Source organism: Halomonas heilongjiangensis (genome assembly GCF_002879645.1).
Taxonomy (GTDB): Bacteria; Pseudomonadota; Gammaproteobacteria; order Pseudomonadales; family Halomonadaceae; genus Halomonas; species Halomonas heilongjiangensis.
This window is the reverse complement of the sequence record NZ_PNRE01000047.1, coordinates 1-56,313: the sequence shown is the minus strand read 5'-3', so window position 1 is coordinate 56,313 and position 56,313 is coordinate 1. Positions and strand designations below refer to the sequence as shown.

Below are 56,313 nucleotides of genomic sequence, written 5' to 3'. Positions count from 1 at the left end.
TCGACGTTCAAGGGTGCTGACTCACCTCGATGCAGTAGCACCGGTTCGCAGTGACGCAGCAATGGAAATCGAAGGGTTGAGTCGTACTTATCACGGAGAAACGATCATGAAAAAGTATCTGGTAGTGGCGGGTACTCCCTTGCTGGCATTGGTGATGGCAATCTCCACTGCTCATGCAAACCCGAGTGCCGGCTTTGCCGATCAGGTCGACCAGAACGTGGCCTCCAGCGCGACGGCGGTGGGTGGCAACAGCGGCAACGCTGAGGGTGGTGCCGGTTTCGGCCTGGGCGTCGGGGGCAGCGGCAACGGCGGCGATGCCTACGGTGGCATCAACAACGACGATTCCAATGATGACGACTCCACTGGCGCCAACGGCGGCACCGGTGGCGATGGCTATGCCGGCTATGGCGCAGGCACCGGAACCGGCGGCAATGGTGGCTCGGTCGGCCGTGGCGGTGATGCCTGGGCGATGAGCGAGTCCTACAACACCTCCACCAGCGTGATCTCGCTACAGGAGATGAACTCCACCGTAGTGGGAGCAGGCTTCAGCATCAATGGCGGCCTCGGCGCCTCCGCGGCGACGGGTGGCGCGGGTGGGACCGCGGCGGCGGTGAACCTCGGTGTCGGGGTCGGCGGCGCCGGTGGCAACGGCAACGGTGGAGATGGTGGACAGGCGGTCGCCAATGCCGGCGATGGTGACAACGGTGGCGACGCCGCCGGCACCGGGCTGGGCCTGGGCCTGGGCCTGGGGGCCGGTCAAGGTGGCGATACCGACGCCGGTGCCGGCTCGGCCGCAGGCGCTGCCGCGGGTAACCTCGCGGCGCTCGGCGAGGTCGGTGACGATTTCGCCGACGCCGGGTCGACGGGGACCTTTGGCGGCGATCAGAGCGCGGCGGCCGATTCGGCTTCCACCGCCACCGCGACTTCGGGAGATGGCGGCGCGGGCAACGGTACCGGTACCGGTTCCGGGACCGGTGAGGGTTCCGCGTTCGCCGGCAGTGGTGGCAACGGCGGTGATGCCGAAGCGATGGCCGGCAACGGCGGCAACGGCAATGGTGGCGACGGCGGTCGCGGCCAAGGTTCCACGGGCGAGGCCATGGCCAGGGCCGGCAACGGTGGGGCCGGCGGCGACGGCGGCAACGGCGGCGCTGCCTCCTTCACAACCGGTGCGGCGAGGGTGGCCGTTGGTGGAGGCGTATTCGGTGGCATCAACAACATGAACGTCTCCACTGGCCTCTACAACTCGCAACTGGCCGGCACCAGCGTTGCCGCACACAGCAGTGTGCATATCGGCAACTAACGGAAAGCACGCCGTGGAACCGGGGGCCGGTGGGTTCAACCACCGGCTCCCTCGATGAATCAGCCGTATGGATCGGATACCGGGAGTCCAGGCCATGAAGGCGACATCACTCAATCTACTCGGATATCGTTACCGGTTTTACCCTGCGTTTCTGGCTGCGGTGCTGTTGTCGATGGTGGGCATGTCTTCGGTCGGCGTGGCCGACAGCGGAACAGCGCCATCTTCGGGGTTTGCCGCCATGGAGAGTCTCGACCTTCAGGAGATGGAGGCGGCACGGGGGAGAGAAGGTGCCATCATCCATTTCAATACGGTGAAAAGTGTTCAGAACATGAGCGCCACCGTCACCGATTCCTCATTCAATGTCGTGAACGGGAACATGGTCTCGGGAAATATCAACTTCGATAGCAATGCCCTGGGCCGCTACAGCGGCACAGGCATCTTCAGTGCCGTGACGGGGCATGGCAACTCGATCAACAACGCCGTCGGTATCAGTGTCTTTATTTCGAACTAGTGCAGCCGGTGCCGGAAACGTCACCGGTCGTCCGCTGCCAGTCGAAGGGGCGTGTGTATCATGAGGGTGCTCAGGGGATTCACTGCCGTCATCGTGTCGTTGTCGCTGGGGTGCGCGGCCAATGCCGGACCGGTCACCATCTCCAGCCACTTTGGTACCTTCCAGGTGGAGGCCAAGAGCCTGCAGGAGATGGGGTGGGACGGGGTCATCCGGCAGCAGTATGACTACAGTTGTGGCTCGGCGGCGGTAGCGACACTGCTGACCTACCATTACGCTCGCGAGACTACCGAAGCCGAGGTCTTCGAGTGGATGATCCGGGCCGGAGATGCCGAGCAGATCCAGCGCCATGGCTTTTCCATGCTGGACATGAAGCGCTATCTGGACAGCCAGGGCCTGAACTCGGATGGTTTCCGCATCGAGCTGGACGATTTCATCCGGATTGGCGTGCCGGCGATCACCATGGTCGATACGGCTGGCTACAAGCACTTCGTCGTCGTCAAGGGAGTCGACGAGCACAACGTGCTGGTAGGGGACCCGGCGGCGGGCACTATCGTGGTTCCCAGGGAGCACTTCGAGACGCTCTGGAACGGAACGGTGCTCGGTGCCCGGGAAGAGCTGGAGATCGCCCAGCGGCATTTCAATCATGAACGAGACTGGGCCGTGCGGCCCGCTTCTCCCGTCGAGCGCGGCGTACAGCGCTCGAGCATCGGGGCCAGCATGCTTACCCTGCCGGGCATGAATGAACTGGGCAGGTAACGAGGAGGAGGCATGGCATGAAGGCCCATTGCACCACGCTTGCCGACGGACGGTGTCGCGATCCGCGAGGATCGATCCGACGGGGGCAGCGACTCGTTGCTGGCGTGCTATTCATGGTCTCGGCGTCACTCGCTTTCGGCACCGGGACAGCGCCTTTCGGCGAGTCGGCGACGGCCGGTCGGGACGACGATATCTTCCACCGTGGCATGGTCATGGAGGAAGACGAACTGGAGCAGCTTCGCGGTGGCTTCAATATCGCGGGGATGGAGCTGGCATTCGGTGCCGAACTCAGTACGCGGATCGGCAATCAAGTCCAGCTGATCTCGGTGATGAATGTCACCCGGTCCGGTGTGGAACTCGTCTCGCAATCCTTCAACGACCGCGGTGGCACGGCGACCCGCGTTGGGCCCGAGGCGGGAGTTCGGGTGGTGGACATGACACCGGCCGGCATCAACCTGGCCGGCTTGGCCGACTTCTCCGGCGTCACCCTCCAGGATGCCCAGGGGTTCACCGCGGCCCTGCACCGGGTCACTCAGGATGCCATCCTCAGCGGGATAGTGAGCAACGCCTCGGGGCAGGATATCCAGCAGCGGATCGACATCAGCGTACGGGTGGGCAATGTCGGCGAGCTGCAAGCCGCCAAGCAGCGAGCGGCGATCATCGACTCGTTCTCCGGTATCCTGCGCTGAACCACCTGGCATCCGGTTCACTGGCTGTCAGAACCGAAAGCGAGAAGGCTGCCCCAGTGGGCGGCCTTCTCGCTTCGACTCCTGGGCCCGGCGTCGAGCCTAGAAGACATCCATACCGAAGGGAATGCGCAGCGTCAGTGTCGTGTCGGGGGCATCATCGGTGATGCCGAACTCCAGGCCCAGGTTGACGGAGACATCCTGGTTGAGCTGGTAGGACCAGCCCAGCAGCATCGAGCCGACATTCAGCGTATTGGAGCTGCGCGTCGCCGATGCACCCGTATCAGGGTCGAAATACTGGGTCTTGGTCTTGCCGATGAAGTCATTCTTGTAGCCCAGGGTAAAGGAGGTCCTGGGGTTGATCGAGTAGGCCATGCCGAAGCTCAGGCGTACGGCATCGCCGGGGTCGACCTTGCCCACGGAGATGTCTCCTACGCGCTCGTTGACATTGTCCTCGAGGTTGAACATGTAGCCCAGGTTGGCGAAGTAGACGGCCGGTGAAGACGGGAAGAGCACCGTCAAACTGGGCTCGATGGAGTGAAAGCCCGTGCCGGTGGGCAGTTCCTGGGGAGTGCCTTCGCTGTTGCGATGGATATCGAAGGGGCCCTTTCCGGTGGTCGTCTTGTAACGCAGGTTGGCGATATAGAAGGGGCTGCCATCCAGGCCGCGATTCAGCTGGTAGTGGGCGGCCAGCTCGATATCGCCCAGGCTGTTGCCCGAGAGCTCGCGGTCGAGATCGAAGGGGGGATCCACCTCGGCCACCGTGACCCTGTTCGTCTCATCCCGGTAGACATAGGGAATCTTCATTTCCAGCTCCAGCCGATCGGTAAAGCCCAGGCGGCCGGTGAGGGAAGCGGTGTAACTGTCGCGGTCGAGATCCTGGGCGGTGAAGACGCCGATCAGCAGGGTGCTGAGGATCTCGACACCCTCGAAGGTCATGCGATTGATACTCTCGTGGGAGTACTGGAATTCTGGTTCCAGTACCAATCTCCCTCTTGGGGTCAGGACACCGCCGAACTCGGCGATAGCCTGGACTTCCGGTTGAGACTCCCGTGCGGGGGGCTGTTCACCGACAGGCTGGATAGGTGCACCGTTGGGCGTCTGGGCCAGCGCTGAACCATAACCGATCAGCGATACGAGGCCGGTTGCGTAGACGACTTGCTTGGCTTGGATGAGCATGGCGTTGTTCCCTTTTCATGCAGTTCGCGCACTGTCTTGTCGGTAGAGGAAAGCGAGGGGGCACACCGTTTTCTCTCCCCGCCGCTAACTGGACGGCAACCGGATGATGTTCGCGGAGCAAAGATCGGCCTCATCCGCGGCGGTACCGCAGCAGCGATCGATTCCATGCTTGTCGATCAGTCGGTAGAGCGTGACTCGGGAAACACCCAGCTCGCGTGCTGCATGAATCACCTTGCTCTTGTTGCGTGCGAGGGCCGCCTTGATGGCATCGCATTCCGCCATGTCTCGAGCCTGCTCGAGTGTGAGACGGTGCCGAGAGGCGTACTGCCTCCTCTCCAGACCCAGGTCATCGGGGGTGATCAATCGCTTGTCACACATGACCATCGCTCGTCTTACCCGGTTGATGAGTTCGCGTATGTTTCCTGGCCAAGCGTACTGACGCATAAGGACCAGGCTTTCACGGCTGAAGCCGCGTACCTTCGTGGCTTTCTCGGCGGTGAACTTGCGGAAGAAGAAAGTCGCAAGTGGCTCGATATCCTCCGGACGCTCCCTTAGTGGGGGGGTATTGATCTGAAGGACATTGATGCGATGATACAGGTCGTCCCGAAAATTCCCTTCCTGGACGGCCTTTTCCAGGTTCACATGGGTGGCTGCCAGGACTCGAACATCAACAGGGATCTCCGTCAAGCCTCCCACGCGGAGTACCCTGTGATTCTCTAGAAATCTCAGAAGGTTGACCTGCATGTCGAGTGGGAGGTCACCTATTTCATCAAGGAAAAGTGTGCCTTTGCATGTCGATTCAATGATGCCTTCCTTACGATGAGTGGCGCCGGTGAAGGCGCCTTTTTCATGACCAAAAAGTTCGGATTGGATGAGTCCGGAAGGAAGTGCGCCACAGTTTACGGCATTGAATGGGCCTTTCTTGCGTGGTGAATTATCATGAATGGCGCGCGCCGTGAGCTCCTTTCCTGTTCCAGATTCTCCAGTTATCAATACCGGTGCATCGACCGATGCGATCTTGCCGATATCCCTGTAAAGGCGTCGGATGGTGGCCGATTCCCCGACCATGCAATAATCATTTTCTTTATGAGTTGTGACTGGCTTGGCTGTCTCATCGTTAGGCATGATTCGAGCCATTTCTGCTGCATTCTCAAGAAGGTTATTGGCCTTTTCTTCATCCAGTGGAAAGGTGATGTAAGTGTGGAATAGCTGGCCTATAAGTCGACGAATGTCTTTGGTGAGTAATGACTTTTTATCGACCAGTGCGATCCATAATGTTTTTCCGGTGTTGATCAAGATTTCGATATCTTGATGGTGGGAGGATGAATGGCTTTCCAAGATAATGAGGCCGGTGTGGTAATTTTTTTTCTGTAATAATCTTTCCGCGTCGAAAGTGCTCTCGGCATGGTCTATTGACCATTTGTAGGGCGTCATGGTCGCTGTTATATGCAGATAAATTCGCCTCTCTCCAATCAGGATGAGCCGTCTTGATGTGTCCATCATCATTGTCTCTTCCATTGCCGTGATACCCGTGGCCTCGCTTTCACTGTGTCCCTTGGCGAGTTACCATTCATGCGCCAGGCGAAGCGGCCTTGAATGTCATGACACACGCTGTCTTCCCTTCCTGGGGAGCGAAGTCAATGCATGATGGGGGGCTTGGTTGTTTCGTGCCGATGTCGGTGTTTTTTTATGCCGTGACATACTCTCCTCCTGCTCTTTGGCCATAAGGATAGTGGGGGGATCAACGAAGCACTGTGAAGTGTTGTTCTTGCTTTAAGTGTTGTAAAGTCGCGTTACATTCTGGCTGTCTGGCCGAGGGGGTAGGCGAGTCGCGAGTAATGAGATGAAAGCGCTGATATTTCATTTGCCTGGAGCTTTCCACGCAATGAGGGTGTGCTTCACTTCGATGGTGTCGATGGGGAAAATAGCGATTCAGTACCATTCATCATCATGGAGACTAAGCTTTCCACATGAGCTGTCTGCTGCTCCTGGAAGTGAGCTATCCGGTTCCGTGTGGCAGGTGCGTGCAGTGCGGCGTGATAGTCAGGTTGTCGCGCCTGATGGGGGAGGAGGAAGCTGGAGCGGGTGGGAGCCGCTGGCCGCATGGACCGGCCAGGGCGTATCGGCCTGGCCGGTCGAGTCGGCCGGGGGGCGGTGCCACCGGCGGTCAGCTGTCGGTTCGGCCCTGGAAGGCGTCGAATACCTCCTGGCCGGTCAGGTTCTGCGTGGCGTTCGCGAAGGCGTAGAAGGCCGGCTTGTCGTCGATGAATATCTGGGTATCGAAGGTCCAGGCCTCACCCCCATCGACCAGCCCCACGGGGATCGCGTAGTGGTCGCCGCTCTTCAGCCTGTAGAAGAGGTGCGTGCCGCAGTGGCGGCAGAAGCCGCGCTCGGCCCAGTCCGACGAGGCGTAGACGGTGACATTCTCCTCGCCCTCCATCTCGACCCGAGTGACGGTTTCCAGGGCCAGCAGGGGGCCACCGCCCCAGGTGCGACACATCTGACAGTGACAGGCCCCGATGTTCTGCCGGCCGGCCTGCACGGCCAGTTGCACCGCGCCGCACAGGCAGCTGCCACGGGCCGTCATTCCATTCTTCATGTTCTCCTCCTGCTCGTTCCTTGGGAAGGAAGTGGTGGCGGATGCTCCGCCAGCGGTGATCCTCTGCAGTCTAGGCGTTGATGGCGGGATTCTCCTGACTCGACCATCAGCCCATGGGCCGAGTCGGTTCGCCCCGGGCGAGCGCCTCTTCCAGAATCGCCTCCCGAAGTGCCGTGGCGGCCGCCGAGAGTGGATGGCGTCGCCTCGTCACGATGCCAAGCTCACGGCGGATCGTCGGCGTCACGAGGGGGCGGTGGTCGATACCCTCCGAGGCGATCTGGCGAAAGCTGAGCGAAGGCAGCACGCTGATCCCCAGGCCGGCGGCCACCATGCGGCCCACCGTGGCGATCTGACTGGCATCGCAGATGATATCCAGTGGCTGGCCTACCTCTCCCATGATGCGGTCGATGTCCTGGCGCGAACTGGAAAGTCGATTGATGCCGATGAACGGCTGTCTCGCCAGCTGAGCCCACTCGACGCTTGTCTGCGCAAGCAGCGGGTGTCCCAGCGGGCAGACGGCGACGTAACGATCCACGAGCACCGGCTCGAAGACGAGATCCTCGGAATCCTGGGGCGACACCGAAAGCCCCATGTCGGCGCGCCCCTCCCGCACCATCTGGTTCACCTGCTCGGCCAGCACGTCGTGCAGGCTCAGGTTGATGCGCGGGTAGTGGGCGTGAAAGGTGGCGATGATGCCCGGCAGCAGCCCCGCGGCCAGGGTGGGTAGTGCCGCCACGGTGACCTTGCCCCGCTGCTTCGAGAAGCGTTCGCCGAGGTCGGAGAAGGCCTCGTTCCAGTCGTCGAGCAGGCGTACTGCCACCGGCAGAAAGGCATCTCCCTCCGGGGTGAGTGCCAGTTGGCGGGTGGTACGTGAGAACAGAGGACCCCCCACCGTCGCTTCCAGCTTGCGGATGGCGATGGAGATCGCCGGCTGGGAAAGATGAATGTGCTCGCTGGCCTCGGCCAGGCTGCGGGAGTGGGCAACGGCGACGAAGGCTCTGAGCTGTTGAATGCTGGGATTCATTTATTAATTAAAACACACTTTAAAAACTATTCAATATACAAAATTGTCGACGCCCACCATTCTGCTACTGGGACTTCCACTCTTCTCTACATCCGGCTTGCCAAGCAACCATTCCGGTACCCAGCTCAGCACAGCCCGTCACCACAACAAGTCACCACAACAAGCCATCACAACAATGAGCCCACCACCGGGCCAAGGAGCCATCATGAAAATGCCAATCAAGACGATGCTCACCGCCATGGCCGCCAGCGTCGGCCTGCTTGCCGCCGCGTCCGCCGTGCAGGCCGATGAACGCCTGCTGATCGGCTCGACCTCCAGCTCGTCGAGCCACTACGGCTACTTCGTGGCCGTCAACCAGATCATCAACAGCCGGGTCGACGGCGTGAGCGCCTCGGTGGCCGAGACCGGTGCCACCGTGGATAACCTGCGCCGCCTCGGCCGCAACCAGATCGACATGGGGCTGGTGACCACCAACACCGGTTACCATGCCTACGCCGGCCTCGAGGATTTCGACGGTCGCCCCGTGGATAGCCGCCTGCTGTGGGTCTATACCGTGGCGCCCCAGAACGTGGTGATGCGTCGGGATGCCGATGTCGCCACTCTGGAAGCGCTGGAAGGGGTGCGCTTCAACCCGGGCATTACCGGCTCGGCCACCGAGAAGACCACCGAGGCCGTCTTGCGGACTCTGGGCATCTCGCCCGACTATGTGCGTGGTTCCACCACCGATATCGTCGATGCCATGAAGGATGGGCGCGTCATGGGCTCGGCCAAGTCCGGCGTCGGCAATAAGCTCGATGGCTCGAGCATGGATATCGCCACCTTCACGCCGATCAGCGTGCTATCGCTCTCGGGCGAGCAGGCCGAGACGTTGCGCGCCGAGATGCCGGACGTGGCCATCGTCGATATTCCCGAAGGCGCCGGCGACGGCATTCCCGCCTACACCACCTGGGCCTTCGGCGTCGCCGTGCACGCCCATCCGGACCTCGACGAGGAGATCGCCTATCAGATCGTCAAGGCGGTGATGGAGAACCCCGAGCCCCAGGCCAATGCCTTCTCCGCCATCCGTGACGCCGACCTCGCCGAGATGACCCTGCAGGTGGGTACGGTGCCGCTGCACCCCGGGGCGGCTCGCTACTTCGAGGAGCAGGGCCTGGAGATTCCCGATGCCCTGAAGCCTGCCCAGTAACGGCTATCGATAGGAGTCTGCCATGCGCGCGAACCTGACCAAAGTGCTGGCCCTGATGCTGGGCGGGCTGATCCTCTATACCTCGGCCACCGGCCCCTTCGAGAGCCTGGTCCAGCGCAGCGTCTTTCTCGCGTCGGTGATCCTGCTGGGGTTGACGCTCTATCCGCTGGGGGCCGGCAAGCGCTGGCGGCCGCTGGGGCTGACCGTCGACCTGTGCCTGGCCGTCGGCGTGGTGCTGGCCTGCGGCTACGTGGCCATGAACCACGACCGTATTCTGGTCGAGTTGCCCTGGGCATCGCCCCGGGACATGCTGTTCACCGCGGTGCTGGTGGCGGCGGTGCTGGAGCTGTCGCGGCGCGCCATCGGCGTGATCTTCCCGCTGCTGGTGCTGGCGGGGCTGGCCTATGCCTGGCTCGGGGCGGCGATACCCGGGCCGCTGGGGCACCGCGGCTTCGATCTCTACTACATCACCGAGACGCTCTATCTCGGCGACCTGGGCGTATGGGGCATGCTGGTCGGCGTGGCGGCCACGACCATTGCCGCCTTCGTGCTGTTCGGCTGCCTGCTGCTGCACACCGGCGGCGGCCAGACCTTCATGGACCTGGCGCTGCGCATCAGCGGGCGCTCGCCGGGCGGTGCCGCCAAGGTCGCCACCGTGGCCTCGGGGCTGTTCGGCATGGTCAGCGGCAGCGCCGTGGCCAACGTGGCCACTACCGGCAACTTCACCATTCCGATGATGAAGCGGCTCAACTATCCGCCGCCCTTCGCCTCGGGCGTGGAGGCGGTGGCCTCCACCGGCGGCCAGATCGCCCCGCCGATCCTGGGGGCGGCGGCCTTCATCATGGCCGAGATCCTCGGCGAGAGTTACCTGCGCATCGCGCTCGCCGCGCTGCTGCCGGCGATCCTGTTCTATCTCGGCGTGTTCCTGACCATTCACCTGGTGGCGCGGCGCCGCAACCTGCAGGTGGTGCCCGACGACGAACTGCCCACCTGGCCGGAGGTGCTGCGTCCCGAGCGGATCATTCCGATCCTGGCGGCACTGGGCGGGCTCTTCTACGGCGTGCTGTCGGGGCGCTCGATCCAGATGGCGGCCTTTTACGGCATCCTGATGACGGTGCTGACCTTCGTGCCCTTCGCCTTGCTGGCGAAGATGCCGCTGCGCGAGATCGCCGGCAAGCTGCTCGCGGGGCTGATCGATGCCGGCAAGGGCATGGTGATCATCGGCGTGCTGCTGGCCGGTGCCCAGATGCTGGTGGCGATGATCGGCATGACCGGCATCGGCGTGACGCTGGCGAGCCTGATCGTTACCGTGGGCGGGCAGTCGCTGTTCCTGGTGGCCTTCATCGTCGGCGGCGTGTGCCTGATCCTGGGCATGGGCATTCCCACCACCGCCGCCTACGTGCTGGTGGCCTCGGTGCTGGCGCCGGCGCTGACCGCCATCGGCGTCGAGCCGCTGATCGCCCACCTGTTCGTGTTCTACTTCGCCACCCTGTCGGTGATCACGCCGCCGGTGTGCGTGGCGGTCTTCGTCGCGGCGGGTATCGCCGGCACCAACTGGCTACCGGCGGCGGGGGAGGCCGTGCGCCTGGCGGCGGCGATCTACGTGATTCCCTTCCTGCTGCTGATCTACCCGGCCCTGGCCGGCTTCGGCAGCGCGGTCGACATCCTGCTGGCCAGCTCCCAGGGGGTGGTGTTCGTGGTCGCCTTCGCCTCGCTGATGTCCAGGGCGGCGCTCACCGGCAGCCGGGTGCTGGACGTGGCGGGACTCGTGCTGGTGGTCGGGCTGGCCCTGACGCCAGGCTGGTTGACCACGGCAGGCGCCCTGCTGGTGCTGGTGGGCCTCTACGGGCGTCGTCGGCACCACCTGCTCAGCGTCACCAGGAAGGCCGTGACGGTAACCACTGGCGGCATCACCGCCAAGGAGACCCACCCATGACCTTCCTGTTGGGGAGCGGGGCCGGCTTCTCCGGTGACCGTACCGATGCGGCGATTCCCGTCGTGGCCGAGCTGATTCGCCGTGGCCAGCCATCGGCCCTGGTCTTCGAGACCCTGGGGGAACGCACCCTGGCCGCCGCCCATCGCGCCATGCGCGACGACCCTTCGGCCGGCTTCGAGCCGCTATTGGAAGAGCTGCTGACGCCGGTGCTCGACGACTGCCTGCGCCATGGCATTGCGATCCTCGGCAACTTCGGTGCCGCCAACCCGGATGGCGCCTGCCGTGTGGTGGCCGAGCTGGCCGCCCGTACGGGGCGCGGCGGGGCGAGCATCGGCCGGGTCCATGGCGACGATATCCGCGCTCGCCTCGGTGAGCTGGAGCTACAGCGCTGGGAGGCGGAAAACCGCGAGCTGCCCGGCGAGATGGCGCTGATCTCGGCCAACGTCTATCTGGGGGCGGCGCCCCTGGTCGAGGCCCTCGAGCTCGGTGCCGAGGTGGTGGTCACCGGCCGGGTGGCCGACCCGGCGCTGTTCCTGGCCCCGCTGGTGCATCACTTCGGCTGGGCCTGGGACGACTGGGATCGCCTGGCCGCCGGCATGATGGCCGGACACCTCGCCGAATGCGGGGCCCAGGTCAGCGGTGGCTACTTCGCCGACCCCGGCCGCAAGGAGGTGCCGAACCTGGCGCGGGTCGGCTATCCGATCATCGAGGTGGAGGAGGACGGCAGCCTGGTGGTGACCAAGCCCGTCGACACCGGCGGCATGGTCACCGCGCGCACGGTCAAGGAGCAGCTGCTCTACGAAGTGCACGACCCGGCCAACTACCTGACGCCCGACGTGGTGGTGGATCTTTCCTCCGTGCGGGTGGAGGAGATCGGCCCCGACCGGGTGGCGGTCAGCGGCATCCGCGGCAAGCCGGCCCCGCAGCGGCTCAAGACCACCGTCTGCTACGAGGGCGGCTGGCAGGGCGAGGCGGAGATCTCCTACGCCGGGCCCAACGCCCTGGCCCGGGCCCGGCTCGCCGCCGAGGTGCTGCGCGAGCGGCTGACATTTCGTGCGCCACCGGAGTTGCGCTCGCGGCTGGACATCGTCGGCCACGCCAGCGTCTTCGACAGCGATGCCGGCGACCTGCAGCGCACGATGCCAGGCAGCGCCAGCGGCGACTACCGCCTGCGGCTGGCCGCCGAGCACGCCGAGCGACGCTGGGTGGAGCGCGCCACTCAGGAGCTGCTGGCGCTCTACTGCGCCGGTCCGGCCGGCGGCGGCGGGGTGCGCCGACAGTTCCAGCGGCGGGTGTGCACGTCTTCCTATCTGGTCAAGCGTAGCGATGTGGACGCCTTCGCCACGCTGTTCGATGCGCGTCCGGCCGACGAAAGGAGCCCAGCCCATGCCACGCGTTGAAGCGACCACGGCCGGTGCCGTGAGCGAGTGCGGCAGCGAGCGCCCCGGCGTGGCACTGCATCGCCTGGCCCATGCCCGCGCCGGCGACAAGGGCGACCGGCTCAACCTGGCGCTGTTCGCCTATGACCCGCGCCACTACGAGACGCTGGTGGCGCAGGTCACCGAGGAGCGGGTGCTGGCGCTGTTCGCCCACCGCGGCGCCAGCCGCGTGCGCCGCTACCTGCTGCCGGGGCTTGCCGGCATGAACCTGGTGATCGACGACGTGTTGCAGGGCGGCGTCAACGGCGCCCTGAACCTGGATGGCCATGGCAAGACGCTCTCGTTCCTGCTGCTGGGCATGGAACTCACGCTGCCTGCGGCACTGCTGGACTGAGCCGTGTAGCTCGCGCTGGCGCGAGGCCCGGCCATCCAGTACCGGTGCCGTGCCTCAGAGGCGCCGTTTCTGCAGGATATCGGAGAGGTCGAGGATGGAGCGGGCCATGGCGGCCATGCTCTTGCTCTGGTCCATCGAGGCCTTGCGCAGGAAGCGGTAGGCCTCCTCTTCGGTCATCTCCTGGTGGGCCATGATCAGTCCCTTGGCACGCTCGACGAGCTTGCGTTCGCGCAGCGCCTTGCGTGTGGTCTCCAATTCGTCGCCGAGGGCCTGGAGGCGAGAGGCCTGGACCTGCATCAGTTCGATCAGCGAGCGATTGAGCTGGGAATCGACGGCATTGGCGGTAAGGATGCCCAGCTCGTGGCAGGGTTCGCCGTCGAACAGGTCGACCAGTTGCTGACACATGGGCGGCGAAGAGCCGTTTGACGTCAGGGTCGCGCGCAGGGCCACGAGATCGGCCATCTCCTGGCGTGAAACGGCGATCTTGTCACGGCACATCGCCGAGAGCTCGTCGGCCAGGGCCTCCTCCACCCGTTTCATGGCGTCGATGCGCCGGGTGGTCAGCTCATACCAGGTTTCCCCGAGACTTCGACGGGTATCGGGGCGGGGGATATCGCTGCCGGCCATTTCCCGCAGCTGCTGGACGCCGGCCTGGGTGCGTGGGGGAAGTCCCTCGTGCCAGCGACGACGTGCCTGAGGCGTGGCGAACTCGGCGAAGGTGTCGAAGCAGCGCTGCTGGGCGTCGACGAGGTGGCGCAGCAGCCGGCGATGGGGAGTGTCGAAGCCGCCGGCGGTGAAGCCGATGGCACCACAGGCACGTTCCTGGCCGGCCAGTTCCTTGCCCTGCATGAAATGGAAGATGGCCACCAGGGCGTGGGTGATCTCGGGGTCGCCGGCGGTATCCGCGGCATCGAAGACCACCGAGAGCAGGCCGCTGATCAGCCGGTTGAAGGTCAGGGTGGCCTCGTCGGCGGTGATGGTCAGGGTCTCGATGTGGCCCCGCAGGGCGCCGAGGCTGTCCAGGGCGTACCAGACCCGGGCGATACGCCCAAGCAGCCGGGCCCCGGCCGCCGGCCGGCTGCCGTCACTGGCCAGGGTGTCCAGACGCTGGCGCATGATTCGCTCGGTCTGCAGGCACTCCTCGACGCGCTCCTGGCGGTGATCGGCGAAGCGCTCGCCACGGGAAGCCAGGTAGACATTGGAGGCACCGCGCTCCTTCTGCAGTGCGTGGATGAAGCGGCTGATGTCTCCGACGATCTCGCAGGTGGTGGCGAGGTGCTCCAGGTTGTCGATCTCGCAGCGCTTGGCGGCGAGTAACAGGCGTTCGGCAGGATTCATGGGTTCGTTGACCTCTTCGGTGTCGCTCTGGAAGCGAGACGCTCCTGCATCTAATTCGCAAGTTCCGTGCCAGTTCGTTCCCGACGACTGCCGCCGCCCCGGTGGGGCGGCGGCAAGCACGCGATCGGGCGGGTGAATCAACGCAGCGACAGGGCGCCGGCACCGCTGTCTTCGCCCATGGCCTCGCGGTAGGCCTTGGCCTCCTCGGCCTCGGTTTCCTCCGAGAAGCGCACCAGCAGGGCGAAGGAGGCCAGCACCAGTACGACCAGGCCCAGGTAGAAGAGCCCCTGCTGGTAGGTGATCGCCTCCGAGCGGAACAGGAAGGCGGCGGCCACCGCACCGACGTTGCCGCCGGCGCCGACGATGCCGGCTACCGCCCCCAGCGCCTTCTTGTTGATGAAGGGCACCACGCCATAGGTGGCACCTTCGGCCATCTGCACGAAGAGGCTGAACACCAGCATGATGCCGATGGCGTACGACAGCACATGCATCTGCGAGAAGCCGATCAGGGCGATGCCCTCGCAGACCAGGGCGATGAACAGCCAGCGTACCCGCCCCTTGAGACCGCCGTTGCGGGCAAAGAGATCGGAGAAGACGCCGCCCATGGTGCGGGCGAAGACGTTCATCAGCCCGAACAGGCCGGCGATCATCCCGGCGGTGGCCAGTGTCAGGTCGAAGTGGTCGAAGAAGTAGATGGCGGCGATGTTGTTGATGGTCAGCTCGACGCCGAAGCAGATGGCGTAGACCACGAACAGCGCCCAGACACGGATGTCCTTGGCCGCGGCCAGGAAGCTCTTGCCGGCGCCGTTTTCGCCATTGGCCGGCGGCAGCTCGCCGCGGGCACGCAGCTCATCGAAGTTGCCGTTGGGGGCGTCCTGGGTGAACAGGTAGTAGCAGATGCCGGTGATGAACAGCACCACGCCGGGCACTACCATGGCCAGCCGCCAGCCCAGTGCCTCGTTGACGCCGAGCATCAGCAGGCCGGAGAAGATCAGCGGCATCAGGATCTGGGTGGTACCGCCGCCCAGGTTGCCCCAACCGGCGCTGGTGGCGTTGGCGGTGCCGACCACGTTGGGGGCGAACATCATGGTGGTGTGGTACTGGGTGATCACGAAGGATGCGCCGATGGCGCCGATGGCCAGCCGTGCGAGCAGGAAGGTCTCGAAGCTGTTGGCGAAACCGATGCCCATGACGGGAATCGAGCCGAGGATCAGCAGGCCGCTGTAGGCCTTGCGCGGTCCGATGCGGTCGCAGAGCACGCCGATCAGCAAGCGTACGATCACGGTGATGGCCACCGAGGCGATGATGGTATTGCCGATCTGGGTCTGGGTGAGGGCGAGGTCCTCGCGGACCACCGCCATCAACGGTGCAATGCCGAACCAGCCGAAGAAGCAGATATGGAAGGCGAACCACGAGAAGTGGAAGGCACGCATCTGGGGGGAACTGAAGTTCAACAGGCGAATCCTGTTGGCCTTGTTGAGAATATCCATGGGTCAGGCCTCGCGTTGGATGGTAGCGAATCCGGGAACGTGTCCTTCATCGTTGAAGGTCAGGTTCGACGCACTCGTACTCCTGGGGGAGCCTGGTCCACGCCTACCATTATCTGGTCTATCCCAAGCAAGGCGGCTGCCAACTTTGTGGTATTTCTTTTATTTCATATGGTTGGCTATGAGTCGAGGGGAGGTGGCGAGGCGTGAGCAGGGTCTGCTGCGCTGCAAGAAAGGGCAAGGCGGGGCCAGGATGCCCCGCCTTGGTGCCTGGGGAAGTGCCTACTGCATGGCCAACGGGCGCTCGTCACGCTCGCAACCCAGGAAGGCGGAGCTCTCCAGCCACTCAGGGTCGGGATAGTAGGCGAACAGGTAGTGATCCTCCTTGAGGCTGTCGATCAGCGGGTAGGTCACCTCCTGGCGCACCGCCGGGCAGCCGTGGCTGCGGCCCAGCCGGCCCGTCCGCCGGATAAAGGCCTCGCTGACGTAGTCGGCACCATGCATCACGATGGCGCGCTGGTAGGCCAGGTCGTTGACACCCGGCTCCAGTCCTTCCAGTCGCAGCGAGTAGCCATTGCGGCCGTAGTAGCTGTTCAGGGTGCGGAACAGCCCCAGGCTCGACTGGTGGCTTTCCGGGGTGTTGGAGAACAGCGTGGCTTCGGCATCTCCCGAGCCCTGCCCATGGGAGACCAGCTCCTCGAACAGCAATTCGCCCCGGTCGAGGTCAAACACCCAGAGGCGTGGCTCGGTGGAGGGCAGGGAGTAGTCGATCACCGCGAGACGGCCGGCCTCGGGAGCCGCGCAGTTCAGGGCGCTGGCGGCGAGTTGCAGGACTCGGCGGTCGGCGTTCGGTGCCAGTCGGGTCAGGGTGTGCGCCAGGGGCGCGGGTCGGAGTAGGTCGGGGTGCAGTACCTGGGCGAGGAAGTCGTCGGCGGCGGCCGACAGGCTGACCAGCAGCGAGCCGGTCATCAGGGGAAGCAGGAGTCGCGTCATGGGGGCCCCGTGGCGTTCGTTCTGGCGCAAGGAAGGGGGCTGCTTCCCTGTACCCCCCTATCTGGCACTATTATGACCATGAGGGTCAGGATGACCAGGCGCCTCCATCAACGCAGGAGTTCAGGACGATGCACGCTCGCGCAGGCAGGATCTTCCTCATTTCCTTGCTGTTGGCCCTGCTCATGCCGGTGGCCCTCGTCTCGGGGCAGGAAGAACCGAGTGAGGGTGAGTCAGCGTCACCCCTCGAAGCCGCCATCACCGCCCTGTTGGCCGAGGCGAGCGATGACTTGCAGGCCTTCTATGCGGTGCGCGGGCAACGCCCGGCCTGGACGGATTCCCGCACGGTGGCCGCCTTTGCCGCGGCGCTGCATACCCTGGATGGCGATGGGTTGATCCCCGAGGATTATCGGCCGGACGCCCTGGTGGCGGGGCATCGGCGGGCCTATGAGAACGAGGCCGATCCCGAACAGCAGGCCCGTTTCGACCTGCACGCCAGCCGGGTATTGCTGACGGCCTTGCGGCATCTGCAGCGTGGCAAGCTGGATCCCCGCGGCATCGACCCCGACTGGGAGGTGCCGATCGCCGCCCCACCGCTGGACCTGGCGGCATACTCCCGGGCGGTGGATGCCCAGCGCTTCGAGCAGGCCTTCGCCGCGGTGCGTCCCGCCTATGCGCCCTATGAGCGGTTGCGGACCGGCCTGGCTCGCTATCGCAACCTCGAGCGCCTCGGCGGCTGGCCGAGCCTGCCGGCCCGGGACCGGGCGCTGCGTCCGGGCGAGATCGACGATGACGTGGTGGTGCTGCGCGAGCGGTTGTCGGTGATCGGTGAGCTGGAGCTGGTGGCGGTGGATGGCGTCAACGTGGCGGAGCTCGAGCTGGAAGCCCCGGATCCGCGCCACTATGACGAGCGACTGGAAGCGGCGGTGCGGCGCTTCCAGCGTCGCCACCTGCTGGAGGCAGACGGCATCGTCGGGACACGGACCCGGGCGGCGCTCGACGTACCGGTGGACGAGCGCATCGACCAGATCCGCCTCAATCTCGAGCGGGCCCGATGGCTGCTGCATGGCCTGCCCGACGCCTTCGTGCTGGTGGACATCGCCGGCTACCAGATCAGCTACTTCCGTCCCGATGGCGAGATCTGGCGCTCGCGCATCGTGGTGGGGCGGCCCTACCGGCGCACCCCCTCGCTGCGCTCCGAGATCACCCACCTGACCGTCAACCCGACCTGGACGATCCCACCCACCATCCTGCGCGAGGACGTGCTGCCGGCGGTACGCCAGGACCTCGGCTACCTGTGGCGGGAAAGGATCCAGGTGCTGGGCCCCTCGGGTGTGCCCCTCGATCCCTGGGAGGTCGACTGGGAGCGGCCCGGCAATGTCATGCTGCGCCAGGCGCCGGGGCCGCAGAATGCCCTGGGGCAGGTGGCGATCCGCTTCCCCAACGACCACATGGTCTATCTCCACGATACCCCCGCCCAGGGGCTGTTCGCCCGCGAACAGCGCGCCTTCAGCTCCGGCTGCATCCGGGTGCAGGGCGTGCTGGAGTTCGCCCAGCTGCTGTTCGACGATACCGACAGCGGCCATGACATCCAGGCACTGATCGACAGCGGCCAGACCCGCAATGTGCGGCTGGCGAAGCGCGTGCCGGTGATCCTGCACTACTGGACGGTGCACGCCGCCGAGGACGGCGAACTGGCCTTCCGCCCGGACATCTACCAGCGCGACGAGGTCTTGCTGGAGGCGCTGGACCGGCCGCTCGAATTGTAGCAGGGTGCCCTGCGGCACGAGGAACGCGGCGTTCGGCGGTGAGGGAAAAGGCCCCGGTCACGTCCTGTGACCGGGGCCTTGGCTAAGCCAGCCTGGCGCCACAGCAGGGACAGACTGCCGATGGTGCCGGTTCAACCGCCTTGTTGCGCGGCGTGGGCCTCGCCGGAGCGGTGGCTTGCTCGCGTTCCGGGTTGATCGCTACCAGGTTGCCGCGCTCCCAGCGCAGGCCGATGTCCCGGAGCATGCGGGGGTCGCACTCCCTCAGTTCGGCGTATTGACGTCGCTTGGTGTAGTGCGCGCGAACGCTACGAATTATCCCTTTGGCGGTACGTGCAATTGCCATTCTCAGTCTCCTTGGGTCAGGAGGCCGGGGCTTGTGCGCGAACAAAATATGACCAGGGGGAGGTGATAGCTTGGCCGCGACAAGTGCCGCGGCCAGCGTCCTTCAATCAGTTAGCTACTGGCACACGGCAACGGGCATGCTCGCATCGCGTTATGGGAAACGGGATGCCAGGTGCCGGATGTATTGCCGCGGGTTGACCAGAGCATGAAGGGCGGGTCTTCGTTGAGTGGATGAGCGCCACGCGGCGAGGCGTGACCCTTTCTCTTATAAACAATGACTGATGAAGCGTCAACCGATGCAGCGGTAGACCTAGACCGATGATCGGCCGTCAGCGGTAGCCCTCGGCCTGCAACCGGAACAGCCGCGCATAGCGGCCATCGGCCGCCATCAGGCTGTCGTGGTCGCCCCGCTCGAGGATCCTGCCGCCGTCGACCACCAGGATCTGGTCGGCGGCGCGCACCGTGGAGAAGCGGTGGGAGATCAGGATGGTCATCTTGTCGTGGCTGTGTTCGCGGAAGTCGGCGAACACCGCGGCTTCGGCGGCGGCGTCCATGGCCGCGGTGGGCTCGTCGAGCACCAGGATGTCGGCGCTCTCGCGCATGTAGGCCCGCGACAGGGCGATCTTCTGCCACTGGCCGCCGGAGAGCTCCTGGCCGCCCTTGAACCAGCGCCCGAGCTGGGTATGGTAGCCGCCGGGCATGTCGGTGATGAAGTCGTCGGCCAGGCCGCGCCGGGCGGCCTCCCGCCAGCGGGCCTCGTCGGCGAAGGCGGCGACGTCGCCGGCCCCCAGGTTCTCGCCGACCTTGAGCTGGTAGCGCACGAAGTCCTGGAAGATCACCCCGATGCGCCGGCGCAGGGCCTGGATGTCCCAGTCGCGCAGGTCGCTGCCGTCGAGCAGGATGCGCCCCTCGCTTGGCGCATAGAGTCGGGTGAGCAGCTTGATCAGGGTGGTCTTGCCGGAGCCGTTGGCGCCGACCAGGGCCAGGCTGCCGCCGGGCCTGAGGTGCAGCGAGATGCCCGACAGCGCGGGCTTCTCGGCGCCGGGGTAGGTGAAGCTCACGTTCTCGAAGCGGATGCCGTCTCCGGGCCGGGCGCCGGTGGTGCGGGTGCCGGACTCGGCGTCCACCGGCTGCTCCAGGTACTCGTAGAGGTTGGAGAGATAGAGGTTGTCCTCGTACATGCCACTGATCGAGGTGAGGCTCGCCGAGAGCGCCGCCTGGCCCTGCTTGAACACCATCAGGTACATGGTCATCTCGCCGAGCGTCAGCTGGCCGGTCACGGTCTCCACCACCACCCAGGCGTAGGCACCGTAGAAGGCCAGGGTGCCGAGCAGGCCGAGCAGGAAGCCCCAGGTCTCGCGGCGCAGCGTCAGGCGGCGATCCTCGCCGTAGAGGGTGTCGAAGATCCGGCGGTAACGGTCGAGCAACAGCGGCTCGAGGCCGAACAGCTTGACCTCCTTGATGCTGTCCTCCCGGGCCAGCACCGTCTCCAGGTACATCTGCATGCGGGTCTGGGGGGAGCGCCAGCGGAACAGCTGGAAGGCATCGCCGGAGAACTTGGCCTCGGAGACGAACACCGGCAGGGCCCCGATCACGAGGATCAGGATCGCCCAGGGCGAGAACTGCACCAGCAGCACCCCGAAGCTGGCCAGGGAGATGGCGTTCTGGGCGAGCGAGAAGGTCTTGTTGACCAGCCCCAGCGGGCGGATCGAGGCCTCGCGTCGGGCTCGGGTCAGCTTGTCGTAGAACTCCGAATCCTCGAACTGGGCGAGCGTGAGGGTGCCGGCCTTCTCGAGGATCATCACGTTGACCTTCTGGCCGAGCAGGGCGCGCAACAGCGACTGCTGGGCCGAGAGCCCGCGCTGGGCCAGGGCGATGACGGCGATCACCCCCGCCTCGGCCAGCACGTAGCGCAGCACCGGCCACCAGTCCACGCGGCCTGTCTCGCCATGATCGACCATGGCGGCCACCACGGCATCGACGATCAACTGGCCGATCCAGGCCGCCACCGCCGGCAGTACCCCGGCGACCAGGGTGCAGGCGGCCAGACCCAGGGTCAGCGAGCGGGAGGTCTGCCAAACCAGCGTGAGCGCCCGGTGGCTGTAGCGAAAGACACCGAAGAAGGCGTTGAGGCGGTTGCCGTTGGCGGGCGGTGCAGGGATGGCGCGGCGCAGATGGGGTGAGGACAAGCGGGATCTCCGGTCCTGGGAAGCTGTTCAGTCTACCCGGCCGGCGAGGGGATCTCTCATCCCCCGGAAGGACCGCGCCCCGCTCGATGGCGGGGCGCGGGACGAGGCTCGGGTGGGGAAGGCTCAGCCCTCGTCGTCGTCGCTCGCTTCGGGCTGTTGCGCGCGGGCGACCACGGTGCCGGTCTCGCCGCTCTGCAGGACGGCCAGCAGGGGCTCGGCGTCGCGCTGGAAGGCCAGCAGCGCATCGCCGGACAGGCTCTGGTTCTCCGGCAGGTCGACCTTCATGGCATCGACCTGGTTGTTGTTGACGATCACCTCATAGTGCAGGTGCGGCCCGGTGCTGCGGCCGGTGTTGCCGGAGAGCGCGATGCGCTCGCCCATGCTGACCCGGTCGCCACGATTGACCAGCGGGCGCGACAGGTGCAGGTAGCGAGTGCGGTAGCCATTGTCGTGGCGTACCACCACGTAGCGGCCGGCCACCGGATGATTGCCTACCTTCTCCACCTGGCCGTCTGCCGGCGCCTGGATCGGGGTGCCGATGGGCATGGCGAAATCGGTACCGCGATGCGGGCTGATGCGCCCGGTGACCGGGTGCTTGCGGCGCGGATTGAAACTGGAACTGAGGCGGTAGCTGCCCGCGAAGGGGTAGCGGTTGAAGGCCGGATCGAGGCTCTCGCCTTCCGGGGTGTAGAAGTTGTTGTCGGCACCGTTGCGGACCACGGTCAGATCCATGCGAGCCCCCTCGTACTGCACCGCCAGCACCCGGGAGTCGAGGCTCTGGCCGTCGACGATGTCGGACTCGACCAGCACCTGAAAACGATCGCCGCGACGGGTGTCGCGGCGAAAGTCCAGTTTCTTCTCCAGCAGGCGGGAGAGCTGGCTGACCTCCGAGCTGGAGAGGCCGGTTGCCTGTGCCGAGCGGGCGAAGCTGCCGCTGACGGTGCCGGCGAACAGGCGCTGGGTGGCTTCACCGGCGCGTTCGATGGTGGCGACCTCGAAGCCGTCTTCCCCGCGCTCGATGAAGAAGCCATTGCGGGCGTTACGCATCACCCTCAGGGTCAGTAGCTTGCCGTCCTCGTCGAGCTGATACTCGAAACTGTTACCGGCCCGCCAGCGGGTCAACACGTTCTTGTCGGGCAGCTCGTCGAGCAGGCTCAACACCTCGCTGTAGCCGAGCCCCAGGCGATTCTGGGCCATGACCGCGAAGGTATCGCCCTGCTCTACCGTGTAGGTCTCCCATTCGGGTACGTAGGGCTCGCTGGCGGCGATCTCTTCCTCGAGGAAAACCGGGCCTTCCCCGAACAGGATGAGTTCCTCTTCGGGGACCTCTTCATAGGAGGTGGCATCCGCCACCAGGGCCTCGTCATGATCGAGCATGCCGCTGGAAATGGTGCCGATCACCACCGCCATGTGCAGCGCACCATCATCGAGCATCGGCTCGTCGGCCAGACCGTCATCGACCGGCTCGTCGATGTGCCGTTCGGCCCTGGCCAGCGTCAGTGGCACCACCCGGTTCTCGGCGCTCTCGCCGGCGGCACTGGCCGAGGTGACAAAATCGATATCGACGACTTCGGAGGCGGTGAGACTCGACAGCGGTACATGTTCGCGGGTGGCATCGAGCGCCAGCGAGGCCATCTCGATGGCATCGGCGACCGGGCTACGGTCGAAACTCAGCGAGGGGAGGCCGGGTTGAGTATCGGGATCGAGGGGGACGAGAACAGTGTCGAGCGGCTGATTCTCACGCTGGACATCCTGGAAGGAGGTGACGATTTTCTGTGCGCCCAGCACTGTGACCATGGTGGCAACGGGTAACAGTAACAGCTTGTGCGTGCGGGGCAGCGAATGGAGGATTCGCAACATGGGTAAAGGCCAATGACTGATGAAAAGAATAAAAAAAGGCATCGAAACCATAACCCATGACGCATGGCGTGCCTAGTCTGTATGTACATACAGGAATGTGCCGATCCACGCCTGGCGCAGATCGGCTCGGGTAAAGCGAACGCTGTTTACTAATCGTTCATTGGAGCCGAAGACGAGGGGGAAATCAACCCCTGCCGCGGTCGGTCATCCTCGGGTGCCCGTCAGGGTGCCGTCGCGATAGTCGCGCAGGGCTTGCTCCAGTTCGGCGTGCTCGTTCATCACGAACGGCCCGTAATGGGCGATGGGCTCCCGGTGTGGTTGGCCGGCCAGCAGCAGGGCCTGGCCGCCCGCGGCGCTGCCCAGCACCAGTTGCTCACCACTGCCAAGCCGGGCCAGTTGGCCTCGGGGCACGGTGGTCTCCCCGACGGTCAGGCTGCCGTCGAAGACGTAGACCAGCAGGGTGGGGGCATCCGTCTCGAGGGACAGCTCACCACCCGGTTCCAGGCGCACATGGGCCACGGCTCCGTCGCCGGCGAGGGCATTCAGCGGGCCATCGACGTGCTCGCCGCCGGCGTTCTGCCAGCGCCCGCCGAGGGCGATCAGCTCGGCGCCCTTGCCGGCGAGGCGGGGCATCTCGGCCGCGCGCACATCCCGATAGGTGGCCGGGCTCAGCTTGTCCCGGGCCGGCAGGTTGAGCCACAGCTGGAAAGCGTGCAGGCCCTGGCTGTCGGTGAGTGGCATCTCCGAGTGGATGATGCCGCGGCCGGTATGCATCCACTGGGCGTCGCCGGCGCGGATGGTGCTCGCGTGACCCAGGTGATCCTCGTGGGTCAGGCCGCCGTGGATCACGTAGGTCAGGGTCTGGATGCCGCGGTGGGGGTGGGGCGGGAAGCCGCCGATGTAGTCGTCGGGACGGTCCGACCCCAGCTCGTCGAGCATCAGGAAGGGATCCAGTCCGCCGCCGAAGTCATGGATCCGCTGGATCCTCACCCCGTCGCCATCCTGACTGGGATGGCTGGGTTGCAGCTGCTCGACCCGACGCGGCGTAGTGGAAGCCATGAGATTTCTCCGTTCTTGCAAGGTTTCCCTGGCATTTTAGGTCGGATTTTTCGAAAATTAAGCGCAATGTTTCGCTTTGAGTGTTCGAGGAAATCGAAATGTCCCGAGTCACCCTGACCCAATGGCAGATGCTGGCCGCGGTGGTCGACCATGGCGGCTTCGCGCGGGCCGCCGAGGCCATCCACAAGAGTCCGTCGACCCTGAACCACGCGGTGCACAAGCTGGAGGAGCAGCTCGGCGTACGGGTCCTGGAGCCGGTGGGGCGGCAGGTACGCCTGACCGAAGCGGGTGAGATGCTGCTGCGTCGGGCGCGCCAGTTGATCGAGAGCGCCGCCTCGCTGGAAGACGTGGCAACGCGCCTGGCGGAGGGGCTGGAGGCCGAGGTGGTGTTGGCCATCGATCAGGTCTTTCCGCCCGACGCCCTGGCCCGCGCCCTGGAGACCTTCTCGCGGGAGTTTCCCCATGTGCGGGTGCAGTTGCACGAGACGGTACTCAACGGCGGCATCGAGATGCTCTATGACGGCAGTGCCGACCTGGTGGTCTCGGGGCTCGCCGCCCAGGGGTTCCTGGGCGAGCCACTGGTCACGGTGCGCTTCATCGCCGTGGCACATCCGGCGCATGCGCTGCATCGGCTGGCACGCCCGCTCGACCTGCGCGACCTGATCCAGCATCGCCAACTGGTGGTGCGCGACTCGGCGCTGCGACAGTCGATGGACTCGGGCTGGTTGAAGGCCGAGCAGCGCTGGACCCTGGGTCACCTGCATACCTCCATCGACATGCTCGAGCGGGGTCTGGGCTTCGCCTGGGTGCCGGAGACGCGGATCCTCGGTGCCCTGAACGAGGGGCGGCTGAAGCCGCTGCCGCTCACCGCCGGCGGTATCCGCCAGATTCCGATCCAGCTCATCCATCGTGACCGCGACCGGGCCGGGCCGGCGACTCACGCCATGGCCAGCGCCCTCAAGCAGGGCGTGGCGTCCTGCTCGGAGGTCGAACCATTCGATATGGTCGAATGAATCGTGGCAAAGGATGCGCTTGAGATTCGATGAAATCGCTCTAGGCTCTACCTCAAATCCCTGTTGACTGACGAGAGGACACCATGGGCCTGTTGATCGAAGGCGTCTGGCATGACCAGTGGTACGACACCGGCAAGCACGGTGGCGAGTTCGTGCGCGAATCCGCCCAGCTCCGCGACTGGATCACCCGCGACGGCGGCCCGGGCCCGGACGGCCAGCCGGGGCTGCCCGCCGAGGCCGGGCGCTACCACCTCTATGTCTCCCTGGCCTGCCCCTGGGCCCATCGCACCCTGATCCTGCGCCGGCTCAAGGGGCTCGAGGAACTGATCGGCGTCTCCCACGTCAGCCCGCTGATGCTCGACCAGGGCTGGACCTATCAGGAGAGCGAAGGCTCCAGTGGTGACCCGGTCAACGGCGTCGACTACCATCGCCAGCTCTACACCCTGACCGACCCGCACTACACCGGGCGGGTCACGGTGCCGGCGCTATGGGACAAGCGCGAGGGGCGCATCGTCAACAACGAGTCCGCCGACCTGCTGCGGATCTTCAACGACGCCTTCGACGCCTCGACCGGCAACCGGCTCGATTTCTACCCGACGGACCTGCGTCGAGCCATCGATGCGGTCAACGCCGATGTCTACGACCACATCAACAACGGCGTCTACAAGGCGGGCTTCGCCACCGAGCAGGCCGTCTACGAGAAGCACGTGGTGGCGCTGTTCGAGGCGCTGGAGCGGATGGAGGCGCGGCTGGCCGAGAGCCGTTACCTGGCCGGCGAGTGGCTGACCGAGGCCGACATCCGGCTGTTCACCACCCTGATTCGCTTCGATGCGGTCTACCACGGCCACTTCAAGTGCAACCTCAGGCGCATCGAGGACTACCCGAACCTGTCGAACTACCTGCGCGAGCTCTACCAGTGGCCGGGCATCAAGGAAACCGTGGACTTCGACCATATCAAGCGCCACTACTATTACAGTCACGACACCATCAACCCGACGCGCATCGTGCCCCGTGGCCCGCTCCTCGACCTCGAGCGGCCCCACGACCGCGAGCGGTTGCCGGGGCAGGGGATTCGCGAGAAGGGTTAGGCGTTCTTCGCCAGCCAGCGATCCAGCGCATTGGCGAACTCGCGGCGGTCGGTGTCGGCGTAGCCCTTGGGACCGCCGGTGTGCTCGCCGCTGGCGCGCAGGGTCTCCATGAAGTCCCGCATCTGGACCCGGGCGCGGATATTGCTCCGGTCGAGCATCTCGCCGCGGGTGGTCATCACCGCGGCGCCCTTGTCGATGGCTTCCATGGCCAGCGGCAGGTCCGAGGTGATCAGCAGGTCGCCGGCGGCCAGGCGCGCGACGATCTCGTTGTCGGCGGCATCGAAGCCGTGGCTCACCGCCAGCGCCCTGACCCACTTCGACGGCGGCAGCGGTATGGCGTGGTTGGCCACGAACCAGGTCGGCGTGGCGGTGCGCTCGGCGGCGCGCACGATGATCTCGCGGGCCACCTTGGGGCAGGCATCGGCGTCGACCCAGAGACTCGGCATGGCAAACTCCTGGCAGGAAGGGGGCAAGGGGCGCGATGAACGCCAACCCGAAAAGGCTGGCCAGCGATGAGTGCCGATGGTAGCATGCGCGCTCCTCGCATGTGCTGACCCCGCCATCATGACGATTCGCCTGAGCCGAGTGCCCGAGCCGAATCACCGAGACCTGCGGTCATCTACCGCCAGTGTCCGAGATGTGAAGATGGAGCGCCAACCAGATGCCGCCAGAACAGGTGGCATCGGCGCAGAAAGGTCGCCTTAGCGGTTCGCCAGCCCCTTGGGCTCGAACCGGATGCCAGGTGCGACCGGCGTCCCCGATACCGTGACTCGCTCTGCCCCCTGGCCATGACGGCCCAGCGACTGGCGCAGTGCGCCCGACCGTTTGCTTGCGTCGGGGGTGCCTCAATGTGATTTGCCGGCCATCGCCGGCCTACCAAGGTGTGATTGATGACCTCGACTTCTGTCGCTGCGCCGAGCTTCGGCGATCTGGCCCTGCTGCCTGCCGTTCTCTCTGCTGTCGAAACCCTGGGCTACGAGACCCCTTCGCCGATCCAGATGCAGACCATCCCGGCGTTGCTGGAAGGCCGTGACATGCTCGGCCAGGCCCAGACCGGCACCGGCAAGACCGCTGCCTTCGCGCTGCCGATCCTGTCGCGCCTCGAGCTCGAGCGCCGCGAGCCCCAGGTGCTGGTGCTGGCGCCGACCCGTGAACTGGCCCAGCAGGTGGCCGTGTCGTTCAGCAAGTACGGCCAGAACCTCAAGGGCCTGGAAGTGGCGACCCTGTGCGGTGGCCAGGAGTACCGCGAGCAGTTGGGCGCGCTGAAGCGCGGCGCCCAGGTGGTGGTGGGCACCCCCGGCCGGGTGATCGATCACCTGGATCGCGGCAGCCTCAAGCTCGACGGTCTCTCCGCCCTGGTGCTGGACGAGGCCGACGAGATGCTGCGCATGGGCTTCATCGACGACGTCAAGCGCGTGGTCGCCGACACGCCCAAGGATGCCCAGCGGGTGTTCTTCTCCGCCACCCTGCCGTCCGAGATCGAGCGCATCGTCAATCGCTACCTGGTCGACCCGGTCAAGGTGGCCATCGAGGCCCGGGTCGGTACCGCGGCGAGCATCGACCAGCGCATGGTGCGTGTCGACGGCGGTGCCAAGCTGGAGGCGCTGTCGCGTATCCTCGAGGTCGAGCCCGTCGACGGTGCCATCGTCTTCGTGCGCACCCGGGCCGCCTGCACCACCCTGATGGAGCAGCTCTCGGCCCGTGGCGTCAACGTGGCGAGCCTCTCCGGTGACCTCGACCAGAGCCTGCGTGAGCGCACCATCACGCGCCTCAAGCGTGGCAAGGTCGATGTGCTGATCGCCACCGACGTGGCCGCCCGCGGTCTCGACGTGCCGCGCATCACCCACGTCATCAACTACGACCTGCCCCAGGACGCCGAGGCCTATACCCACCGCATCGGGCGTACCGGCCGTGCCGGCCGCACCGGCGTGGCGATCACCTTCGTCGGCTTCCGCGAGGGGCGCAAGGTGGGCTGGCTCGAGCAGGCCACCGGCCAGAAGCTGAGCGAGATGCCGCTGCCCGACGAGGCCGCCATCCGCGCCCATCGCGACGAGGTATTCCACCAGCGCGTGGTCGCCTCCCTGACCAAGGGCGCCGAGGAGCAGACTGCCCTGGTCGAGCGCCTGGTCGAGGAGGGGCACGACCCCATCGAGCTGGCCTGTGCCTTCGCCGCCATGGCGCGCGCCGACGAGGCGCCGATCGGTCGCCTGCAGGCGCCGCGTCGCGACAATGACCGTGGTGAGCGCGCCGCCCGCGACGGCAAGCCGCCGCGTCGCCGCGACAGCGGCCCCAGCGAGGGCATGACCCGCTACCGCGTCGCCGTGGGTCACAAGGATGGCGTCAAGCCGGGCCAACTGGTCGGGGCGCTCGCCAACGAGGGCGGCATCGAGGGCGCGCGCATCGGTCGCATCGATATCCGCAACGCCTTCTCGGTGGTCGAGCTGCCGAGCTCGCTGCCGGCGAGCATCCTGGCCAAGATGGCCCGTGCCCGGGTGGCCGGCCGTCCGCTGGAGATCAGCGAGGATCGCGGCGCCCCCGAGCGCGCACCGCGTCGTCGTGACGACGGCGAGGCGCCGATCCGCCGCCAGTCACGCGGCTGAGGGACAGGCCAGGCCGACCGCTACGCAGTGGCGGGCGGCAAGCCACCAGGCAACGGGCCGGGGGAGTTCTCCCCCGGCCCGTTTTTCGTGAGCGCCAGACGGCGTTCGCCAGGCCGACGGACGCCGGCTTGACCTTGCCCGGCGTGCGGTTCCAGGCCCGCACCCATCTCCTGCCAATGACGAACATGTCCAGCATTTGTTCAACATATACTTTTGCATGTGTCGACTTGCCGCTGGCCGTGGCATTACTGTCTGTGGGGTCTGGACCCCTTGCTTGCCGCTCATGGCCTGACTGTGCCACAGGAGCCTCTTCCCATGTCGTCACCTGATTCGTCCCGAGCCCGTCCGCCCCGCTCCGACGCGTGGTCCGGCACCCCCGACAAGCCACACCGGATCACTCCCGACCAGCTGCGTTCGCGCTACTGGTTCGACAACCCCGAGCATCCGGGCACCACGGCGCTGTGCATCGAGCGCTACCTGAACTACGGCATCACCCTGGAGGAGCTCACCAGCGGCAAGCCGATCATCGGCATCAGCCAGTCCGGCTCCGACCTGACGCCCTGCAACCGCCACCACATCGAGCTGGTCAAGCGCGTGAAGGACGGCATTCGTACCGCCGGCGGGGTGCCGTTCGAATTCCCCATGCACCCGATCCACGAGAACGTGCGCCGGCCCACCGCCGCGCTGGACCGCAACCTGGCCTATCTGGGGCTGGTCGAGGTGCTGCACGGCTATCCGCTCGACGGCGTGGTGCTGACCACTGGCTGCGACAAGACCACCCCGGCGGCGCTGATGGCCGCGGCCACGGTCAACATCCCCGCCATCGTGCTCTCCGGCGGGCCGATGCTCAACGGCTGGCGCGGTAGCGAACGGGTCGGGTCCGGCACCATCATCTGGGAGCTGCGCAAGCGCCTGGCGGCCGGTGACATCGACTACGCCGAGTTCCTGTCGCGGGGCGCCGACTCGGCGCCCTCCATCGGCCACTGCAACACCATGGGCACCGCCTCGTCCATGAATGCCCTGGCCGAGGCGCTGGGCATGAGCCTGCCCGGCTCGGCGATGATCCCGGCGCCCTACAAGGAGCGCGCCATGGTCGCCTACCAGACCGGGTGCCGCATCGTCGAGATGGTCTGGGAGGACCTGAGGCCGCTGGACATTCTCACCCGCGAGGCATTCGAGAACGCCGTCGTGACCTGCTCGGCGCTGGGCGGTTCCTCCAACGCGCCGATCCATGTCAATGCCATCGCCCGCCATGCCGGGGTCGAACTGACCAACGACGACTGGCAGCGGCTGGGCCACGAAATCCCGCTGCTGGCCAACGTGATGCCGGCCGGCGCCTACCTCTCCGAGGAGTTCCACCGCGCCGGCGGCGTGCCGGCGGTGCTTCACGAACTCCTGGCGGCGGACAAGCTTAACGGCGAGGTGATGACCGTCAACGGCCGTGCGCTCGTCGCCAACGTGCAGGGCTGCGAAACCCGCGACCCCGAGGTGATCCGCCACTACGCCAACCCACTGGTGGAACACGCCGGTTTCCTCAACCTCAAGGGCAACCTGTTCGACTCGGCGCTGATGAAGACCAGCGTGATCTCGCCGGACTTCCGCGCGCGTTTCCTCAACGACCCTGCCGACCCCGACGCCTTCGAGGGCAGGGTGGCGGTGTTCGACGGCGCCGAGGACTACCACGCACGCATCGACGACCCGGCGCTCGGCATCGATGAGCACACCATCCTGGTGATGCGCGGCGCCGGCCCGGTGGGTCACCCCGGCGGCGCCGAGGTGGTCAACATGCAGCCGCCGGAGGCGCTGATCCGACGCGGCATCGAGTCGCTGCCGTGCCTTGGCGATGGGCGTCAGTCGGGGACCTCCGGTTCGCCGTCGATCCTCAACGCCTCGCCGGAGGCGGCCACCGGCGGTGGGTTGGCGTTGCTGGAAACCGGCGACCGGTTGCGTGTCGACCTGAAGCGAGGCGAGGTGCGGCTGCTGATCGACGAGGCCGAGCTCAAGGCGCGGCGTCGGCGGCTCGAGGCGGCCGGCGGCTATCGCTATCCCGACCACCAGACGCCCTGGCAGGAGATCCAGCGCTCGATGGTGGAGCCGCTGGAGCGCGGCATGACACTGGCGCCGGCGACCCGCTATCGTGACGTGGCACGCCAGCATCCGCCGAGGGATAACCACTGACATGAGCCGGTTGAGCGCGTTGTCATATCGCCAGCAGGGGGTGCTGCTGACCGGCGGTGGGGCGCTGATCATGGCCCCCGACGCGCTGCTGATCAAGGTCGCCGACCTGCCCGATGCGGAGATCCTGATGTGGCGCGGCTTTCTCTCGGCGCTGGGGTTCTTCCTGATCGCGCTGATACGCCATGGCCGCGGCATCCTGGCGGCCTATCGTCGCTGCGGCTGGACCGGCATCGCCGTGGCGCTGCTGTTCAGCCTGACCACCTGCGGTTTCGTGCTCGGCAACCAGTACACCAAGGCGGGGAACGTGCTGATGATCCTGGCCGGCTCGCCGCTGATCGCCGCGGGGCTGTCCCGGGTGATCCTCAAGGAGCGGTTGCCGAGGCGCACCTGGCTGGCGATCTGGCTGTGCATGGCCGGTATCGCCATGATCGTGGTCGACGACGTCGGCGCCGGCTCCTGGGTGGGCAACGCCTTTGCCTTGATGGCGGCGACCACCCTGGCCCTCAATTTCACCCTGTGTCGCACCCGCCCGGGCGCGGACATGAGCCCGATGCTGGTCTTCAACGGCGTGATCGTCGGGGGCGGGGCCGGGCTGGTGTGGCTCGCCGGGGGGGCGCCGTCCCTGCCCGCCGCCCACCAGCTCACCGTGGTGATCCTGCTGTGCCTGGTCATCGTGCCCTGCGGGGTGACCCTGCTGCAGCGCGGGCCGCTCTACCTGCCCGCCGCCGAGGTGGGCCTGCTGCTGCTGCTCGAGGTGGTGGTGGGCACCCTGCTGGCCTGGTGGATCATCGCCGAGCAGCCGGCGCCGATGGCGCTGGTCGGTGGCACCCTGGTCCTCGGTACCCTGTTTGCCAAGGGGCTCTACGAGCGGCGGCTGGAACTGCGGCTGCGGGCGGGGGCCGGGCCGGCACTGCAGGACTCGGCAGAGCAACGAGCCGGCTGACGCGTCTGTCGAGTAGGTCTCAGCGCCTGGCCAGCCGCTCGCCCAGCGCCTGCATGAAGCGGCTGCCCGCCTCGAGCTGTTCGATGTCGAGGTACTCGTCGGGCTGATGGGCCTGGCCGATGCTGCCGGGGCCGCAGATCACCGTGGGCAGCCCCTCGCGCTGGAACTGGCCGGCCTCGGTGGCATAGGCCACCGCGCCGGAGGGCCGCTCGCCGAGCAGGTCGCGGCACAGGGCGAGCACCTCGGCGTTGTTGTCGTCGGCCAGGGCCGGCACCGTGACGTTGAGCGTCTCGGTGACGATGCCCGTCTCGGGGGCGATGCGCTGCATCCTGGCCTCGAGCTCGGCGGCGTAGTCGTTCACGCGGCCGAGCAGGTCGTCGAAGCGGTCCTGGGGCAGGTGGCGGATCTCCCAGTCGAAGCTACACTCCCTGGCCATGATGTTGATCGCGGTGCCGCCACTGATCCTGCCCACGTGCAGGCTCGAGTGGACCACGTTGAAGGCCTCGTCGACACGGCCCTCGGCCTTGAGCTCGGCCATCACGTCCTCGATCCTCGTCACCAGCCGGGCGGCGACATGGATCGCCGAGACCCCCTGGTCGACCTGGCTGGAGTGGGCGGCGCGGCCGGTGACGGTAGTGCGCAGGTTGGTGGCGCCCTTGTGCGCCACCACCGGCTGCATCATCGTCGGCTCGCCGACGATCACCGTGGCCGGCCGGGGGTGGTCGGCCAACAGGCGCTCGATCATGCGCGGGGCGCCAAGACAGCCGACCTCCTCGTCGTAGGAGAGCGCCAGGTAGATGGGCTTCTCCAGTGCCATCGCTACCCAACGGGGGACCTCCGCCAGGGCACAGGCGATGAAGCCCTTCATGTCGCAGGTGCCGCGTCCGTAGAGACGGCCGTCGTCCTTGTCGACCAGCGCGAAGGGGTCGCTCGACCAGGGCTGGCCGTCCACCGGCACCACGTCGGTATGGCCGGAGAGCACCACGCCGCCCGCCACCGCGGGGCCGATGCGGGCCAGCAGGTTGGCCTTGCTGCCATCCTCGTTCTCGATGCGCCAGTGCTCGACGCCGTGGTCGTCGAGGAAGGCTTCCACGAAGTGGATCAGCTCCAGGTTGGAGTCACGGGAGACGGTGGGAAAGCCCACCAGTCGCTCGAGCAGCTGCTTGGCGGTCATCATGCGAGAGAGTCCTGGGTGAATCGGTCCGCTGTCAGCCTAACACGATCGCGCGCTAGGCCCCCATCACCGATGGGCCGCGCCTCGCGGCGGTGGGACGGGTCGCCCGGCATGCCGGGAATCGGGGGCGAAGACAGGCGCGAGCTGATGGCGGTGTTCGACCGGCACGGCGTGCTTGAGGGCGGCCCCGTCCTGACCCACGCTATGAAGGGTTACCCCTGCCGACTGTCCCTCTCGTCGAGGGAGGAGAGTCCCATGAGCTATGTCGATGCCTTCGTGTTACCGGTCCCGCTCGAGCGGCTGGATGACTACCTGCGCCTGGCCCGCCACGCCGGCGAGATCTGGAAGGAGTACGGGGCCCTGGAGTACGTCGAGTGCGTGGCCGATGACGTCAAGCCGGGCGAGCGCACCTCCTTTCCCCGCAGCGTCGAGCTGGAGCCGGGCGAGACGGTGGTCTTCGCCTGGGTGCGCTACGCCACCCGCGAGGACCGCAATCGCATCCTCGAGCTGGTGATGAACGACCCCCGCCTGGCCGACATGCTGGACCACGCCAAGCTGCCCTTCGACGCCAAGCGGCTGTTCTGGGGCGGGTTCATGGAGCGGATCCGGCTGTAGCGGCCGGGCTCCGGCGCCTCGACGCCGGGCTCGGCCACCATCTCGACGAGGTCTCGAGACCCCGAACGACACCCTCCGCGAGACGAGCTGAGATGTCCGCGCCATCGGCATATCGCCACGAGATGGTTAAACGATGCGATTCTTTCGACACGTCTCCGGCATATGTCGATGGCGTCGACACGTCGGCGGCTGGGGCGCCTGCTCATACCGCTGATCCTGGTGGAGGCGGGCATTCTCAACGAACCCTTGCTCTACCTCTCGGTGTTCTTCAAGAAGCATCGCCAGGTCTACTACGAGCGGCTGCAGCAGGTACGGGTGACCGGCGATACCCGGCGGATCGACCCCAGCATTTACCGGGAGGGCAGACTTCCTCCAGAACATCTGGCGCTGGCGCAGCTGTTCAAGGATGAACCGGAGTCAACCAAACTGGTGTGGGTGGTAGTGCGGCCAGCGGTCTATCTGGCGCTACAGGAGCATGGCCAGAAAAAACAGGCGCTGTTTCCGGATGTGATCACACCGCTAGTCTACGGGGTCTGGGTGATGCGGAAGGGTTGGTTCACTCCGGCGGAGCCCCCGGTGTTCCCCCGTGACTTGCTGCGTCCTCAGGCTGATGACCGTTTCCTGACCAAGGCCGAGCCGCGTGTCTGGTCGGGAAGAGGGTTTCGATCCCGAGCACTTCGATCCGCTCGAAGTGAACGAGATTCTCGCGGACTCATGAGCGAAATGGGGAGTCGGGGACGCGCCGGAATCCAGAGTCATATACCAGAGATCATGAAATCGACGGCAGCGATGATCTTCTCTCGGTAGTGGTTGAGGTCACAGGCCTTGGCCCCGAGGCGTTGCCTGTCGATGCCGGCAAGGTCTTGCGTCATGGCGATATAACGTTTGCCGTTGACTTCAAGGCTTGGATTGAGCTGAGTGATTTGCATCCCTCCTGCCAGATCGGGTGGGCAAAGGGGCACCACAACGGTGGTGCGGAGCTCGCTCAGCAAGTCACTCTGGATGTCGAGCAGGTAGGGGTACTGCTTGCGTGATGCCGGGTTCTTGTTCTCATACACGCAGAACTGGGCCATCAGAACTTCCTTTCGCCATCGCTGAACGTTCCGTTTTCCTCAACGAAACGGTTGTACGCCTGGATGGCTCCGGCATTCTCCCGCTGCCACTTGGCGCGCTGCTCGGCACGGACCTGTTCTGCTAGGGCTCTTTCCAGGGCTGCGGAGAGGTTGATGCCCAGGCTCCGGGATTTTGCAAGCAAGTCACTGTTGATGCTGACGTTTGTCGGCTTCTTGGGGGCTCGGGTATCGTAGATCTGATGCATGGCTGCTGCCTCGCCAAGGTTATATGCATAGCCTATGCGCATCGACAATGGCGGGCAAGGGTTTGCCATCGCTTCGCGATGGATCGCGCGGCGTAGCCGTGCTCCTGCACCGGCGGGCGCTCGGTGCGCCGGCGACCCGAGCAGGGCCGCCGGCATTTTCCATCACACACTGACCAACCTCGCCCGACTCGTGCCGTTGCCCATGGGCTCCACCTGGATCTGCACCGGGATGCGCTCGTGCATCTCCTGCACGTGGGAGATCACCCCCACGCGGCGGCCCAGCGCCTGCAGGCCGTCCAGTGCCTCCATGGCCAGCGCCAGCGACTGGGGGTCGAGGCTGCCGAAGCCCTCGTCGATGAACAGCGACTCGATGGAGAGCTCGCCGGAGGCCATCGAGGCCAGCCCCAGCGCCAGGGCCAGGGAGACCAGGAAGGTCTCGCCGCCGGAGAGCGAGTGCACCGAGCGGCGCTCGTCGGCCATGTCCCGGTCCACCACCAGCAGGCCCAGGGGGCTGCCACCGCGCTCCAGGAGGTAGCGGCGGGTCAGGCCCCCCAGGTGGGCGTTGGCCTGGTCCAGCAGCCGCTCCAGATTGTAGGCCTGGGCGATGCGCCGGAAGACCTTGCCGTCGGCCGAGCCGATCAGCTCGCTGATCTGGCCCCAGCGGCGATACTCGGCCCGGGCGGCGTCGAGTTCGGTTTGGCCCTCGCGTTGGCGCTCGCGGCGGCGGTCGTCGTCGCGCAGGGCGTGCATGGCGGCGTCGCGGGCGTCACGGGCGGCCTGCCGTCGCGGCGCCAGGGCGCGCTCCTCCTCGTCGAGTCGCTGACTCAGGGCATGCAGTTCGGCTTCGATCGCCTCCTCGGGGGCGGTGGCCGGGATCTCCGGGAAGGCGTCTCGGCGGTGGGCGACCAGGGCCCGCTGGCGTTCGTCGAGGCTGACCCCGGCGGCGTGCCGTTCGCGATCGGCGCTCTCGAGCTCCTGGCGGCGCGCGTCGATCCCGGTCTCGTCCACGGCCAGCAGTCGCGTCAGGGTGGTGTCGTCCAGCTTGGGATGTCGACGACGCCAGGCATCGAGGCTGTGCACGAGTTCGTCGCGTTCGTTGGTCAGGGTCTCGGCCTGCCGGCGCTGATAGGTCGCCTGCTGGTCGAGCCGGTCCCGTTCGCTCCGTCCTGTCTGGTGGTCACGTCGGGCAGCCTCCTGCCTCGCCCGGGCGTTCTCCACGGCCTGTTCCAGGGCCGCCTGCCAGGCATCCGGCGAGGCGTGCTCGCCCAGGACCTCGGCCAACTCCTCGGCCAGCGCCTGGCGCTGCTTGCGCTGGGGAACGAGCTCGGCCGCGAGCCGCCGCTGGGTCTCCTCCAGGCTCTCCTGCCGGGTGGCGAGCTTGCCCAGGGTGAGTTCGTCGCGCTGGAGCGCCTCGCGCAGTGGCGTCAGGCGCGCCTCGGCGGTCTCGATCGTCTGCAGCGCCTCGCGGGCCCGGTCGCGTGCCTGGCGTGCGGTCGCCAGCTCTCGTGTCAGCCAGGCGGGCCGCTCGGGCTCGGCCACGGGCTCGAGCTCCGTGACCAGCGCCTGACCGGCCAGGGTGTCGTCGGCTTCGGCACGCTCACGGGCGGCGTGCTCGAGATCCTCCTCGTGCTGCCGGAGTCGGGCGTCCAGCGCGCGATATTCGCCCTGCAGCTCATGATGCCGTTCCCGGGCGGCGGCGGTGCGTGTCTCGGCTTCCTGCTGCTGGCGCTCCTCCTCGGCTTCGGTGGCGGCGAGCCGGGCGGCTTCCGGCGTCTCGGGGGGATGGTGCCGCCAGGGGTGGTCGCGTCCGCCACAGACGGGGCAGGGCTCGCCCTCCCGCAGCCGGTCGCGTAGCCAGACCACGCTCTCGCTGCGGGCGGCGCGCAGCCGCTCGAGGCTATCGACCAGGCGTCGCTGCTCGGCTTCCAGGCCTTCGAGGCGGGTGGCGGCCTCGCGTCCCGTCACCAGCAGTCGCTCGCGGGTCGCCTGGTCCCGGCGTCGGCTCTCCTCGAGAGCGGCATGGCGCTCCCGGGCGCGCATCACGGCCTGCCAGGCACCCTGCAGGGCCTCCAGGGCCAGGTGCCGGTGGGCGGCGGCCTCGAAGGCGGCCTGCCAGGCCCCCCGCGCGCGGCCGATATCGGTGTCGTCGCTCAGGTGCGTCTGCAGCTGCGCCTGCAGGGCGTCGCGTTCCCGGCGTCGCCGCTGGCTGGCCGCCCGGGTCTCGGCCAGCTCCCGGTGCACGCCATCGGTCTCGTCACGCTGGCGTCGCTGCTCGGCCTCGCTTCGCGCTATCTCCCGATCGAGCCCGGCCAGGCGGGCGGCCTGCTCGCGGGCGGCCTGGAGGGCCGGTCGGGCCTGGACGCTGTTCCGCATCGCCCGCTCCAGCGCCGTCTCGGCGGCCTGCAGCGTCGTGACATGCCGGTCGAGTGCCTGTTCGGCCTGGGTCAGCCGGTGGTGGGTGGTGGTCCGGGCCTCGTTGAGGCCGGCCAGGTCCGCCTCGAGTCGTTCCCGACGGGCAAAGCGGTGACGCTGGGGGGCCAGGGCCTCGAGCTGGGCCTGCTCCGCGCGACGCGGGGCGAGTGCCTGCCAGGCCTGTTCGGCGTGGACATGGCGTGAGCGTGCTTCCTCCCGTTCGTCATGAAGCTGGCGATGGCGCTGGAAGGCATCGCGCCGGGCGGCCAGGGTGCCGGCTTGGCGGTCGAGCGCGGCCAGGGCGGCATCGCTGTCGCGGGCGGCGCGCTCGAGGCCGGCCCGGGCCTCGGGCTCGGCGGGCAGGTCGTCGGCCAGCCGGGCCTCCAGGGCGTCGACCTGCTTCTTTGCCTCGTTGGTGCGCCGGTAGGCGGCCATGGAAATGGCGGAGTACTCGGCGGTGCCGGTCAGGCGCTCGAGCAGGTCGCTGCGCTCGTTGTCGTCGGCCTGGAGGAAGGCGGCGAACTCGCTCTGGGCCAGCAGCACGGCACGGGTGAACTGGTCGAAGGTCAGGCCCAGGCGCTCGGGCAGCAGGCGGTCGAATTCGCGTTTCTGGGCGGTCAGCAGGCGGTCGTCGTCGAGGTCGCGCAGCGACTGCTCCACCGCCTGCAGGCGTCCCTCGGCCTTCTCGCGGGCCCGGCGCACCGCCCAGCGGGCCCGGTAGCGTCGCCCGTCGCGGCCGAGGAAGTCGACCTCGGCATGGCCGCTGGCGGTGCCGCGACGCAGCAGGGTGCGCGGGTCGGCGGTATTCAGCGTCTCCTCGCCGACGTCCGGCAGCGGGGCGTCGCGGCCGGGGGCCTGGCGCAGCCGCGGCGTGCTGCCGTAGAGGGCCAGGCAGAGGGCATCGAGCAGGGTACTCTTGCCGGCGCCGGTGGGGCCGGTGATGGCGAACAGCCCGGCATCGCGCAGCGGCGCGGCGGTGAAGTCGAGCTCCAGCGGACCGGGCAGCGAGGCCAGGTTGGCCAGGCGCAGGGCGAGGATCTTCATGGGGTCTCCTCCCGGCTCGCAGCGTCCAGCACGTCCTGCAGCAGGTGGTCGAAGTCGGTCAGGATCTCGGGGCCGGGAGGCGTGCCCCAGCGGTCCTGCCAGGTGCGCTCGAAGAGCCGCCGCGGCCCCAGGTCCTCCAGGTTGACTCGGGTGGGCCGGGCCTCGCGGGCGACCTCGGGCAGCCGGCGCTGCAGCCGCAGCAGGCGCAGCGCCTTGCCGTCGAGGGCCGCCTCGACGCGGGCGCGCAGGTCGGGGACCGGGGCGTCGAGGTCGACGCGTACCTCGAGCCAGGGCCAGCGCTCCCGGGGCAGGGCGGGATCGTGCGCCAGGGCCTCCAGCTCGGCGAGGATGGCCTCGAGGGGCGCGGGCCCGAGGCGCTGCATGGCCACCGGGCGGGGCACGGGAATCGCTTCCACGGCAGAGAGGGCTTCGCCCTCGAGGGTTGCCTCTACCACCTGGTGGGGGTAGTCGACCTCGCTGAAATCCAGCGGCAGGGGGCTGCCGCTGTAGCGGATCCGCTCCTCGCCGACCCGCTGGGCGCGGTGGAGATGGCCCAGCGCCACATAGGCGATGTCGGCGGGGAACAGGCTGGCGGGGATCGACTCCTCGCCACCGATCACGATGGGCCGCTCGCTGTCCTCGGAGACCGCCGCCCCGTGCAGGTGGGCGTGGCTCATGGCCACCAGCGCCTGGCCGGGGGTGCGCCGGCGGCGGGCGGCCTCGATCAGTTGCCGATGCACGCGGGAGATGCCGGCCACATAGTCATTGCCCCCGTCGCCGTCACCGTCGATGTCGGCGACCTCGCGGGCGATGCCGTTGCCGGTGACCTCCGCCGGGCGCAGGAAGGGCAGCGCCAGGCACCAGGCGCGGGTCTCGCCCTCGGCATCGGTGAGCGGCACCAGCAGGTGCTCGGCATCGAGGCTGCCATCGTCGCACCAGCGTACCCGGCCCAGGGCGTGGGTGCGCAGGCGGCGCATCAGCGGGGCGGGCAGCTCGATGCGGTTGCCGCTGTCGTGGTTGCCGGCGATCAGCACGATATCGAGCAGCGGCAGGCGCTCGTGGGCGCTGACGATGAACTCGTAGAGCAGCTCCTGGGCCCGCAGCGAGGGGTTGACCACGTCGAACAGGTCGCCGGCGACCAGCAGGACATCGGCCCGGCGCTCGGCCAGGGTGTCGAGCAGCCAGGTGAGGAAGGCGCGGTGCTCCTCGTGGCGCTCCTGGCCGTGGAAGCTCTGGCCCAGGTGCCAGTCGGCGGTATGGATCAGCTTCACCCTCGTCTCCCGGTGGTCCGTCACGGTGGAAAGCCCGTAGTCTAACGCGACAGGAGACGACGCATCAGGGAGACCCGCGATGATTTCGCCACCACTGCACGACTGGCATCTCGCCCCTCGGCAGGCCATGGCCCTGCAGAAGCAGCTGGCCGGACGCGTGGAGCGCGAGGATCGCCTCGCGCCGGTGCGCCATATCGCCGGGGTGGACATCGGCTTCGAGCAGGACGGCGAGATCACCCGCGCCGCGGTGGTGGTGCTTGCCTGGCCCGGTCTGGCGGTGGTGGAGCAGAGCGTGCACCGGGAACCGACCCGCATGCCCTACATTCCCGGGTTGCTGTCGTTTCGCGAGGTGCCGGCGACGCTGGCGGCCTTCGAGACGCTGGCCGTGCGGCCCGAACTGGTGATGGTCGATGGCCAGGGCATCGCCCATCCGCGCCGCCTGGGGGTGGCCGCCCACCTGGGGCTGTGGCTCGACCTGCCGACCATCGGCGTGGCCAAGTCGCGGCTCTGCGGGCGCCACAAAGAGCCGGGCCCCGAGCGCGGCGACTGGACCCCGCTCGTCGACGGCGACGAGACCATCGGTGCGGTGCTGCGCTCACGCAGCGGCGTCAAGCCGGTCTATGTCTCGTCGGGGCATCGCATCTCGCTTGCCACGGCGCTGGAGTGGGTGGTGCGCTGCCTGGGGCGCACCAAGCTGCCGGAGCCGACGCGGCTGGCCGATCGGCTGGCCTCTCGGCGGGGAAAGTAACCCCTACACGATATCCAGCGGGACCTTTCGCTTCGGCGCCGGAAAGGCCGCGTCGAGCCGGGCCAGGGCCGCGTCGTCGAGCTCGATGGTGAGGGCCGCGGCGTTCTGCGTGACGTGTTCGCGCTGCACCGCCTTGGGGATGGCGATGACGTCGCGGCGGCCGTCGACCGGGCGGATCGCCCAGGCCAGCAGCAGCTGGGCCGGGGTCACGCCGAGCCCCGTGGCCACGTCCAGCACCTCGGGATGGGTGAGCAGCTCGCGGCGCAGGCCGCCGGCCTGGGCCAGCGGACAGTAGGCCATGGTGGGAATGCCATGCTCGCGTTGCCAGGGCCGCAGCGCGTGCTCGATGCCCCGCGAGCCCAGGTGGTAGAGCACCTGGTTCACGGCGCAGTCGCCACCCCCGGAGACGCCCGTCAGCGCCTCCATGTCGTCGATATCGAAGTTGGAGACGCCGAAGCGGCGGATCTTGCCGGCCTCGCGCAGGCGCTCGAAGGCCTCCAGGGTCTCGTCGAGCGGGATGCTGCCGGGCCAGTGCAGCAGGTAGAGATCGAGGTGGTCGGTCGCGAGCCGCGAGAGGCTGCGCTCGCAGGCGGCGATGGCGCTGTCGCGCCCGGCGTTCCAGGGGTAGACCTTGGAGACCAGGAAGGCGTCGTCGCGACGGCCGGCCAGCGCCTCGCCGACCACCTCCTCGGCACCACCGTCGGCGTACATCTCGGCGGTGTCGATCAGCGTCAGGCCGAGCTCGAGCCCCTGCTGCAGGGCACGCACCTCGTCGCGGCGTGGGGCCAGGCCCTCGCCCATGTACCAGGTGCCCTGGCCGATGGCGGACAGGTCGAGTGCGGGTTCGTGGGCGGTGGCCGGGAGTCGGACCCGGGGCAGGGGAGCGGCGGCCATGGCGGTCCTCCGTCGGTTCGCTGGTGGATAGCCGGGCGTGCAGGCCTTCGAGCCTTCATGCTGCGGCAGGGCAGGCGGCTTTGCAATCCGGGCGCCGGCGGCGGACCATGGGGGATCTCCCCCTGCCGAGCCTTGCCATGACTGCGCCCGATTCCCACCCTCTCGTCGCGACCCGCGCCTGGGTCGAGACCTTCGTGGTCGCCCACGATGTCTGCCCCTTCGCCGGCCGCGAGCTCGCCCGCGGCACCATCCGCTATGCCGAGGCGGCCGCCGACGACTGGGAGGCCGCCCTGCTGACGCTGATCGAGGAGTGCCAGCGGCTCGACGAGACCCCCGGCATCGAGACCACCCTGCTGGTGCTGTCCCGCGGTGTCGAGGACTTCGATGACTACCTCGACCTGCTGGCCATCGCCGAGGCGCTGCTGGCCGAGCAGGGCTATGAGGGGATCTACCAGCTGGCGAGCTTTCACCCCGACTACTGCTTCGAGGACGCGGAGCCGGACGATCCCGGCAACTTCACCAACCGTTCGCCCTGGCCGATGCTGCACCTGCTGCGCGAGGCGAGCCTGGAGCAGGCGCTGGCCCACTACCCCGATGACCCGGCGCAGATCCCCGAGCGCAATATCGCCGAGATGCACCGACTGGGTCGGGTCCGGCTCGCCGAGTCGCTGGCGGCGCTTCGCGACGTGTCGCGTCGAGGCTGACCGGCCTCGGTCGCTGGGGTAGGCTGTAGGCGCAGCATCCCTGACATGTCTCATCCCGCCATGAACGAGGAGTTCGCATGACACAGGTAACCCGCGCCGGCGTCCCGGTAGACGTGGCCGGTGACTTTCCGGCCGTCGGCCAGGCGGCGCCCCCCCTGACCCTGACCAACATCGAGATGGCCGACGTGACGCTTGCCGACTACGCCGGCAAGCGCAAGGTGCTCAACATCATCCCCAGCGTCGACACGCCCACCTGCGCCACCTCGACGCGCAAGTTCAACGAGCTGGCCTCCGCCATGGATGCTACCGTGGTGCTGGTGGTGTCCGCCGACCTGCCCTATGCCGCCAAGCGATTCTGCGGTGCCGAGGGGCTGGACAACGTGGAGACCCTGTCCACCTTCCGGCATCCCGAGTTCCATCGGGACTGGGGCGTCGCCCTGTGCAGCGGCGTGATGTCGGGCCTCTGCGCCCGGGCGGTGGTGGTGCTCGACGAGCAGGACCGGGTGATCCACGGCGAACTGGTGCCGGAGATCAAGCAGGAGCCGGACTACGAGGCGGCACTGCAGGCGCTGGGGTGAGAGGCGGCTACACTTTGTGGGCCATTTCGACAAGGAAGGAGAGCGATTCATGAGCATCAAGAAGACGGCATCCGCCCGCTGGCAGGGCGGCCTGAAGAACGGCAAGGGCACGGTATCCACCGAGAGTGGGGTGCTCAAGGAGACCCCCTACGACTTCCGGCAGCGCTTCGAGGGCGAGGCCGGTACCAACCCCGAGGAGCTGATCGGCGCCGCCCACGCCAGCTGCTTCTCCATGGCGTTGTCGCTGATCCTGGGCGAGGCCGGGATGGAGGCCGAGAGCATCGATACTCGGGCGACGGTGTCCCTGGACCAGGGCGACGACGGCTTCAGCATCACCGCCGTGCACCTGGAGACCCGGGTGCGGATGCCCGGCGCCGACCGGGCCGCCTTCGAGGAGGCGGCCGAGAAGGCCAAGGCAGGCTGCCCGGTGTCGAAATTGTTGAATGCCGAGATCACCCTGGAGGCCAGCCTCGAGAGCTGACACGGCGAACCTCGCGGTAACTCCCCGACGGCCACCCTTGCGGTGGCCGTTCTCATTGGTGGCGGGAACGGCCGGCGGCCTCGACCAGGGCGCGGATCAGCCGCTGCTGGGGCCGATTGAAGATCAGCCACTCCGGATGCCACTGCACGCCGATCAGGAAGTCGTGGTCGCGGGACTCGATGCCCTGGACCAGGCCGTCGCGGTCACGGGCGACGATCTCGATGCCGCGCCCGGCCCGCTGCACCGCCTGGTGGTGCAGGCTGTTGATACGGCACCAGCTCACGCCGAGGATGCGGTGCAGCCGGCTGTCGCCGACGATGTCCACGGTCTTGCGCGGCAGCACGGTGCGCCGTCGCTTGAGGCCTTCGTGGGTGGTGTAGATGTCCGGGTCCAGGGTGCCGCCCAGGTGAACGTTGATCAACTGGGCGCCGCGGCAGATGCCGAGCACCGGGGTGTTCCGGGGAATGAAGCTCTCGAGCAGCTCGAGTTCCAGTTCGTCGCGCTGGGGGTCGACCCGCACGTCGAGCTGCACCTCCCCGCCGTAGAGGTGGGTCTGGATGTCATCGCCCCCCCCCACGATCAGGCCGTCGAGGTGCCCCGGCCAGGGGCGCGAGGGCGACAGGCGCTGGGGGCGGCCGCCGTGGCGCCACACCGCGAACCAGTCGAAGAGCCAGGCAATCTGGCTCTTGTCGTCGGAGGTGGTGATGCCGATCAGCGGGCGGGACGGGGCATCGTGGCTCACGTTTCCCCCATCCAGCCACGCAGCTTCCGCAACCAGCGGGCCATCGGCGACCGGGTGTGCTTGACCACGAAGGCGGTGGCCCGTTCGGCCAGCCGCTGCGGATCGGCGGCCAGCCACTCGACCTCCACCCAGCGATTCCATTCCACCACCGAGCCCCAGCCGGGCTCGGAGAGCTGGGCATTGGGCAGCCGGTAGTGGAAGGTCGGGCGTGGCTTGACCAGGCGGTGGGTGAACAGCGGGTGGGGGTAGTCCTGTCGCAGGCAGGCGAACAGCGGGAACATGTCCAGCTCCCGGTTGCGGGTCGGGTTGTACTCCAGGTAGTCGCCGATCAGGGTGTCGACGTCCGGGGCATAGTCCGGGGCGAGCACCTTGAGCGCATAGGGCTTGGGGAAGGGGTTGGCATGGGGCAGCACCTCCCGGGTGATGTCGATGTCGATCTGCTCGCGCAACCACTCGGCGGTCAACAGGTAGGCGCGCAGGTGGGCGAGGAGCGTGGCCACCTCCAGGCGCGGCACCTCCGGGTTGAGGTGCAGGCCGAAGCCGTAGAGCAGACTGGCATCGGTGCCCTTGGCGCCGTGTCCCCGCAGCGCCTCGAACAGGGCGTCGAGGGCGTCGAGTTCATCCCAGGGGACCGGTGGGCAGATGATCTCGGTCGGCACCAGGCCGGTGACCACGTCACCGATCAACTCCCGGGTGCGGGTGTGGAAGTCGACGCGCATCTGATGGCGCTGGCGCTCCCACTCGGTGTCGTCCTTCGGTCCGGTGCTGAGCACTTCGTCGTCGGGGTGGGCGTACTGGGTGTCGAGCTCGATGATGAAATCGCCCCATCGGGTCTGCTGGACCTTGAGGCGATGGGCGCTGACCGTCACGATCTCGCCACCGAACAGCTGCCGGACCAGCTCGGCGGTGTCCCGCGGGGGGAGGCCGGCGAACTCGATCTCCACGCCGACGCGCCGGGTCTCGCCTGCGGCATTGCGGGGCTCGGGTGGCGGTATCGGCATCATGACGGCATCCTGTGCGTGACATGAGGGGTTCTTGCGGAGCCTGGGCTTTGTCCGAAAAGTCGGCGAGCGATGGCCAGACAAGGCAAAAATCAGCGAAAAAGCGGAGTTTACGTGGGTGTAAATGAGCATTTTAAGCTGATTTTTAACGCTGTATGGGCGAGCGCAGGCAGTTTTCGGACAAAGCCTAGCATACTGCCCGCGGGATTCAGGAGAGCCCCCCGTGGAGACTGCCTCGACCGAGACGGAGACGAGATGTTGCCCAGCCCGCCGACCGGCCCGATGCCTTCCCCATGCTCCGCGCTGGCGGCGCGATGGCTGCCGTGGTGGCTGCTGGTGCTGGCGATGCTGTGCCTGGCATTGCCGGTTCAGGCACAGCCGTTGGGGTTGTCCGGGTTGCTGGAGGGCGAGGAGTCGAGCGAGGCCCACGACCCCGAGGCCTTCCAGGCGTCCCTCGAGCGGGTGATCGCCACCCTGGAGGACGAGCGGCGCCGCGGCGAGCTGCTGGAGAGCCTGCGCGACCTGCAGGCGGCCCACGGCGAGGCCGACGAGCAGGACGGTGGCCCCTCGCGCCAGGGGCTACTCGGCGCTCTGGCCGAGACCATCAGCGACCTGGGCGAGCAGGCCGAGGCGGGGGACTCGCCGCTGGATCACTGGGGGGAGCAGCTCGAGCAGGGCTGGCAGGCATTCAGTGCGCTGGTGGTCGAGACCGGCAATGCCGAGCTGGCGCGTTTCGCGATCGAGGGGGCGGTGCTGCTGGGCATCTGGGTCGGGCTGCTGGTGATCCTGATTGCCCTGGGCCGATTGCTGGCGAAGCGACGGGGCTGGCCACTCGATCTGCCGCGGGAGCCCCGTGCCCGGTTGCTGGCGGTGCACTTCCTGCGCCGCATGCTGCCCTGGGCACTGGCCTTCGCCCTGGTGCTCGGCATCGCCCAACTGGTACCGGCCAGTCCCGGCCGTGCCATGGTGCTGGTGGTGGCCTATGTGGCGCTATGCGGGCGCACCCTCTCGGTCGTGGTGGAGACGGTGATCTCGGTGTTCACCCGTGGCCACCGCTTCGTCGCCGTGCAGATTCTCCAGCAGCACGGCCTGCGCCGGCTGTTCATGATCGGTGCGCTGATCGCCCTCGGCGATGCCTTCAACTCGTCGCGGCTGGTGGCGTTGCTCGGCGACGAACTGGCCGGCCTGATGTCGGTGCTGGCCAACATGTTGGCGGCGTTGCTCAGCGGGCGCTTCATCTTCAAGTTCCAGCGGCCGATCAAGCACCTGATCCGCAACCGCCCCTACCGCCAGCGGCGTGACAGCGGCGGCTCGGCCGAGGTGGTCAGGGTCGTGGGCGGGCTCTGGCACGTGCCGGCACTGCTGATGGTGGGGGCGTCCCTGGTGGCGATCTTCGTCACCGTGGGCGATGTGGGCACGGCCCTGGCCCGCTCGATCATCACCGCGGCGCTGCTGGTGCTGACCCTGGTGGTGACCGGGCTGTTGCGGCGGCAGTCAGAGCGTGCCGCGCGCCGGCGTCGCGTCAGCGAGTACCGCAAGCGGCTCGAGCGCTTCGGCTACGCGCTCTCCCATGTGCTGGCGTGGATCGCCTTCGCCGAGCTGTCGCTGCAGGTGTGGGGCGGTTCGCTGATCGGGCTCGGTCAGCAGGGGGTGGCCAGCGCTCGCATCGGGCAGGCGCTGCTGGGAATCGGTTTCACCGTGCTGCTGGCCTGGCTGGTGTGGATCTTCGCCGACACCGCCATCCAGCGGGCGCTGATCTCCTCGGCGCGCTCCCGCGGGCGGCGGGTCAACCAGGCCCGTGCCCAGACCATCACGCCGATGATCCGCAACGTGATCTTCGCCACCATCGTGATCATCGCCGCCATCGTCGGCCTGGCCAACCTGGGGGTCAACGTCACCCCGCTGCTGGCCGGCGCCGGGGTGATCGGCCTGGCCCTCGGCTTCGGCGCCCAGACCCTGGTGCAGGACCTGATCACCGGCATCTTCATCCTCATCGAGGATTCCCTGGCCATCGACGACTTCGTTACCATCAATGGTCACATGGGCAGCGTCGAGGGGCTGACCCTGCGGACCGTGCGGCTGCGCGACATGGACGGCATCGTGCACATCATCACCTTCAGCCAGATCCAGTCGATCCACAACATGTCGCGGCAGTTCGGCATCGCCCTGATGCGGGTCCGCGTGCCCCACGGCATGCGGGTCGACGATGTCATCGCCATGGTGCGGGAGGTGGCCGACGAGCTGCGCCAGGACCCGATGATGCGCCACCATATCTGGTCGCCGCTGGAGCTGCAGGGGATCGAGCGCTTCGACGAGGGCGGTGCCGTCCTGCGCATGCGGCTGCGCACCGCCCCGGTGATGCAGTGGGACGTGGCCCGTGCCTTCAACCTGCTGCTCAAGCAGCGCATGGAGGCGCAGGGGCTCGACCTCGGCATCCCGCGGCTCAGCGTCAGCATGGAGGGCCGCGGTAGCGGGCGCCCGGACGGGGCGGAACCCGAGGGGGACGACCACGACGCCAGTGGCCGCCGCCCCGGCGAGGCCGGCGTGGCCGATCCCGAAGGCGACACCAGCGCCCGCGGCGGTTCGCCGGATCCGGCGTAGTTCACGAGGGAAGTCGGCAGCACGGTGTGGATGCACGTCCCGGCGACTTTGGGCACAATCGGGCCGCGGGTTTCACGGCATATCGGCGGATCGCACTCCGTCGCAGCGGCGGGGTGGGACGAGATGAGCGGGGCGATGAGCAGAGACGAGGCACCGGCGAAGGGTGCCACCATTCGCGAGATCGCCAAGGCGGCGGGGGTCTCCATCGCCTCGGTGAGCCGGGCGCTGAACGGCAAGCCTGGGATCAGCGAGGCGCTGCGCGCGCATATCCTGCAGATCAGCCGCGACATCCACTACCGGCCCAGCGCCGCCGCCCGGGCGCTGATCGGCGGCAAGAGCGCGGTGGTCGGCATCTCCCTGGGGCGCCAGGACATCGAGCTGCGCCCCTACTACATCCTGCTCTACCAGCACCTGACCCTGGCCTTGCATCACCAGGGCATGGTGCCGATCTTCTTCGCCTGCGACCAGACGCCGACCCTGCCCGAGCGGGCGGGGTCGGCCATCCTGCTGGGCGACTTCCCGGGAGACGAGCGCCCCGGCTTCCTCGCCGCGCAGGGCATTCCCTTCGTACGCATCGGCCCGCCCGGCGACGGCTTCTCGGTGGCCCCGGACGACCGCCACGGCATCTACCTGGCGACCCGGCACCTGATCGAGCAGGGACGCCGGCACATCGCCTATGTCGGCGATGGACTCGGCGACGACCGGCATCGCCTGCAGGGGTACCGTCGGGCGCTCGAAGAGGCCGGACTGCCGGAATGCCTCGTCGGCGTGCCGTTCAGCTACGATCCTGCCCTGACCGCCTATCGCTATCTCGGCCGCTTCCTGGAGCAGGCGCCGCCAGCGCTCGATGGCCTGGTCTGTGAGAACGACGAATTCGCCCGCGGCTGCCTGACGGCGCTCGAGGACCGGGAGATCCGGGTGCCCGAGAGGGTCGCGGTGACCGGCTTCGACGACCTGCCGACCCTGGCCGCAGAGCTGACCACGGTGCGCCAGGATATCGGACGCATCGCCGCCGAGGCGGTGGGGCTGCTGGGCGAGGCCATCGCCGGTGCCAGGCCCCGGCACATCGACCTGCCGGTGACGCTGATTCGCCGCCGGACCAGCTGAGCCACGCCCGTCGGTCGTGGCTCTCGGCCTGTTGTCAACGATCGCTCCCGCATTCCGTCCCCCGTTCTCCCGACAGGATCACTTTGCGACGAAAGTCGGTTGAGTAAACGTTTACTCTCGCATAGTAAGCGTTTACCTTGTTCATGCCTGCACTGATCAATTCCATCCACTCAACGCCCCGAGGGGCAGCCCTGACAGGAGAATCACGATGACGCTCAAGGTCACCGTCTGGGGGGAGAACGTGCATGAACAGACCAACGAGGTGGTCGCTCGGCTCTACCCCGATGGCATGCATCGCTGCATCAGCGATGCGTTGAACGAGGACGCCGGGATCGAGGCCCGTGCCGCCACCCTCCAGGAGCCCGAGCATGGCCTGACCGAGGAGGTGTTGGAGGACACCGACGTCCTGCTGTGGTGGGGACATGCCGCCCATGGGGAGGTGCGCGACGAGATCGTCGACCGGGTGCAGGCGCGAGTGCTGCAGGGCATGGGCCTGCTGGTGCTGCACTCCGGCCACTACTCGAAGATCTTCAAGCGCTTGATGGGCACCACCTGCTCGCTGAAGTGGCGCGAGGCCGGCGAGCGCGAGCGGCTGTGGGTGGTCAATCCCGGCCATCCCATCGTCCAGGGGCTCGGTGACTACATCGAGCTGCCCCACACCGAGATGTACGGCGAGCCCTTCGCGGTGCCCAACCCCGACGAGGTGATCTTCATCAGCGCCTACGAGGGCGGCGAGGTGTTTCGCTCGGGGCTCACCTACAAGCGCGGCAACGGCAAGATCTTCTACTTCAGCCCCGGCCATGAGACCTACCCGATCTACTACGACGACCAGGTACGGTTGGTGCTGAGAAACGCCGTGAAGTGGGCGCGCCCCGAGGGCTCGCGATGGATCGACAGCTGCCCGAACGTGCCGCCGGAACAGGCACCGAACCCGGTGGAGGTGAAGGGAGAAAGCCTGCACAAGCCCGGTGAGGAGGGATTCCGCTAATGATCAGGCTCGCGATCATCGGGGCCGGCAGCATGGCCGGCGAACACGCCAGGCACTTCGCGGCGCTCGAGGGCGTCGAGGTCGTGGCGGTGTGCGATCTCGACGCCGACAGGGCGCGTGCCTTCGCCGAGGAGCACGGCATCGCCGAGGCCTATTCCGACCTCGCGGCGATGCTCGCTCGCGACGACATCCAGGCGGTGAGCAACGTCACCCCGGACGGGGTGCACAAGGCCACCTCGCTGGCCGCCATCGCCGCCGGCAAGCACATCCTCTGCGAGAAGCCGCTGGCGACCAACGAGGCGGACGCCCGGGAGATGGCCGAGGCGGCCCGCGAGGCCGGGGTGATCAACATGATCAACCTGAGCTATCGCGATGCCCCGGCGATCCAGCACGCCCGCGAGCTGATCGCCTCCGGGGCGATCGGGCGGGTGATGCATGTCGACGCCAGCTACCTGCAGAGCTGGCTGGTCAGCACCGCCTGGGGCCAGTGGGATCGTGACAGCCAGTGGTTGTGGCGGCTCTCCGAGGGCCACGGCAGCAAGGGCGTGCTCGGCGACGTGGGGGTGCATATCCTCGATTTCGCCAGCTTCCCGGTGGGCGATATCGCCGCCGTCAACTGCCGGCTCAAGTGCTTCGACAAGGCGCCGGGCAACCGCATCGGCGACTATGTGCTCGACGCCAACGACAGCGCCCTGATGCGCGTCGAGTTCGCCGGTGGCGCGCTGGGTACCATCCAGGCCACGCGCTGGGCCACCGGGCACCTCAACTCGTTGAAGCTCTCCGTCTATGGCGACGAGGGGGCGGTCAGCGTGGTGCTCGACGACGCCCGGGACCGGGTGCTGACCTGCTTCGGCGACGACGTGCACGAGGCGCGCTGGACATCGGTGGAGGCACCGCCGACACCGAACATCTATCGACGCTTCGTCGACGGTATCGTCAGTGGGGTCAACGACCAGCCCGACTTCGCCCGGGGGGCTGAACTGCAGGCGGTGCTCGACGCCTGCTTCCGGGCCGATGCGCTGGATCGCAGCGTGGCCCTCAGAGCAGCCAGCGACACAGCGCGACACCCAGCATGATGCCCAGCGCCAGCAGCCCGGCCGCGGACCAGGGGCCACGCAGGCGGTGCCAGCGGTTGTGCAGCAGGGCGGCACGGGTCAGGCGCTGCATCAGCTCGTCGTGGCGGGAGCCGTGGGTATCCGGCGGTAACGAGAAATCGTCGGCGGGGCCGTCGCGCCAGTAGGGGGCGTGGGTGAGGCCGAGGCGGGCGCGCAGGCGACCGATGTCCGACAGGGTGGTGTGCAGGGCATCGTACTCCTCGCGCCGGGAGTCGACCTCGAGCACCGTGCGGGCATCCGCCTTGAGGGCGGTGTGCTCGCAGTGCTCGATGGCACGGGTGACCTCGGCCTCGCCGGCCCCGGGGTCGAGACCCAGCCGCTGGTAGAGATTGCGCATCTCAGCTCACCTGCATCAGGTAGTCGTAGGCACGGCGGATCCGCTGGAAGCGCTGGGAGGCGCTGGCCATCACCGCCTCGCCATCGTTGAAGAAGCGGTCGGGATGGTGGGTCTGGGCCAGGCGGCGGTAGGCCCGGCGGATCTCGCCGCGGCTGGCACCGGGCTCGAGGCCGAGTACCGCCAGGGCACGGCGGGTACGATCGCCGGGCGCAGCCCCCTGGCGAGCGCCCTGATCACGCTGGCGATGCTGCTCCTGGCGGTATCGCCCCTGCCGGGACTGCCCCTGCTCCCCGCTATGCCGCTCGTGCTCGGAGCGATGCCGGGAATCGTCTCGGCTGTCCTGCTGCTGCGACGCCTGTTCCCGCTCTCGCTGGCGGCGGCGATGCTCCTTGGCCTGCCAGTAGCCGCTTCGGCTGGGATCGTCCGGAGCGGCGAAGGCCTTGCCGGTCACCGCCGCATACAGTGGGGCGAATTCGCCGGGGGCGACGCCGAGCAGGTCGGCGAGGAAGCGCAACACATGCTGGTTGGCCATCGACAGCCGGCCGTCCTCGACCGCCAGGGCGATGGCCAGGCGCAGGAAGGGGGCGGCCTGCTCCCCATGCACCTCCTTCTGCAGCACCTCGGCGGCGAGCTGGATGGCGCCCAGGTCCTGGGTGGCGGCGATCTCGAGGATCGGCGCCAGCGCATGGCCGTGGCGAAAGCCGCCGGTCAGCTCGGCCAGGCGCGAGCGTTCCGGTTCGCCGATCGGGCCGCGGTTCGCCAGCACCCAGGCGAGCAGCAGCAACGCCGCGGTATCGGCCTGGTGGCGGCTCTTGAGCAGCAGCAGCTCGAAGGGCGAGAAGCGGGCAATGGTCATTCCCTGGCTCCCGGGAGTTCGGTGTTGTTCTTGGCAGATCAAGGGGGTACGCCATGGTCGCCTCGCTGCGGAGCGTTGGCAAGTCCGCCGCCTCACGCAGTACCATCGGAGGTCATGGCATGACCCCGACTTCGCGGGGTGGCCCCGGGCCAGGAGCAGCGGCGAAGTGATCACCGTCGAGCGCAAGGACAGCTTTCACCTCAAGATCTCCCGCGTGCTGCAGGAGGAGACCTCCCACAAGCTGGACCTCTTCCTGTTCGTACCCGGTGAGCTGGGGCTCAACACCCATGTGATCTCCGAGGATGCCTTCTATCATGGCGCCATCCACGTCAAGCGTACCTACTACAGCGATCGCCACCACCTGCCGCTGGTGATGAGCCGCCTGGCCGACCGCGGCAAGCTCGACCCCAACCAGTACCGCCTCGGCCTGAGCCTCTACGCCTACCAGTACGTGGTGGCGCTGGAACGCTCGACCCAGGCGCTGCTCGATACCGCTCGCGAGGCACGCCGGGCGGAGAAACGTGGAGAGGAGACGAGTGCCCGGCGACGCGGCGATCGGGCCAGGGAGTCTGTCGACGCGGGCGGGGCGGAGGAGAACCGCCGGGAGGGTGAGCTCGCCGAGGAACTGCACGAGCGCCTGGAGGAGCTCAGCGAGCTCACCCAGGGGATCCTGCGCCGACTGCGCCGACAGAAGCCCGGCGACGAGAGCCTGCACCGCTACTATACCAACATCGACAACTACCTCTCCTGGCTCACCGAGCAGAGCCTGCTGGCGCTGGTCGCCCACCTGCCCCGCGGCAGTGGCTACCGGGAGATCCGAGAACGGTTGCTGGCGATCTGCCGGGCGGAGAGCGAGCATCGCGAGTCCTGCGAGTACAACTCCGCGCGGGTCACCCGCGACCCGACGCGGATGTCCAACAAGATGCGGCTGCTGCGTCGGTTGATCGAATATCCGGTCACGCTCAAGCAGCGCAACCAGGAGCTCGGGGGCGGTGAGGAGAAGGCGGTCAAGGGGCTCGCCACGGCGGTGGTGATGGTCTTCGTCTCCCTCGGGCTGCTGCAGGCCAGGGACGCCCTCGGCGACATCACGGTGCTGCTGGTGCTGGTGATGGCGGTGCTCTATGCCCTGCGCGAGGTGTTCAAGGACGACCTGCGCGTCACCCTGTGGCGCTGGCTGCGCAAGGGACGCCCCAAGTGGCGCCGCCAGTACCTCGACCCCTCCAGCAACGCGCCGGTGGGGCGCCAGCTCGAGTGGTTCGACTACAAGCGCTTCACCCGGCTCGATGCCGATGTGCAGCGGGTGCGCAAGCGCAACGTGGCCCAGCGCGAGGAGGTGGTGCTGCACTACCGTTCCAGCTCGCGGATGTCGCCGACCCGTTTTCTCAGCGGTTACGACCGCACCCGCGAGACCCTGAGCCTGGATCTGTCGCTGCTCGCCCGGCTGATGGACAAGGGCTCGCACCACGTCTACCGGCTCAAGGAGGGCCAGGTTTCTCGGGAGGCGGTGGAGAAGCGCCACCTGATCAATCTGGTGATCCGCGACCTGGAGGGCGGACGGGAACCGACCCTACAGCGCTGGAAGATCGTCATGAGCCGATCGAAGATCGTCGATGTCGAACTGGTGCACGAGGAGGGAGATGAGAGATGAAATCGCCACTCAAGACGCTGCTGGCGCCGGTGGAGTGGGTGGCCGAGAAGCTCGGCACCACGCCGGAGATCGAGCGCAGCACCGGCGCTTCGGCGAGTGAGCTGCGTCAGGGTGTCACCAGGTGCTCCGGCGCGAGGTTCTCCGGGCCGAAGGCGTCGGGCAGCAGCTCGTCCATGGTGTAGTGCCTGAGCAGCCGGCCCCCGGCGTCGACCACCTGGATCAGGGTCTCGGCGGTAGCGAATTCGCGGATGCGCTGGCGGCAGTCGCCGCAGGGCGTGCAGGGGCGCTCGCCGGGGCCGATCACGTAGACATGGCGCAGCCGCCTCTCGCCGGCGCTGACCATGGCGGCGATGGCCGAGGCCTCGGCGCACAGGCCCTTGTAGTGGGCCACCTCCACGTTGGCGCCGACGTAGCGGGCGCCGCTGTCGCTCTCCACCAGCGCGCCCACCGGATGCTGCGAGTAGGGGGCGTAGGCGTGCTCGCGCACCGCGATCAGCTCGGCCACGATCGCCGCGTCGACGGGTTGTCGTGGGGCTTCGCTCATGGGGTGTCTCCTGCCTGGGCCCCGTCGTCGCGCAGCACGCTCTCCAGGGCGATCTCCATCATCTCGTCGAAGGTGCTCTGCCGCTCGGCGCTGCCGAGCGAATCGCCCTTGAGGATATGGTCCGACACGGTGCAGATGGTCGCGGCGCGGGCGCCGAACTCGGCGGCGACGCCGTAGAGGCCGGCGGCCTCCATCTCCACGCCGACGATGCCGTAGCGCTTCAGCAGCTCGAAGATCTCGCCCTGGGGGTTGTAGAAGAGATCCGCCGAGAACAGGTTGCCGACCTTCACCGCCACGCCCAGGGCCCGGGCGGCGTCTACCGCGTGGCGGCTCAGCTCGAAGTCGGCGATGGCGGCGAAGTCGTGGCCCAGCAAGCGGGTGCGGTTGACCCCCGAGTCGGTACAGGCGCCGAGGCCGATCACCACGTCGCGCACCGCCACATCGTCGCGCACGGCGCCGCAGGAGCCGACCCGGATCAGCCGCTCGACCCCGTAGTCGGTGATCAGCTCCTTGGCATAGATGGAGGCCGAGGGGATGCCCATGCCGTGACCCATCACCGAGATCTCGCGGCCCCTGTAGCGGCCGGTGTAGCCGAACATGTTGCGGACGTCGGTGACCAGGCGTGGCGCGTCGAGGAAGGTCTCGGCGATGTACTTCGCCCGCAGCGGGTCGCCGGGCATCAGCACGGTGTCGGCGAAGTCGCCGCGTTCGGCGTTGATATGGGGAGTCGCCATCAGTGGCCTCCTGTGGTTGCGGTGCCAGTCGAGGGGGGGAGAAAGCTCTCGCCGTCGGCCATGGGCGGCAGGCCGAAGTGGCTGGCCAGGCTCTGGCCGATGTCGGCGAAGGTCGCGCGGCCGCCCAGCGAGCCGGCGGCGAGCCCCGCGCCCAGCGCCAGCACCGGCACATGCTCGCGGGTGTGATCGGTGCCGGACCAGGTGGGATCGCAGCCGTGGTCGGCGGTCAGGACCAGCAGGTCGTCGTCGGCCAGGCGCCCGAGCAGCTCGGGCAGCCGGGCGTCGAAGTGCTCGAGGGCGGCGGCGTAGCCGGCCACATCGCGGCGATGGCCGTGGACCATGTCGAAGTCGACGAAGTTGGTCATGATCAGCGAGCGGGGGCCGGCCTCGGCCAGCGCCGCGAGGGTGGCATCGAACAAGGCGTCGTGGCCGCTGGCCTTGACCGTGCGCGAGATGCCGCAGTGGGCGTAGATGTCGGCGATCTTGCCGATGGCGATGACCTCGCCGCCCTCGTCGTGGAGCCTCTGCAGCACGGTGGGTGACGGCGGCTCGACGCTGTAGTCGCGGCGATTGGCGGTGCGGGCGAAGTCGGCCGCGCGTTCGCCGGTGAAGGGCCGCGCGATCACCCGGCCGATGTTGTAGGGCTCGAGCAGTTCGCGTGCGATCTCGCAGACCCGATAGAGGCGCTCCAGGCCGAAGGCCGCCTCGTGGGCGGCGATCTGGAACACCGAGTCCGCCGAGGTGTAGACGATGGGCTTGCCGCTGGCGACGTGCGCCTCGCCGAGCCGGGCGATGATCTCGGTGCCCGAGGCGTGGCAGTCGCCTAGCACCCCGGGCAGCCCGGCCTCGCGGACCAGCGCCTCGAGCAGCGCCGGCGGAAAGCTCGCCTCCTTCTCCAGGAAGTAGCCCCAGGCGAAGCGCACCGGCACCCCGGCGATCTCCCAGTGGCCGGAGGGGGTGTCCTTGCCCGACGAGACCTCCCGGGCGTAGCCGTAGGCGCCGGCGACCCCGGCGGGGGGCGCGACCCCCGCGGCCCAGGCGCCGGTGCTCTCGGCGTGGGCGTGGAACAGCCCCAGCCGGGCCAGGTGGGGTAGCGTCAAGGGGCCGTGACGGCCGGCCGCGTCGGCGTTGCCGCGGGCGCAGGCCTCGGCGATATGGCCTAGGGTGTCGGCGCCGGCGTCGCCGAAGTCGGCGGCGTCCGGGGCGCTACCGATGCCGAAGGAGTCGAGCACGAGCACGATGGCACGGGTCATGGAGCCTCCCGACGAATCACGTCCTGGATCAGTGTAGGTGGTGAGGCGTGCCCTTCGCCCACGGCGATGGCGGCGAGCAGCCGCCGGGCGGCGTACTCGGCGTCGTCCTCGCTGCGGGCGTGGACCATTGCCAGCGGGTGTTCGGCATCCACCGGGTCACCGATGGCGGCGATCCCGGTGAGGCCGACCGCGTGGTCGATGGCATCGCCGGGCTGGCGGCGGCCGCCGCCGAGTTCCACTACCGCCAGGCCCAGGGCGCGGGTATCCATGTGCTGCACGCGGCCCGGGCGTGCGGCGAAGACGGCGCGTGTCACCGGCGCCGTGGCCAGGTAGCGGTCCCGC

Annotated in this window: 50 protein-coding genes and 1 pseudogene; 25 read left to right on the top strand and 26 right to left on the bottom strand. The window is 67.6% G+C overall.

The annotated features are described in order from the left end of the window. Window positions 1-106: 106 nt before the first annotated feature. From C1H66_RS10745 to C1H66_RS10730, 4 genes are all read left to right on the top strand, one after another. Window positions 107-1,300 carry a hypothetical protein gene (locus C1H66_RS10745; protein ID WP_102627877.1) on the top strand — a complete coding sequence of 398 codons (1,194 nt, stop codon included), beginning with the start codon at window positions 107-109 and terminating at the stop codon, window positions 1,298-1,300. 94 nt (window positions 1,301-1,394) lie between these two features. Further along, on the top strand, window positions 1,395-1,811 hold the full coding sequence (locus tag C1H66_RS10740) for a hypothetical protein (RefSeq protein WP_102627876.1): 417 nt from the start codon (window positions 1,395-1,397) through the stop codon (window positions 1,809-1,811). Window positions 1,812-1,871: 60 nt separating this feature from the next. Continuing rightward, window positions 1,872-2,567, top strand: a complete 696-nt coding sequence (locus tag C1H66_RS10735; RefSeq protein ID WP_102627875.1) for a C39 family peptidase — start codon at window positions 1,872-1,874, stop codon at window positions 2,565-2,567. 17 nt (window positions 2,568-2,584) lie between these two features. Beyond that, on the top strand, window positions 2,585-3,256 hold the full coding sequence (locus C1H66_RS10730; RefSeq protein ID WP_146010711.1) for a hypothetical protein: 672 nt from the start codon (window positions 2,585-2,587) through the stop codon (window positions 3,254-3,256). A gap of 99 nt (window positions 3,257-3,355) precedes the next feature. On the opposite strand, the gene C1H66_RS10725 is transcribed toward C1H66_RS10730, so the two are convergent. From C1H66_RS10725 to C1H66_RS10710, 4 genes are all read right to left on the bottom strand, one after another. Then, window positions 3,356-4,240: a transporter gene (locus C1H66_RS10725; RefSeq protein ID WP_240618280.1), complete on the bottom strand. Its 885-nt coding sequence runs from the start codon at window positions 4,238-4,240 to the stop codon at window positions 3,356-3,358. A 276-nt stretch (window positions 4,241-4,516) separates the two neighbouring features. After that, window positions 4,517-5,938 (bottom strand): sigma-54 dependent transcriptional regulator, encoded by a 1,422-nt coding sequence (locus C1H66_RS10720; protein WP_240618279.1) that lies wholly within the window; start codon window positions 5,936-5,938, stop codon window positions 4,517-4,519. Between the two features lie 661 nt (window positions 5,939-6,599). Then, entirely contained in the window at window positions 6,600-7,031 is a 432-nt protein-coding gene (locus C1H66_RS10715; RefSeq protein WP_102627872.1) for a GFA family protein, read from the bottom strand. 106 nt (window positions 7,032-7,137) lie between these two features. Continuing rightward, a complete protein-coding gene (locus C1H66_RS10710) occupies window positions 7,138-8,055 on the bottom strand; it encodes a LysR family transcriptional regulator (RefSeq protein WP_102627871.1) in 918 nt (305 codons plus the stop codon). 205 nt (window positions 8,056-8,260) lie between these two features. Here C1H66_RS10710 and C1H66_RS10705 point away from each other — a divergent pair, with 205 nt between their 5' ends. The 4 genes from C1H66_RS10705 to C1H66_RS10690 are packed head-to-tail and all read left to right on the top strand — an operon-like array spanning window position 8,261 to window position 12,950. Next, window positions 8,261-9,241 carry a TAXI family TRAP transporter solute-binding subunit gene (locus tag C1H66_RS10705; protein WP_240618278.1) on the top strand — a complete coding sequence of 327 codons (981 nt, stop codon included), beginning with the start codon at window positions 8,261-8,263 and terminating at the stop codon, window positions 9,239-9,241. Between the two features lie 22 nt (window positions 9,242-9,263). Then, window positions 9,264-11,177, top strand: coding sequence for a TRAP transporter permease (locus tag C1H66_RS10700; protein ID WP_240618277.1), 1,914 nt, complete (start codon window positions 9,264-9,266; stop codon window positions 11,175-11,177). Continuing rightward, the gene (locus C1H66_RS10695; protein WP_102627870.1) at window positions 11,174-12,577 is read left to right on the top strand and encodes an acyclic terpene utilization AtuA family protein; all 1,404 of its coding nucleotides are present in this window, start codon (window positions 11,174-11,176) and stop codon (window positions 12,575-12,577) included. The genes C1H66_RS10700 and C1H66_RS10695 overlap by 4 nt, the downstream gene beginning before the upstream one ends. Further along, on the top strand, window positions 12,564-12,950 hold the full coding sequence (locus tag C1H66_RS10690; RefSeq protein ID WP_240618276.1) for an AtuA-related protein: 387 nt from the start codon (window positions 12,564-12,566) through the stop codon (window positions 12,948-12,950). The genes C1H66_RS10695 and C1H66_RS10690 overlap by 14 nt, the downstream gene beginning before the upstream one ends. Before the next feature lie 54 nt (window positions 12,951-13,004). On the opposite strand, the gene C1H66_RS10685 is transcribed toward C1H66_RS10690, so the two are convergent. The 3 genes from C1H66_RS10685 to C1H66_RS10675 form a co-directional block, all read right to left on the bottom strand. Continuing rightward, entirely contained in the window at window positions 13,005-14,288 is a 1,284-nt protein-coding gene (locus C1H66_RS10685; RefSeq protein ID WP_102627869.1) for a nitrate regulatory protein, read from the bottom strand. A 137-nt stretch (window positions 14,289-14,425) separates the two neighbouring features. Then, a complete protein-coding gene (locus C1H66_RS10680; protein ID WP_102627868.1) occupies window positions 14,426-15,778 on the bottom strand; it encodes a NarK family nitrate/nitrite MFS transporter in 1,353 nt (450 codons plus the stop codon). 279 nt (window positions 15,779-16,057) lie between these two features. After that, window positions 16,058-16,768, bottom strand: a complete 711-nt coding sequence (locus C1H66_RS10675; RefSeq protein ID WP_102627867.1) for a murein L,D-transpeptidase catalytic domain family protein — start codon at window positions 16,766-16,768, stop codon at window positions 16,058-16,060. Window positions 16,769-16,896: 128 nt separating this feature from the next. Here C1H66_RS10675 and C1H66_RS10670 point away from each other — a divergent pair, with 128 nt between their 5' ends. Then, window positions 16,897-18,534: a L,D-transpeptidase family protein gene (locus tag C1H66_RS10670; protein ID WP_102627866.1), complete on the top strand. Its 1,638-nt coding sequence runs from the start codon at window positions 16,897-16,899 to the stop codon at window positions 18,532-18,534. An 82-nt stretch (window positions 18,535-18,616) separates the two neighbouring features. Here the strand turns inward: C1H66_RS10670 and C1H66_RS23535 are convergent, their stop codons facing one another. The 4 genes from C1H66_RS23535 to C1H66_RS10650 all read right to left on the bottom strand — a co-directional run bounded on the left by C1H66_RS23535 (window position 18,617) and on the right by C1H66_RS10650 (window position 23,984). Continuing rightward, the gene (locus C1H66_RS23535) at window positions 18,617-18,877 is read right to left on the bottom strand and encodes a DUF1127 domain-containing protein (protein ID WP_102627865.1); all 261 of its coding nucleotides are present in this window, start codon (window positions 18,875-18,877) and stop codon (window positions 18,617-18,619) included. 328 nt (window positions 18,878-19,205) lie between these two features. Continuing rightward, window positions 19,206-21,050 carry an ABC transporter ATP-binding protein gene (locus tag C1H66_RS10660; RefSeq protein WP_102627919.1) on the bottom strand — a complete coding sequence of 615 codons (1,845 nt, stop codon included), beginning with the start codon at window positions 21,048-21,050 and terminating at the stop codon, window positions 19,206-19,208. 138 nt (window positions 21,051-21,188) lie between these two features. Beyond that, window positions 21,189-22,925, bottom strand: a complete 1,737-nt coding sequence (locus C1H66_RS10655; RefSeq protein WP_102627864.1) for a peptidoglycan DD-metalloendopeptidase family protein — start codon at window positions 22,923-22,925, stop codon at window positions 21,189-21,191. A 204-nt stretch (window positions 22,926-23,129) separates the two neighbouring features. Beyond that, complete coding sequence (locus C1H66_RS10650) at window positions 23,130-23,984, bottom strand: pirin family protein (protein ID WP_102627863.1); 855 nt, start codon at window positions 23,982-23,984, stop codon at window positions 23,130-23,132. Window positions 23,985-24,082: 98 nt separating this feature from the next. Between C1H66_RS10650 and C1H66_RS10645 the strand changes: the two genes are divergently transcribed. Together C1H66_RS10645 and C1H66_RS10640 are read left to right on the top strand one after the other, a co-directional pair. Then, window positions 24,083-24,997, top strand: a complete 915-nt coding sequence (locus C1H66_RS10645) for a LysR family transcriptional regulator (protein WP_102627862.1) — start codon at window positions 24,083-24,085, stop codon at window positions 24,995-24,997. 83 nt (window positions 24,998-25,080) lie between these two features. Beyond that, a complete protein-coding gene (locus C1H66_RS10640) occupies window positions 25,081-26,085 on the top strand; it encodes a glutathione S-transferase family protein (protein ID WP_102627861.1) in 1,005 nt (334 codons plus the stop codon). Here C1H66_RS10640 and C1H66_RS10635 read toward each other — a convergent pair. Next, window positions 26,082-26,531, bottom strand: a complete 450-nt coding sequence (locus C1H66_RS10635; RefSeq protein ID WP_102627860.1) for a YaiI/YqxD family protein — start codon at window positions 26,529-26,531, stop codon at window positions 26,082-26,084. The genes C1H66_RS10640 and C1H66_RS10635 overlap by 4 nt on opposite strands. Window positions 26,532-26,975: 444 nt before the next feature. Between C1H66_RS10635 and C1H66_RS10630 the strand changes: the two genes are divergently transcribed. From C1H66_RS10630 to C1H66_RS10620, 3 genes are all read left to right on the top strand, one after another. Continuing rightward, on the top strand, window positions 26,976-28,685 hold the full coding sequence (locus C1H66_RS10630; protein ID WP_102627859.1) for a DEAD/DEAH box helicase: 1,710 nt from the start codon (window positions 26,976-26,978) through the stop codon (window positions 28,683-28,685). Window positions 28,686-29,000: 315 nt separating this feature from the next. Continuing rightward, window positions 29,001-30,863 (top strand): IlvD/Edd family dehydratase, encoded by a 1,863-nt coding sequence (locus tag C1H66_RS10625; RefSeq protein ID WP_102627858.1) that lies wholly within the window; start codon window positions 29,001-29,003, stop codon window positions 30,861-30,863. Between the two features lies 1 nt (window position 30,864). Beyond that, the gene (locus tag C1H66_RS10620) at window positions 30,865-31,806 is read left to right on the top strand and encodes a DMT family transporter (protein WP_102627857.1); all 942 of its coding nucleotides are present in this window, start codon (window positions 30,865-30,867) and stop codon (window positions 31,804-31,806) included. A 19-nt stretch (window positions 31,807-31,825) separates the two neighbouring features. On the opposite strand, the gene argE is transcribed toward C1H66_RS10620, so the two are convergent. Continuing rightward, entirely contained in the window at window positions 31,826-32,980 is a 1,155-nt protein-coding gene (argE, locus tag C1H66_RS10615) for an acetylornithine deacetylase (protein ID WP_102627918.1), read from the bottom strand. A 255-nt stretch (window positions 32,981-33,235) separates the two neighbouring features. Here argE and C1H66_RS10610 point away from each other — a divergent pair, with 255 nt between their 5' ends. Together C1H66_RS10610 and C1H66_RS23050 are read left to right on the top strand one after the other, a co-directional pair. Beyond that, window positions 33,236-33,595, top strand: coding sequence for a DUF1428 domain-containing protein (locus C1H66_RS10610; RefSeq protein ID WP_102627856.1), 360 nt, complete (start codon window positions 33,236-33,238; stop codon window positions 33,593-33,595). Window positions 33,596-33,763: 168 nt separating this feature from the next. Continuing rightward, window positions 33,764-34,402, top strand: coding sequence for a hypothetical protein (locus tag C1H66_RS23050; RefSeq protein ID WP_205738649.1), 639 nt, complete (start codon window positions 33,764-33,766; stop codon window positions 34,400-34,402). On the opposite strand, the gene C1H66_RS10600 is transcribed toward C1H66_RS23050, so the two are convergent. The 4 genes from C1H66_RS10600 to C1H66_RS10585 all read right to left on the bottom strand — a co-directional run bounded on the left by C1H66_RS10600 (window position 34,351) and on the right by C1H66_RS10585 (window position 39,640). Then, window positions 34,351-34,668: a CcdB family protein gene (locus C1H66_RS10600; RefSeq protein WP_102627855.1), complete on the bottom strand. Its 318-nt coding sequence runs from the start codon at window positions 34,666-34,668 to the stop codon at window positions 34,351-34,353. The two genes, C1H66_RS23050 and C1H66_RS10600, sit on opposite strands and share 52 nt — an antisense overlap. Then, window positions 34,668-34,913 (bottom strand): type II toxin-antitoxin system CcdA family antitoxin, encoded by a 246-nt coding sequence (locus C1H66_RS10595; protein WP_102627854.1) that lies wholly within the window; start codon window positions 34,911-34,913, stop codon window positions 34,668-34,670. Before C1H66_RS10595 ends, C1H66_RS10600 begins: the two co-directional genes overlap by 1 nt. A gap of 162 nt (window positions 34,914-35,075) precedes the next feature. Continuing rightward, window positions 35,076-38,369: an AAA family ATPase gene (locus C1H66_RS10590; RefSeq protein ID WP_102627853.1), complete on the bottom strand. Its 3,294-nt coding sequence runs from the start codon at window positions 38,367-38,369 to the stop codon at window positions 35,076-35,078. After that, window positions 38,366-39,640 (bottom strand): exonuclease SbcCD subunit D, encoded by a 1,275-nt coding sequence (locus tag C1H66_RS10585; RefSeq protein ID WP_170064132.1) that lies wholly within the window; start codon window positions 39,638-39,640, stop codon window positions 38,366-38,368. The genes C1H66_RS10590 and C1H66_RS10585 overlap by 4 nt, the downstream gene beginning before the upstream one ends. Before the next feature lie 82 nt (window positions 39,641-39,722). On the opposite strand from C1H66_RS10585, the gene nfi reads away from it, so the two are divergent. Continuing rightward, entirely contained in the window at window positions 39,723-40,388 is a 666-nt protein-coding gene (gene nfi / locus C1H66_RS10580) for a deoxyribonuclease V (protein ID WP_102627916.1), read from the top strand. 3 nt (window positions 40,389-40,391) lie between these two features. Here nfi and C1H66_RS10575 read toward each other — a convergent pair whose 3' ends face one another. Beyond that, complete coding sequence (locus C1H66_RS10575) at window positions 40,392-41,282, bottom strand: aldo/keto reductase (RefSeq protein ID WP_102627852.1); 891 nt, start codon at window positions 41,280-41,282, stop codon at window positions 40,392-40,394. A 137-nt stretch (window positions 41,283-41,419) separates the two neighbouring features. Between C1H66_RS10575 and C1H66_RS10570 the strand changes: the two genes are divergently transcribed. The 3 genes from C1H66_RS10570 (at window position 41,420) to C1H66_RS10560 (ending at window position 43,045) form a co-directional block, all read left to right on the top strand. After that, window positions 41,420-41,986 (top strand): DUF1415 domain-containing protein, encoded by a 567-nt coding sequence (locus C1H66_RS10570; RefSeq protein WP_102627851.1) that lies wholly within the window; start codon window positions 41,420-41,422, stop codon window positions 41,984-41,986. A gap of 77 nt (window positions 41,987-42,063) precedes the next feature. Next, a complete protein-coding gene (tpx, locus tag C1H66_RS10565; protein ID WP_102627850.1) occupies window positions 42,064-42,564 on the top strand; it encodes a thiol peroxidase in 501 nt (166 codons plus the stop codon). A gap of 49 nt (window positions 42,565-42,613) precedes the next feature. After that, window positions 42,614-43,045, top strand: coding sequence for an OsmC family protein (locus C1H66_RS10560; protein ID WP_102627849.1), 432 nt, complete (start codon window positions 42,614-42,616; stop codon window positions 43,043-43,045). 52 nt (window positions 43,046-43,097) lie between these two features. On the opposite strand, the gene C1H66_RS10555 is transcribed toward C1H66_RS10560, so the two are convergent. Then, on the bottom strand, window positions 43,098-43,787 hold the full coding sequence (locus tag C1H66_RS10555) for a gamma-glutamyl-gamma-aminobutyrate hydrolase family protein (RefSeq protein WP_102627848.1): 690 nt from the start codon (window positions 43,785-43,787) through the stop codon (window positions 43,098-43,100). After that, window positions 43,784-44,791 (bottom strand): amidoligase family protein, encoded by a 1,008-nt coding sequence (locus C1H66_RS10550; RefSeq protein WP_102627847.1) that lies wholly within the window; start codon window positions 44,789-44,791, stop codon window positions 43,784-43,786. The genes C1H66_RS10555 and C1H66_RS10550 overlap by 4 nt, the downstream gene beginning before the upstream one ends. 342 nt (window positions 44,792-45,133) lie before the next feature. On the opposite strand from C1H66_RS10550, the gene C1H66_RS10545 reads away from it, so the two are divergent. From C1H66_RS10545 to C1H66_RS10530, 4 genes are all read left to right on the top strand, one after another. Continuing rightward, window positions 45,134-47,389 (top strand): mechanosensitive ion channel domain-containing protein, encoded by a 2,256-nt coding sequence (locus C1H66_RS10545; protein WP_240618282.1) that lies wholly within the window; start codon window positions 45,134-45,136, stop codon window positions 47,387-47,389. Window positions 47,390-47,524: 135 nt separating this feature from the next. Then, entirely contained in the window at window positions 47,525-48,496 is a 972-nt protein-coding gene (locus C1H66_RS10540; RefSeq protein ID WP_102627846.1) for a LacI family DNA-binding transcriptional regulator, read from the top strand. A gap of 208 nt (window positions 48,497-48,704) precedes the next feature. Next, window positions 48,705-49,484 carry a ThuA domain-containing protein gene (locus C1H66_RS10535; protein ID WP_102627845.1) on the top strand — a complete coding sequence of 260 codons (780 nt, stop codon included), beginning with the start codon at window positions 48,705-48,707 and terminating at the stop codon, window positions 49,482-49,484. Then, window positions 49,484-50,560, top strand: a complete 1,077-nt coding sequence (locus C1H66_RS10530; protein WP_102627844.1) for a Gfo/Idh/MocA family protein — start codon at window positions 49,484-49,486, stop codon at window positions 50,558-50,560. The genes C1H66_RS10535 and C1H66_RS10530 overlap by 1 nt, the downstream gene beginning before the upstream one ends. Here the strand turns inward: C1H66_RS10530 and C1H66_RS10525 are convergent. Both C1H66_RS10525 and C1H66_RS10520 read right to left on the bottom strand, forming a co-directional pair. Then, window positions 50,523-50,936 carry a hypothetical protein gene (locus C1H66_RS10525; protein ID WP_102627843.1) on the bottom strand — a complete coding sequence of 138 codons (414 nt, stop codon included), beginning with the start codon at window positions 50,934-50,936 and terminating at the stop codon, window positions 50,523-50,525. The genes C1H66_RS10530 and C1H66_RS10525 overlap by 38 nt on opposite strands. A gap of 1 nt (window position 50,937) precedes the next feature. After that, window positions 50,938-51,792: a J domain-containing protein gene (locus C1H66_RS10520; RefSeq protein ID WP_102627842.1), complete on the bottom strand. Its 855-nt coding sequence runs from the start codon at window positions 51,790-51,792 to the stop codon at window positions 50,938-50,940. 166 nt (window positions 51,793-51,958) lie between these two features. On the opposite strand from C1H66_RS10520, the gene C1H66_RS10515 reads away from it, so the two are divergent. Further along, window positions 51,959-53,440 (top strand): hypothetical protein, encoded by a 1,482-nt coding sequence (locus tag C1H66_RS10515; RefSeq protein WP_102627841.1) that lies wholly within the window; start codon window positions 51,959-51,961, stop codon window positions 53,438-53,440. Between the two features lie 106 nt (window positions 53,441-53,546). On the opposite strand, the gene cdd is transcribed toward C1H66_RS10515, so the two are convergent. The 4 genes and pseudogenes from cdd to C1H66_RS10495 form a co-directional block, all read right to left on the bottom strand. Next, window positions 53,547-53,984, bottom strand: a complete 438-nt coding sequence (gene cdd / locus C1H66_RS10510) for a cytidine deaminase (RefSeq protein ID WP_102627840.1) — start codon at window positions 53,982-53,984, stop codon at window positions 53,547-53,549. Then, the gene (gene deoD, locus C1H66_RS10505; RefSeq protein WP_102627839.1) at window positions 53,981-54,718 is read right to left on the bottom strand and encodes a purine-nucleoside phosphorylase; all 738 of its coding nucleotides are present in this window, start codon (window positions 54,716-54,718) and stop codon (window positions 53,981-53,983) included. Before deoD ends, cdd begins: the two co-directional genes overlap by 4 nt. After that, the gene (locus C1H66_RS10500; protein ID WP_102627838.1) at window positions 54,718-55,971 is read right to left on the bottom strand and encodes a phosphopentomutase; all 1,254 of its coding nucleotides are present in this window, start codon (window positions 55,969-55,971) and stop codon (window positions 54,718-54,720) included. The genes deoD and C1H66_RS10500 overlap by 1 nt, the downstream gene beginning before the upstream one ends. Next, window positions 55,968-56,313 (bottom strand): annotated as a pseudogene (locus tag C1H66_RS10495) (thymidine phosphorylase); the annotation flags it as partial. The pseudogene C1H66_RS10495 and the gene C1H66_RS10500, both read right to left, overlap by 4 nt.

Coding starts and splice junctions, on each gene's coding strand:
- C1H66_RS10745 (WP_102627877.1), top strand. CDS start 107: ATGAAAAAGTATCTGGTAGTGGCGGGTACTCCCTTGCTGGCATTGGTG.
- C1H66_RS10740 (WP_102627876.1), top strand. CDS start 1,395: ATGAAGGCGACATCACTCAATCTACTCGGATATCGTTACCGGTTTTAC.
- C1H66_RS10735 (WP_102627875.1), top strand. CDS start 1,872: ATGAGGGTGCTCAGGGGATTCACTGCCGTCATCGTGTCGTTGTCGCTG.
- C1H66_RS10730 (WP_146010711.1), top strand. CDS start 2,585: ATGAAGGCCCATTGCACCACGCTTGCCGACGGACGGTGTCGCGATCCG.
- C1H66_RS10720 (WP_240618279.1), bottom strand. CDS start 5,938: ATGATGATGGACACATCAAGACGGCTCATCCTGATTGGAGAGAGGCGA.
- C1H66_RS10715 (WP_102627872.1), bottom strand. CDS start 7,031: ATGAAGAATGGAATGACGGCCCGTGGCAGCTGCCTGTGCGGCGCGGTG.
- C1H66_RS10710 (WP_102627871.1), bottom strand. CDS start 8,055: ATGAATCCCAGCATTCAACAGCTCAGAGCCTTCGTCGCCGTTGCCCAC.
- C1H66_RS10705 (WP_240618278.1), top strand. CDS start 8,261: ATGAAAATGCCAATCAAGACGATGCTCACCGCCATGGCCGCCAGCGTC.
- C1H66_RS10700 (WP_240618277.1), top strand. CDS start 9,264: ATGCGCGCGAACCTGACCAAAGTGCTGGCCCTGATGCTGGGCGGGCTG.
- C1H66_RS10695 (WP_102627870.1), top strand. CDS start 11,174: ATGACCTTCCTGTTGGGGAGCGGGGCCGGCTTCTCCGGTGACCGTACC.
- C1H66_RS10690 (WP_240618276.1), top strand. CDS start 12,564: ATGCCACGCGTTGAAGCGACCACGGCCGGTGCCGTGAGCGAGTGCGGC.
- C1H66_RS10685 (WP_102627869.1), bottom strand. CDS start 14,288: ATGAATCCTGCCGAACGCCTGTTACTCGCCGCCAAGCGCTGCGAGATC.
- C1H66_RS10680 (WP_102627868.1), bottom strand. CDS start 15,778: ATGGATATTCTCAACAAGGCCAACAGGATTCGCCTGTTGAACTTCAGT.
- C1H66_RS10675 (WP_102627867.1), bottom strand. CDS start 16,768: ATGACGCGACTCCTGCTTCCCCTGATGACCGGCTCGCTGCTGGTCAGC.
- C1H66_RS10670 (WP_102627866.1), top strand. CDS start 16,897: ATGCACGCTCGCGCAGGCAGGATCTTCCTCATTTCCTTGCTGTTGGCC.
- C1H66_RS23535 (WP_102627865.1), bottom strand. CDS start 18,877: ATGGCAATTGCACGTACCGCCAAAGGGATAATTCGTAGCGTTCGCGCG.
- C1H66_RS10655 (WP_102627864.1), bottom strand. CDS start 22,925: ATGTTGCGAATCCTCCATTCGCTGCCCCGCACGCACAAGCTGTTACTG.
- C1H66_RS10650 (WP_102627863.1), bottom strand. CDS start 23,984: ATGGCTTCCACTACGCCGCGTCGGGTCGAGCAGCTGCAACCCAGCCAT.
- C1H66_RS10645 (WP_102627862.1), top strand. CDS start 24,083: ATGTCCCGAGTCACCCTGACCCAATGGCAGATGCTGGCCGCGGTGGTC.
- C1H66_RS10640 (WP_102627861.1), top strand. CDS start 25,081: ATGGGCCTGTTGATCGAAGGCGTCTGGCATGACCAGTGGTACGACACC.
- C1H66_RS10635 (WP_102627860.1), bottom strand. CDS start 26,531: ATGCCGAGTCTCTGGGTCGACGCCGATGCCTGCCCCAAGGTGGCCCGC.
- C1H66_RS10630 (WP_102627859.1), top strand. CDS start 26,976: ATGACCTCGACTTCTGTCGCTGCGCCGAGCTTCGGCGATCTGGCCCTG.
- C1H66_RS10625 (WP_102627858.1), top strand. CDS start 29,001: ATGTCGTCACCTGATTCGTCCCGAGCCCGTCCGCCCCGCTCCGACGCG.
- C1H66_RS10620 (WP_102627857.1), top strand. CDS start 30,865: ATGAGCCGGTTGAGCGCGTTGTCATATCGCCAGCAGGGGGTGCTGCTG.
- argE (WP_102627918.1), bottom strand. CDS start 32,980: ATGACCGCCAAGCAGCTGCTCGAGCGACTGGTGGGCTTTCCCACCGTC.
- C1H66_RS10610 (WP_102627856.1), top strand. CDS start 33,236: ATGAGCTATGTCGATGCCTTCGTGTTACCGGTCCCGCTCGAGCGGCTG.
- C1H66_RS23050 (WP_205738649.1), top strand. CDS start 33,764: ATGGCGTCGACACGTCGGCGGCTGGGGCGCCTGCTCATACCGCTGATC.
- C1H66_RS10600 (WP_102627855.1), bottom strand. CDS start 34,668: ATGGCCCAGTTCTGCGTGTATGAGAACAAGAACCCGGCATCACGCAAG.
- C1H66_RS10595 (WP_102627854.1), bottom strand. CDS start 34,913: ATGCATCAGATCTACGATACCCGAGCCCCCAAGAAGCCGACAAACGTC.
- C1H66_RS10590 (WP_102627853.1), bottom strand. CDS start 38,369: ATGAAGATCCTCGCCCTGCGCCTGGCCAACCTGGCCTCGCTGCCCGGT.
- C1H66_RS10575 (WP_102627852.1), bottom strand. CDS start 41,282: ATGGCCGCCGCTCCCCTGCCCCGGGTCCGACTCCCGGCCACCGCCCAC.
- C1H66_RS10570 (WP_102627851.1), top strand. CDS start 41,420: ATGACTGCGCCCGATTCCCACCCTCTCGTCGCGACCCGCGCCTGGGTC.
- tpx (WP_102627850.1), top strand. CDS start 42,064: ATGACACAGGTAACCCGCGCCGGCGTCCCGGTAGACGTGGCCGGTGAC.
- C1H66_RS10560 (WP_102627849.1), top strand. CDS start 42,614: ATGAGCATCAAGAAGACGGCATCCGCCCGCTGGCAGGGCGGCCTGAAG.
- C1H66_RS10550 (WP_102627847.1), bottom strand. CDS start 44,791: ATGATGCCGATACCGCCACCCGAGCCCCGCAATGCCGCAGGCGAGACC.
- C1H66_RS10545 (WP_240618282.1), top strand. CDS start 45,134: ATGCTGTGCCTGGCATTGCCGGTTCAGGCACAGCCGTTGGGGTTGTCC.
- C1H66_RS10540 (WP_102627846.1), top strand. CDS start 47,525: ATGAGCAGAGACGAGGCACCGGCGAAGGGTGCCACCATTCGCGAGATC.
- C1H66_RS10535 (WP_102627845.1), top strand. CDS start 48,705: ATGACGCTCAAGGTCACCGTCTGGGGGGAGAACGTGCATGAACAGACC.
- C1H66_RS10530 (WP_102627844.1), top strand. CDS start 49,484: ATGATCAGGCTCGCGATCATCGGGGCCGGCAGCATGGCCGGCGAACAC.
- C1H66_RS10525 (WP_102627843.1), bottom strand. CDS start 50,936: ATGCGCAATCTCTACCAGCGGCTGGGTCTCGACCCCGGGGCCGGCGAG.
- C1H66_RS10520 (WP_102627842.1), bottom strand. CDS start 51,792: ATGACCATTGCCCGCTTCTCGCCCTTCGAGCTGCTGCTGCTCAAGAGC.
- cdd (WP_102627840.1), bottom strand. CDS start 53,984: ATGAGCGAAGCCCCACGACAACCCGTCGACGCGGCGATCGTGGCCGAG.
- deoD (WP_102627839.1), bottom strand. CDS start 54,718: ATGGCGACTCCCCATATCAACGCCGAACGCGGCGACTTCGCCGACACC.
- C1H66_RS10500 (WP_102627838.1), bottom strand. CDS start 55,971: ATGACCCGTGCCATCGTGCTCGTGCTCGACTCCTTCGGCATCGGTAGC.